This window comes from Plantactinospora sp. BB1 (assembly GCF_003030385.1).
Lineage (GTDB): Bacteria > Actinomycetota > Actinomycetes > Mycobacteriales > Micromonosporaceae > Plantactinospora.
In genome coordinates this window covers 1,957,370-2,012,659 of record NZ_CP028159.1, presented here as the reverse complement: position 1 = coordinate 2,012,659, position 55,290 = coordinate 1,957,370, and the positions used below count along the sequence as shown (strand labels likewise).

The following is a 55,290-nucleotide window of genomic DNA, read 5'->3' as shown; positions in this document are numbered from 1 at the left end:
GCGACCACCGGGGTACCGCAGGCCTGTGCCTCCAGGGCGACCAGGCCGAACGACTCGTTGTGCGACGGCACCGCCACCAGGTCGGCGGCCCGGTAGAGCGCCGGCAGGTCGTCGCCGGTCTGCGGCGGCAGGAACCGCACCGCGTCGCCGACGCCGAGCCGGGCGGCGAGTTCGATCAGCGAGGTCGGCTGGTCCAGGCCGCTGCCGCTCGGTCCGCCCGCGATCACCACGGTGACCGTCCCGGCGGTCCCGGGTTGCGAGCCGCGCAGCTCGGCGAGGGCGTGCAACAGCACGTCCGGCGCCTTCAGCGGCTGGATCCGGCCGACGAAGGCGACGATGGTGCCCCGCTCGGGCAGCCCCAGCCGGCGCCGCGCGGCGAGCCGGGCCGCCTCCTCCCGGCCGGCCGGGGACGGGGTGAACCGGTCCAGGTCGACGCCGGGGCGGACCACCTCGACCCGGTCCGGGTCGGCGTCGTACCGGGAGATCAGGTCCCGGGCCTCGACCGTGGTGTTCGCGACCAGCCGGTCGGCCTCGGCCACCACCTGCTCCTCGCCGATCACCCGCGCCTTCGGCTCGGGCCGGTCCCCCTCGGCGAGCCGGGCGTTCTTCACCTTGGCCAGGGTGTGCGCGGTGTGCACCAGCGGTACCCCCCAGCGCTCCTTGGCCAGCCAGCCCACCTGGCCGGAGAGCCAGTAGTGCGAGTGGATCAGGTCGTAGTAGCCGGGTGGCCGGGCCGCCTCGGCCCGCAGCACCCCGGCGGTGAAGGCGCAGAGCTGGCCGGGCAGTTCCTCCTTGGCCAGCCCCTCGAACGGGCCGGAGGTGACGTGCCGGACGGTCACGCCCGGGGCCATCTCGACCACCGGCGGCAGGTCGCTGGAGGTGGCCCGGGTGAAGATCTCGACCTCGACGCCGGCCTCGGCCAGCCGCCGGGAGACCTCGACGATGTAGACGTTCATCCCGCCGGCGTCGCCGGTGCCGGGTTGGTGCAGCGGTGAGGTGTGCACGGAGAGGGTCGCGATGCGTCGTGGCGTCGGCCACGGCTGGATGCCTCGTTGCCGGGCTACGCCGGTGTGCAGTTCCGCCACGTCCGCTCCTTCTGTCAACGTGTTGCGCCGTCCCGCACGACCGGGTCACCTCACAGAGCAACCACCGTGATGGGTGTCATCTTCCCGATCGGGCCACCGCCAATCGTCCGGGTGCCCGAGGAGGTGACCGACCTCATTCGGGCCCAGGTCACGGCATCGGGACGGCTTGGGCCAGAATGTCCCGATGACCCCTGTCGCGATCGTCACCGGAGCGTCCAGCGGGATCGGCGCCGCCACGGCCCGCCGGCTGGCCGCCGAGGGTTTCTCCGTACTCGCCGCCGCCCGCCGGGCCGACCGGCTGGAGACCCTGGTCGACGAGATCCGCCGGGCCGGCGGTACGGCGACCGCGCAACCCTGCGACGTCACCTCCGACGAGTCGGTCGCGGAGCTGGCCGCCGCCGCCGCGAGGCTGGGCGGGCCGGTCACCCTGCTGGTGAACAACGCCGGTGGGGCGCGCAGCCTCGACCCGGTCGAGTCGGGTTCGGTCGCCGACTGGCAGTGGATGTACGACGTCAACGTGCTCGGCACGCTCCGGGTCACCCAGGCGCTGCTGCCCGCCCTGGAGTCCTCGGGCGCCGGGACCGTGGTGGTGCTCAGCTCCACCGCCGGCCTGATCGTCTACGAGGGCGGCGGCGGTTACACGGCGGCGAAGCACGCCCAGACGGCGCTCGCCGAGACGCTGCGGCTGGAACTCTGTGGACGGCCGATCCGGGTCGTCGAGATCGACCCGGGCATGGTCCGGACCGAGGAGTTCGGGCTGGTCCGGTTCGACGGCGACGCCGAGCGGGCGGCGGCGGTCTACGCCGGGGTCGCCGAGCCGCTGGTCGCCGACGACGTGGCCGACTGCGTCGCCTGGTGCGCCACCCGGCCGCAGCACGTCAACGTGGACCGGCTGGTGGTCCGGCCGCTGGCCCAGGCGGCCCAGCACAAGGTGCACCGGGTCGGTACCGCCAGCGGAGGGTGAGCGATGCCGCCGCGCCGGTCGGACGCCGCCGACGGTGACCCGGGCGGTGCCGGTCGGCCCGCCGGGCCGGGACCGCCGGCCGGCCGACGCGGCACGGCGCCGCCGGCCCGCCCGGTCGGTGCGGTGACCCGGGGGACCACCAACCCCAACCGGCTGCGCCGGGTGGACAACTGGATCGCGGCCACCTGCGCCGACCTGCTCCGAGACGCCGCCGACCCGCTGGTGGTGGACCTCGGCTACGGTGCCAGCCCGGTCACCGTGGTCGAGCTGCGGGCCCGGTTGGCCGCCGCCGTCCGGCCGGACGTCCGGGTGGTCGGGCTGGAGATCGATCCGGTACGCGTCGCCGCCGCCGAGCCCGCCGCCGACCCGCCGGGACTCGCCTTCGACCGGGGCGGCTTCGAGCTGGCCGGGCTCCGCCCGGTGCTGGTCCGGGCCTTCAACGTGCTGCGGCAGTACGCCGAGCCGGAGGTCGTACCGGCCTGGCGGAGGATGACCGGGGCGCTGCAACCGGGCGGTGTGCTGGTCGAGGGGACCTGTGACGAGCTGGGCCGGCTGGCCGGCTGGCTGCTCGTCGACGCCAGCGGCCCCCGGTCACTGACCCTGGCCGCTCGGCTCTCCACACTGGAGAGTCCGGCCTCGTTGGCCGAGCGGCTGCCCAAGGCGCTGATCCACCACAACGTGCCGGGTACCGGCGTACACGGGCTGATCCGGGCGCTGGAGGAGGGTTGGCGGGACGCCGCCCCGTACGCCACCTTCGGGCCCCGGCAACGCTGGCGGCGTACGGTCGAGGCGGTCCGCGCGGCCGGCTGGCCCGTACTCGACCGGCCGGCGCGGTGGCGGCTCGGCGAGGTGACCGTGGCCTGGTCGGCGGTGGCACCCCCCGGCGACCTCGGGCCGGACCCGGCGCGGTAGCCCCGCACCGGGTGCCCGCCCGGCTAGCGGGTGCCGAGTCCGGCCGGCGCGGCGGCCCCGCCGAGTCGGGACGTCCGGATCGCCAGATAGCAGGTGGCGGCGCCGAAGGGCACGAAGAGCGCCACCAGCAGCAGGGCCAGCGAGCCGAGGCCGGTGTCCCGGAAGCCGGCCAGGTCGAGCAGGACGAAGACGGCCGCACAGCCGAGCAGCATCGCGGTGGCGGCGAGCTTGTCCCGGACCGGCCAGAACCGGGAGAGCCAGAGCAGCGCCGCGACCGCGACCGGGACGACGTGCCACGGCCGGACCGGCCCGAACGGCAGGGCGACGGCGGGGACCAGCACCAGGAACGGGCCGAGCCCGCAGCAGAGCAGCACCAGCGTCTCCAGCGGGCCACGGCGGCGGGGCGGCACGCCGAACCGCTCCCGGGCGTCGGCACCGAGGGTCGCCGGATCGCCGAGCCGGTCGAGCATCGCGCGCACCTCGGCCAGGCTCTGCCCGTCCGGCTCCGCCCGGCGTACGGCGATGTGCTCGGCGATCTGGTCGAGCACCTCCTGCCGGCGGTCGGCGGGCAGCGGTGCCAGCTCGGCGCGCAACCGGCGCAGATAGCCTCGGACGAGCGCGTCGGGGGTGCTCGGGCTCATGCGGTCTCCTTCGGGACGACGAGGGAATCCACCGCGTCGCGGAACCGGATCCACTCACCGACGAACTGGTCGAGCCGGTCCCGCCCGGTGGCGGTGAGCCGGTAGTAGCGGCGGGGCGGCCCGCTGGGCGACTCCTGCCAGGCGGTCTCCACCAGACCGTCCCGGCGCAGCCGCGACAGCAGCGGATAGATGGTGCCCTCGCTGGTCACCATGCCGTCGACCGCGCCCAGTTCGCGGACGAGGTCGAGGGCGTAGCGCTCGCCGGGGCGGAGCAGCGCGAGCACGCAGTATTCCAACGTGCCGCGGCGGAGTTGGCCGGGCAGCGCCTCGGGTCTGGCCGCCGCCATCTAGCGACGACCGGCGTGGACGGTAACCATGCGGGGCATGGTACCTTGCGCCGCAAGGAACCGGGGCGCGCCGGTCTCCGGCGCCTGGGACGACGGGTCCGGCGCGGGCCTCAGAGGGCGCAGTTCACCAGTACCGGCTCCGGGTGCAGGGTGGCACCGAACCGGTCGTGCACCCCGTCGCGGATCTCCCGGGCCAGCGCCAGCAGGGCGTCGGTCGAGCCGCCGTCCCGGTTGGTCAGCGCCAGGGTGTGCTTCGAGGAGATGGCCACCCCGCCCGGCCCCTGGTAACCCTTCGGATAGCCGGACTTGTCGATCAACCAGGCGGCGCTGACCTTCACCGTGCCGCCCGCACCGGGCCAGGAGGGCGGCTCGCCGAGCCCGGCGGCCCGCTCCCGCAGCGCCTGGTACGCCTCGGCGTCCAGTACCGGGTTGGTGAAGAACGACCCGACCGAGCGGGTGTCCGGGTCGGTCGGGTCCAGCACCATGCCCTTGCCGGCGCGCAGCGCGCGTACGGCCGCCCGGGCGTCGGCCAGCGGCACCCGGTCACCGACCTCCACCCCGAGCGCCCGGGCCAGCTCGGCATAGCGCACCGGGGCGGAGAGCGTCGAGCGGAGCAGCCGGAAGTCGACGGTGAGCACCGTCCACCGGTCGTTGTACTTGAAGACGCTGGACCGGTAGCCGAAGGCACACTCGGCCGCGCTCATCCGGGTCACCTCGCCGGTCAGCCGGTCGTACGCCTCGACCCCGGTGACCGTCTCCGCCACCTCCTGCCCGTACGCCCCGACGTTCTGGATCGGGGTGGCGCCGGCCGACCCGGGGATGCCGGAGAGGCACTCCACCCCCGACCAGCCGGCCTCGACGGTCGCCGCCACCAGGTCGTCCCACGGCTCGCCGGCCGCCACCCGGATGGTCACCGCCGCCTCGTCCTCGGCGACCACCTCGAAGCCCCGCGACCGGACCAGCAGCACCGTGCCGGGGAAGCCCTCGTCCGCGACCACCACGTTGCTGCCGCCCGCCAGCACCAGGACCGGCTCGTCCCGCAACTCGGCCTCGCGCAGTTTCGCCGGGATTTCATCCGTTCGGGTCGCGGTGACCAGTCGCCGGGGCGCACCGCCGAGCCGCAGGGTCGTATAACCGGCCAATCGTGCGGGATCGGCGGCGTCGGCGGCGGTTATCGGGCGGGCGTTAACGTCTGGCACAGCATTCACCCTAGGCTGAGAGAGAGCCCGGCCGGTGGCGGCCCGGTGGCACGGGAGGATCGTCATGACCAGACTGCACGGCACCAAGGACTTCTGGATCGGTGCGCTCCGCGCCGAGGGGCCGACCTTCGGCGCCACGGTCGCCGAGGCGCCGCTCGACATCCGGGTGCCGTCCTGTCCCGAGTGGACCATGACCGACCTGGTGCACCATCTCGGGTCGGTCTACGCCCGGGCCCGGGGCATCCTCAACCGGGGCAGCACCGAGCGGGCCGACCCGCTCACCGTCCCGGACGGCCTGCCGACCGGAGCGGCGGCGGTGGAGTGGTGGCGGCAGGAGTTCGACCAGCTCATGGCCGTGCTCGACCGGGTCGACCCGGAGGCGCCGGCCTGGAACTACGCGCCGCAGCCGAAGAAGGCCGGGTTCTGGCACCGGCGGATGCCGCTGGAGACCGCGGTGCACCGCTGGGACGCGCAGATGGCGGTCGCCGCCGGGGAGCCGATCGAGGCCAAGCTCGCGGCGGACGGGGTCGGCGAGGTGCTCGACACCCACCTGCCGGCCGCCAGGCGGGCGACCGAGCAACCCTTCCACGGGGTGGTCCACCTGGTCGCGACCGATGCCGGGCAGGAGTGGTACCTGCGGCTGCGCGGTGCCGGCGTCGCCCTGCTGGACACCGACACGATCCTGGACAGCGACGACCACCACGCCCGGGCGCAGATCTCGGGTACCGCCAGTGACCTGCTGCTCGCCCTCTGGGGACGGCTCGGCTTCGACGCCCTCGACGTGGCCGGCGACGCGGGACTGCTCCAGGGGCTGCGCGTCGGCTGACCGGCACCGGCCCGGCACCCCGCCGACGGGGTTGTTGACCTTCAGGCGCGCGTGGAACCATTTCCCCGGCGGCTGAGCTGAGGAGCGGAGATGGCGGTGACCCGCGCGCGGCCCACGCTGGAGGCGGTGGCTCAACGGGCCGGAGTGTCCCGGGCCACCGTGTCCCGGGTGGTGAACGGCTCGACCACGGTCGCCGAGCCGATCCAACAGGCGGTCCGGCGGGCGGTGCGGGAGCTGGGCTACGTCCCCAACCTCGCGGCGCGCAGCCTGGTGACCCAGCAGACCGACTCGGTGGCGCTGATCCTGCCGGAGGCGTCCACCCGGGTCTTCTCCGACGACCAGGTCTTCCCCGGGATCATCCTCGGGGTCAGCCGCGAGCTGGAGGCCGCCGGCAAGCAGCTCGTGCTGACCCTGGCCGAGTCGGCGGCCAGCCACGAGCGGGTCGAGCGCTACGCGATGGGCGGGCACGTGGACGGCGTACTCTTCGCCTCCCTGCACGGCGCCGACCCGCTGCCCGGGGCGCTCGCCCAGGCGGGACTGCCGGTGGTGTGCAGTGGGCGCCCGCTCGGCCAGGCCCCCGTCCCGGTGCCGTACGTCGATGTCGACCACGTCGCCGGGGTACGCGGCGCGGTCCGGCACCTGCTCGACTCCGGCCGGCGGCGGATCGCCACCATCGCCGGCCCGCAGGACATGGTGGCCGGGATCGACCGGCTCGCCGGCTACCGCGCCGAACTCCGGGACGCCGGACGCCGGCCGGTCGAGGCGTTCGGCGACTTCACCCGGGAGTCCGGGGCGGTCGCGATGCGGCAGCTCCTGGCCCGGGACCCCGACCTCGACGCGATCTTCGTCGCCTCCGACCTGATGGCGCACGGCGCACTCCGTACGCTGCGCGAGGCGGGTCGCCGGGTGCCGGAGGACGTGGCGGTGATCGGGTTCGACGACATCGAACTGGCCGGCTACACCGACCCGCCGCTGAGCACCGTACGGCAGCCGATCCAGGATCTCGGCCGGACGATGACCCGGCAACTGCTCCGGCTCGCCGCCGGTGAGCGGATCGAGCCGACCGTCCTGCTCCCCACCGAACTCGTGCTGCGCGCCTCCGCCTGACCGGTCCGATAGCTCGAGTCAGCCCGCTGCGGGGGCGGTCACGGCGGCCCGGTCGCGGTCGCGGTGGTCGATCGACTCGCCGAGCGATCGGCGGGCCAGCAGGGTGGCTCCGGCGACGGCGGCCGGGGTGAGCAGCACCGCGCCGAGCGGGATCAGGAAGCAGAGGAAGACCGCCACCCCGAAGCCCAGGGTCAGCGGCCGGTTCGCCCGCAGCGCCCGCTGCCGGTCCGGCAGCCGGAGACCGCGCCGCTGGAACGGCACCCCGACCATGCCCATCGCCAGGAACCAGCCGCCGACCATCGCGGCGACCACCGGTACGACGAACTGCCCGACGATCGGCACGAACCCGGCGACGAAGAGCGGTACGCCGAAGAGCACCGACCGGCCGAGCAGCCGTGCCGCGTCGGCGATGCTGCGCCGCAGCGAGCGCCAGAACGGCAGCTCGACCTCGCCCGGCACCCCGCCGTAGCGCTCCTCCACCCGTTCGGAGATCTTCTCGTAGAACGGGTCGCCGATCACCAGGGTGATCGCGGTGAAGGTGAGCACCCCGAGCAGGCCGCCCAGGCCGAGCAGGGCGAGCCCGGCGACGACCCGGAGGATCTGGCGTGGCCCGTCCGACCAGTCGTCGGCGAACGGGGTGATCAGCGCGGCGAGCTCATCGGAGAAGTAGATCAGCGTGCCGAGGCCGGCCAGGTAGAGCGCCCCGGAGATGACCGCGGGCACGATGCCGAGCAGCACCAGCCCCGGGCTGCGACCGTAGACCGCGAGCCCCCGGAACAGCAGCCCGACGCCGGCACCGAACGCGGAGAGGAACGAGCCGAGCCGGCGCGGGCGCGGCTCGGTGGGGGTGGGGGTCTGCACGACCCGAGAGCCTATCGGCCGTTCGGCACGCCGGCACGGCGGCGCGGTGCCGCCCACGCGGAGACGGCGACGCCGCCGCCGGGCGGAACGGCGTCGGCGCGGCCGGGCAGGATGGGACGCATGCGCGCCGCCCGGCTCATCTCCCTGCTCCTGCTCCTGCAGAACCGCGAGTCGATGACCGGCGCCGAACTCGCCCGCGAGCTGGAGGTCTCGGAACGGACGATCTACCGGGACGTACTGGCCCTCGGCGCCGCCGGCATCCCGATCTACGCCGACCGGGGTCGGGCCGGCGGCTACCGGCTGCTCGGCGGCTACCGGACCCGGTTGACCGGGCTGAGCCGGACCGAGGCCGACGCGCTCTTCCTCTCCGGGCTGCCCGGCCCGGTCGGCGAGATGGGGCTCGCCGACGTGGTGGCCACCGCCCAGTTGAAGGTGCTCGCCGCGCTGCCCAGCGGGCTGCGGGACGCCTCGACCCGGGTCCAGCGGCGGTTTCATCTCGACGTGCCGGGCTGGTTCCGGGAGGCGGAACCGCCGGCCTGGCTCAGCGAGCTGGCCGAGGCGGTGTGGCAGGACCGGACGGTCGAGTTCCGCTACCGCCGGGGCGACCGGGAGGTGACCCGCGGCGTCGAGCCGTACGGGCTGGTGTGCAAGGGCGGGGCGTGGTATCTGGTGGCCCGGGTCGGCACGGGGCACCGCACCTACCGGGTGGACCGGATGACCGAGGTGACCGTCGGCACGGAGACGTTCAGCCGGGACGACTCGTTCGAGCTGGCCGCCTACTGGGCCGGCCAGGCGGAACGGTTCGTCCGGCAGATGCTGCGCGACGAGATCACGATCCGGCTCAGCCCCGCCGGCCGGTACGCCCTGCGGTACGTCACCGAGGCGCCGGCCGTACGGGAGGCCGAGGCGAACGCCGGGGAGCCCGACGAGCAGGGCTGGGTGGTCACCCGGCTGCCCGTCGAGTCCCCCGACGTCGCGTACGGCCAACTGCTCAGCCTCGGCCCGGAGGTCGAGGTGTTGGAGCCGGCGCCGTTGCGGGCCCGGCTCGCCTCGGCGGCCCGGCGGCTGGCCCGGCTCTACGCGGACGACCCGCCGTAGCCCGTGGCGGGCTGCCGGCGGAGGCCGCCGTCGCGGCGGGTCAGCGGTAGCCGGTGGCGTCGGCGGGCTTGCCGGCCGCCTCCACCTCCACGATGTACCGCCAGGCGTCCGGCTGGCTGCCGTCGACGTCGGTGAAGCCGTACACCTTGGCGAGTTGTCCGCTGGAGAGCGACTGCCCCGACCAGCGGGCCTTGTCCGGGTCGGCGGCGAGCGCGGCGACCGCCCGGCCGACGTACGTCGGGCTCTCCGAGATGACGAAGTGCGGCTGCTTCTCGATGGCGTCCCGCCAGTTCTCCTCGGTGACGCCGAACTCGTCGAGCATGAACTCGGAGCGCAGCCAGCCCGGGGTGAGCGCGACCGCCGTGCCGCCGTGTTCCCGCAGCTCGTGCGCCCAGAGGTAGGCGAGCCGGTTCACCGAGGTCTTCGCCAGGTCGAAGAAGGCCGAGAGCCGGTAGTTCTGGTCGTTGTACTCCTTGGTGCCGTCACCGACCTCCACCACCAGACCGCCGGGGTTGCGGATCAGCAGCGGCAGCGCGAAGTGACTCGTGATCATGTGGGTGTCGACGGCGAGCCGGAGCGTACGGAAGCCGTCGTCGAGGTTCTGCTCCCAGATCGGCTTGTACCAGCCGATCAGCCGGTCCGCCCCCCAGACGTCGTTGACGAGTACGTCCAGTCGGCCCTGTTCCCGGTCGATCCGCTCGACCAGCGCGCGTACCTGGTCGGGGACGAGGTGGTCGACCTGCACCGCGATCCCGACGCCGCCGGCCGCGGTGACCAGCTCGGCGGTCTCCTCGATGGTTTCCGGCCGGTCCACCTCGGAGCGTTTCTCCCGGGTGCTCCGCCCGGTGGCGTAGACGGTGGCGCCGGCCGCGCCGAGCTGCACGGCGATCTGCCGGCCGGCACCCCGGGTGGCTCCGGCGACGAGTGCGACCTTTCCGGTCAGTTCTGCTGTCATGACGCCGACTCTGACAGCGAATCCTGACAGCCTGCGTCAGGATTTCCCCGGAATCCCGGACACGGGTTTTAGCCAAACGATCAGGTCAGGTCGATCCAGTAATCCAGTTCAACCCGGTCGGCCGGGATCACGATGTTGGTGGCGACCTCAACGACCTGTTCACCCGCGTACGTCTGTCGAGTAATCGTCACCACCGGCACGCCGCCGGGGATCCGCAACGCCTCGGTCTCTTCGCGGACCGGCATTCGGGAACGCACCCGCTCCCGTACTCCGGTGATCGTGATGCCGAGGCTGTGAAGCTGGGCGGTGTTCCCACCCGGCCACGGCTCCCGGTCAGGGTCGGCGACCGGCGTGTCGGCCACCATGTCGAGCAGGAGGCAGGACGTCGACATCTGCTGCGGTACGCCCTGGGAGCGGAACACGAACCGGCGTTCCAGCAGCATCGTGCCCGGAGCGACCTCGAACAGTTCGGCGGTCGCCTGGTCTGCCGGCACCTCGCGGAACTCCCTGTCGAGCCGGTAGTCGGACCAGCCGATCTGCTGGTCGGCGGTGAACGACGTGCCCAGTTCGCCGGACCGGACTTGCTCCAGTTCCCGGCGGTACCGGTCGGAGCCGAGTCGGCGAACCGGCAGTACCGGCCGGGCGTACGTTCCTCGGCCCATCTCGGTGACGACCAGGCCCTCATTGCGGAGCAGTCCGACCGCTTCACGGACGGTTCCACGGGCCACGCCGAAATCGGCCATAAGCGCGGATTCGGACGGCAGGATGGAGCCGGGTGGGATCGCGCCGGAGAGGATCCGACGGCGTAACTCGTCTGCGACCCGGCGATAGCGGGGCGGCTCGTGCGGGGTAGGCACGTCGGCCACCGTACCCCCGATCAGTGCGCTGGGAATGTTTCTGCCCCTCCCGACGGTGAACCTATCTAGACGGGCTGTCTGTATAGGTGTAGCTTACCGTCTAAGCGGCCGACACAGGAGGTGATCTAGGGGTAGGCACTCTGTGTCGGTCGCCCCGAACTGGACGTGGCGACCGGCCTCCCCCGGACGGGTCGCGTCCACCGGCGGCACCCTTCCCCTCGTTGGGTGCCGCCCATCCAGACGGGGTGTGCCGGCCGGCGGACCGTCGTGGGACTCCGGCCGCTACACCCCCGGTCCGACAGGGAGGGATCGATGGGCACGATCGGTAGGTGGCGGACGGTGATCTACGACAACCGGGCTAACCGGACCTTCGACCGGGCGCGAGCCGACGAGGAAGCCGAGATGGCCCGCGCCAAGCAGCGGGTGCTCGAAGCGGCGGACGTCGAGCGGATCCCGGTCGGTCTCGAACTTCGCCTCGAACCCAGGGACTGGCTGACGCTAGCCAGCCCATACGTCGACCGGCGGCCGACCGTCATCGTCGCGTCCACCCACCCGCCAATCATGTACGAGCTGGGCGTCGGCTACGTGCGGATCTGGGGACACTCGCCTTGGTGCGGCATCCGCCCGGACCACGGCCCGTGCATCGACGCGATGGTTCGGGTCGGTGCCGTGATCGACGCGATGGCCGTCCAGTGATCCCCGACCCGGAGCAGGTACGCCGGGTGCTCCGACGGGCGTACGCCTTGAAGTGGGCACTGCCGCCCGGGTCGCTGGCTCGGTTGCTGGTCGACGCCCTCGATCGGCAGTACGGGCCGCTGGTACACCCCCAGCAAGAGCAGGAGGAAAACCGTCGTGACGTCCATGTTCGATAGCTGGTCGACGACGCTGGAGGATCTGACCGCCCACCGGTTCCTCCACATGCACAAGGACGACCGCCGCTGCTGGCAGTGCGACGACGACGGGAAGTGCCGGTACCTGACGTGGGCCGTCGGCTATCTCACCCGGATCGGCGATTCGGTACCCGGTCAGGCTGCGAACATCCTGGCGCGCGCATCCCATCCTGGCGAGGTGACGTCGGCCGAGCTGCGGGAGGTCGCGCAGACGCTCCGTCGGCGGATCCTGTGAGCAACACGACGACGGTGTGCATGCCGTGCCTGCTCGGCATTCCACCGGCGCTGCCGAGCGAGACGCCACACGGCTGTCCCGGGTCGGTGATTGTCGGTGACGGTCCCGGCGTGATGACGAAGCTGTGCGTGTGCTCAATCTGCTGGCCCGATCGGCAGCCACCACCAGAGCCACCCCCGATCATCGGTCGGACGAGCGAGGGGTGAGGGTCGGCGTCCCCGACCTTGCGTGCCGCTGTTGCAGCGGTGGTGCGCTGAAGTCCCCGGTCGGCCTGGTGATCCGGCCGGGGACAGGGCGCTCACAGCCGGCGGCGGGAGCGGCCACCGCGCCCGCTCCGTCAACGTGCTGGTCAGCGAGACGGCGTCGGCGCTGCGCCGGCTCGGCGTCAGCTGACCAGCCGGACCCGCACCCGCCGGTTCGCCCGCCCCTTGCTCTCCACCTTGACCACCTGGACCTTGCCGATCTGGGCGGTCGAGCCGACGTGGGTACCACCGTCGGCCTGCACGTCCAGCCCGACGATGTCGACGATCCGGATCTCCTGCTCGTCCGCGGGAATCAGGTTGGACTGGGTCCGGATGATGTCCGGCAGGGCCAGCGCCTCGTCCCGGGGCAGCACCTTCACCGCGACCGCCCGGTCGGCGGCGACCTCGGTGTTGACCAGCTCCTCCAGCCGGGCCTTGAAGTCGGTCGGCACCTCGGGCAGGTTGAAGTCCATCCGCGCCTCGCCCGGTTCCATGTTGCCGCCGGTGACGAGCGCGCCGAAGTCCCGGAACACCACGCCGCAGAGCACGTGCAGCCCGGAGTGGGTACGCATCAGCAGGCTGCGCCGCTGGTCCTCCACCGCGCCGGTCACCGCCGTGCCGGGCGGCGGCAGCGGGTCACCCTCGGCCGGGATCAGATAGAGGTCGTCGCCCTTGCGGGTGCCGACGATCCGGGTCTGCACCCCCTGCCAGAGCAGCACCCCGTGGTCCGGCGGCTGGCCGCCGCCACCCGGATAGAAGGCCGACCGGTCGAGCACGATCCCCTGCTCCGGGTCGGCGGAGAGCACCGTGCACTCCCACTCCCGCAGGGTCGGGTCGGCGAGGTCGAGCCGGTGCGTCCGGCCGTGCTGGGAAACGCCCATGGCTCGCCACGTTACCCCGGCCGGCACGATCGCGGTGCTACCGGCCGCCGGGGCTCGACGGCATGCTCAGTTGAGGAAGCCGGAGATCCGTTCGCGCAGGTCGGCGCGGTGCGTCCAGAGCAGGCCGGGCTTGTCGTAGACGTGCAGCGTCGCCGCCGGCAACGCCTCGGCGAGCTGCTCGGCGACCGCGACCGGATGCAGGTCGTCGCCGGCACAGCCGATCACCAGGGTACGGGCGGTGACCGCCGCCAGCGCCGAACGCTGCCGTACGGCGACCTGACCGGCCAGGTCGGCCAGCCCGGTGGCGAGACCGTCCCGGGTCAACTGGTCCACCCGCTGCCGCAGATAGGCCCAGCCGGCCGGGGTGTTGCGGATCGCCGGTGGCACCTCGAAGGCGACCGCCTCGGCCACCTCGGCGGCGTCGCCGCTGCGTACCGCGCCGAGCAGCTCGGTGAGCCGCCGCCGGGCCACCTCCGGCCGGGGTTCGTCGAGTACGGCTGGCAGCACGAAGACCGCCCGCTCGAAGCGGGCCGGACTCTCCCAGAGGAGCCGGCAGAGCGCGCCCGCGCCGAGACTGATCCCGAGCGCCCGGCTGGCGCCACCCAGATCGGCGATCGCCCGCAGGTCACGGGCGAGGTCGGCGTAGCTCCAGTCGCCCTCCGGGGCCTCCGAGCGGCCGTGGCCACGGAACTGGAAGAAGATCTTGCGTCCGTTGACCGCGCTGCCCAGCGGCCGGGTGGTGGAGATGCCGGTGCCGAGCCCGTGTGCGAAGACCGTGACCGGGTCACCGTCGCCGGTCACCAGCCGCTCCAGCCGTACGCCGTGCGGGGTGGCGACCAGCTCGGTCTCCGGATCGGGCAGCGCCGGCCGACCGCTGCGCGGCGCGGTCGGCCCCGGGCCGTACGTCCGTGGCCCGCCGTCGGGCGGCGGTGGCCAGCGGAAATCTCTCACCAGAAGCCTTTGCCGTCGGTCAGGTCGCGCAGCCCGACCCGGACGTCGAGCAGATAGATCAACGCTGCCGCGATGCCGATCAGCGCGAAGAGGCTGAGCGGCCGGTAGAGCAGCAGGGTGAGCACCAGGCAGACGGCCAGGATGGCGACCCAGGCTCCCTTGGGGAGGGTGCCGATCGCCGGGAAGGCGTCGGAGCGTTGGGTGATGCAGTGCACGAGCGCGACGCCCTGGATCACGAGGGCGAAGACGATCAGCACCAGGTTGATGATGAAGACGACGTCGTCGAAGAAGAGCGGCGCGGCTGTGCCCATGGCGGAAAGCTTATGCCGGTGACCCCGGGTACGTGCCACTTGGCGCACCCACCCGGGGTCACCGGCCTTGGCTCGGCGACCGGTCGTCGGTCGCGGGCGACTACTTGTCGGCCGCCGGCCGGGTGCGCTTGGCCGCCGGCCGGGTCGACTTCGCCGCCGGGCGGCGCTTCACCGCGGGGGTCTTCGCCGGGGTCGCCTCGGCCGCCTCGGTCGCCGCGGCGACCTCCTTGACCTGCTCGACGACCTCGGGCGGGGTGGTGCTCAGCGCCGGCTGCCCGGCAGCGGTCACCGCCGGGGTCTCGGTGGCGACCATGTCGGCGTTGACGGTGTCGGCGGCCTGCACCACGCCGGAACCGACCACCCGCTCGCCCCGGGCGACGAGGTCGCCGTAGACGGCGATGGCCCGCTCCTGCGCGGCCTGGGCGCCGGCCACCACCACCGCCGCGTTGCGGATGGTCGCCTCGCGCAGCCCGTCGAGGTCCAGCTCCCGGTTGGTGGCGCGGTGCCGGAGGTTCGCCGCGCCGGAGTTGGCGTTGCGCAGCGTCAGTACGGCCTTCTCGCGCAGCTCGGTGGTGGTGGTCACGGCCTTCTCCCGCAGCTCGGAGCGGGTGGCCTCGTCACCGAGACCGCTGACCACGGCGGGCAGCCGGCGCAACTGCTGGTATGCGAGCTCGCCGGCACCGGCCACCGCGTAGAGCGGGGCGGGGATCCGGGCGGTTCGGGGCTGGGTCATGACTGTTCCTCCTCGTCAGAGGCCGGGGTGACCGTCGGGGTCGACGGCGCGGCCTTCTTGACCGCCTTCCGGGCGGTCCTCCTGGTCGGTGTGGCCGGTGGCGTGGATTGCGCGCCGGGCCAGGCCTCGGTCGGTGGTGCGGCGGCACCCGCCTCGGTCACCGCCACCGATTCGAGTACGGCGTCCGCCGGGTTCCGGCCGACGGACGTCGGCCCCACCACGTCGGCGGACGCCGGGCGCACCACGTCGGCAGCGTCCGGGCCGGCGGTGTCGGCGGTACCGGGCTCGGTGGCCGGAGCGGTGGTGCCGGGCTCGGCCGGTACGTCCGCGTGCCGGAGGTTCTCCCGGCGGAACGTCTCGTAGATCTGGCTCAGCGACTGCTTCTGCGGCATCGTCAGGTCCGGATCGGCCGCGATGGCGGCGAGCACGCCCTGCCCCTCACGGTCGTCGAGCAGCCCGGCCCGGAGGTACATCGCCGGGGTGGAGACCCGCAGGGCGCTGGCCAGTTGCTGGAGCACCTCGGCGCTCGGCTTGCGCAGCCCACGCTCGATCTGGCTCAGGTAGGGGTTGCTCACCCCGGCCTGCTCGGCCAGCTGCCGCAACGAGATCTTCGCGTTGCGGCGCAGGTCACGGATGAACCCGCCGATGTCCCGCGGAAGGTCCTTCGGATTGGCCATGACTCGACGGTAGCCAGCCGCGCTTGCTCCTGCAAGCAGAATGCTTGCCAAAGTTAGCAATAGTTAGCGGCGTCTCAGTCGACGCCGCCACTCACCAGCGGGCGCGGACCGCGCCGGACCGGTCACCAGCGGGCGCGTACCGCGCCGACCACCTCGCCACCGCCGTGCAGCGGCAACTCGGCCAGCTCGTCGAGGATCGGGGCCTCCACCGACAGCCGGCGCAACGCCGAGACCAGCACCGGCATCCGGCCGCGTGACGCGCCGTCGTCGATTTTCGCCGCCACCGCGCCGACCCCGGGCACCGCCACCGCGAGCACCCCCTCCGCGCCGCTCTTGGCGAGCAGCCCGGGGATCGCGGCCATCAGCCGGGTGTCGTACGCCTGGTCGTCGGTGCCGGCGACCATCTCCGGGTACGCCCGCATCGCGTCCGCGACCGTCCGGGCCACCGAGCCCGGCTCCGCCGAGACCAGCCGCAGGTACGCCCGGGCGAGCCCGGTCAGCGAAACCGCGAGCAGCGGCGCCCCGCAGCCGTCGACACCGACCGCCGCGGCCGGCTCGCCGGTGAACTCCTCGATCGCGGCCGTGATCGCCCGCTGGAGCGGGTGTTCGGGCTGCCAGTACTCCGCCACCGGCCAGCCCGCCGCCTGACAGGCGAGCAGCATCCCGACGTGTTTGCCGGAGCAGTTCATCCGGAGCCGGGACGGCCCACCGCCGGCCCGCAGCAGGGCGACCCGGGCCGACTCCGACAGCGGCAGGTCCGGCGGGCAGCGCAACGCCGACTCGGTCAGCCCGGTACGCCGCAGCAGCGCACCGACCCGCTCGACGTGCACGTCCTCGCCGTGGTGGCTGGCGCAGGCGACGGCCAGGTCGGCACCGGCCAGCGGCAGCCCGGCCCGGAGCATCCCGATCGCCTGGAGCGGCTTGTTCGACGACCTCGGAAAGACCGGCCCCCGGATGTCGCCCGCCCCGGCCCGCACCGACCCGGCCGCGTCCAGCACCACCACGGAACCCCGGTGCACGGACTCCACGAAGCCCGACCGGACCGCCTCCACCAGCGGTACGCCGCCGTCGTAGATCTCGCCCATGGTCGCGGACGGTACCCACCGGGCCGGCGTACCGGCCCGGCGCCCCTCAGCGCTGTGCCGCGAGTCCCAACAGCTCCCGCGCCTGCACCGGGGTCAGCGGCGGACGCTGGGCGAGCTGGGCCAGCCCGACCGCCCGGGCCACCAGTTGCATGTTCGACTCCACCGGACGCCCCTTGGCGTAGCTGATGGTGTCCTCCATGCCGACCCGCAGGTGCCCGCCGGCCGAGACCGAGGCGAGCATCACCGGGATGGTGCTCCGGCCGATGCCGGTCGCCGAGAACGTCGTCCCCGCCGGCAGGTCCCGCAGCGCCTGGGCACAGGCGACCAGCGCCTCGGTGCTGCCCGGCATGCCGCCCGGCACCCCCATCACGAAGTCGACGTGCACGTGCCCGCCGGCCGGCAGGCCGTACCGGTCGAGCAGCCGGCGCAGCGCGGCCAGGTGGCCGAGGTCGAAGATCTCGTACTCCGGCACGACGCCCCGGTCCTGCATCCGGGTGTGCAGGTCGACGATGAACGCCCAGCGGTTGAGGAAGACGTCGTCGCCGAAGTTGACCGTACCCATGGTGCAGGAGGCCATCTCCGGCTCGGCGTCGAGCACGGCCAGCCGGTCCGCCTCCGGATCGGTGACCGCACCACCGGTGGAGAGCTGCACGATCAGGTCGGTGCTCTCGCGCAGCGCGGCGACGGTCGCCCGCAGCCGACCCGGGTCGAGGGTGGGCCGGGCCTCGTCGTCCCGGATGTGCACGTGGATCACCGCCGCGCCGAGCGCCTCGCACTCCTTGGCGGTGACCACCAGCTCGTCGAGGGTGACCGGCAGCGCCGGAACCTCCGCCTTCGCCGACTCCGCCCCGGTCGGCGCGACCGTGATCAAGGTGCCCGTCATGCCGGGATCCTAGCCGAGGCGGCGCCCGGTCACTCCGGGTCGATCGCCGCGGCCTGCCCCTCGACCAGCAGCGCCGCGTCGTCCGGTACCGACCGCTTCAACACGGCGAGCGCGACCGGGCCCAGCTCGAAGTGCCGGACCGCCGTACCGACGAAGCCGACCGTACGCCCGTCGACGGTCACCGGGGCACCGGCCGCCGGAAGCTGGTCGGTGGTCACCCCGTCGAGGTGCAGCAGCGCCAGCCGGCGCGGCGGGCGGCCGAGGTTGTGCACCCGGGCCACCGTCTCCTGCCCCCGGTAGCAGCCCTTGTCGAGGTGTACGGCCGGAGCCACCAACCCCACCTCGGCCGGAATGGTCCGGTGGTCGGTCTCGAAGCCGACCCGGGGCAGCCGCTGCGCCACCCGCACCGCCTCGTACGCCCACAGTCCGGCGACCGGTGTGCCGGCAGCGGTCAGCGTGCCGACCACCTCCGGCATGCTCCCCCGGGGCACCAGCAGGTCGACCCCGAGCCGGACCCGGCGCACCCAGCCACCGCCGGGCAGCGCGCGTACGTCGTACACGACGGTCGGCCGGGGCGGCACGGAGCCGGCGGCGAACTTCGGACCCGGCACCCCGAGCAGGTCCGGTTCGGCCAGCCCGGTGACGCCGAGCGCGGCGACCGCCTCGGTGGCGCGCGGACCGACCAGGGAGAGCAGCGCCCAGTCGGCGGTGACGTCCCGGGGATCGACCGGGGTGAAGAAGCGCATCTTCTCCAGATAGCTCAGCAGCCCGCCGGTGTCGCCGGGCTCGGTGTCCAGCCAGGTGGTCTCGCCGTCCTCGGCGACCATGGCGTGCTGCTCGACATGCCCGTGCGGGGAGAGGACCAGCAGCTCGGTGCCCTGGCCCGCGGCGATCGAGCCGAGATGCTGGCTGGTCAGGGTGTGCAGCCAGCTCGCCCGCTCGGCCCCGGGGACGGCGATCACCCCCCGGTGCGACCGGTCGACCAGGCCGACGTCGGTGGCGAGCAGCCGCTGCTCGCGGATCGGGTCGCCGTAGTGCGCGGCCACCGGGCGTACCCCGGCCGCGGCGTGTTCCGGCTCCGGCTGGTCCCGGCTCTGCTCGTCGATCGCCTCGACGGCCACCGCACCCGCGATGTCGATCATTCTCGCCGCTCCTCGCAGTCGCTCCGCCCGCAGACGCCGAAGAGCGCCACGTGCCCGATGTCGACCTGGAAGCCCCGCTCGACCGCCAGCTTCTCGCAGAGCGGGCCGAAGAGCTCCGGATCGACCTCGTCCACCGCCCCGCAGACCCGGCAGACCAGGTGCACGTGGGTGTCCTCACCCGCGGCGTGGTACGTCGGTGACCCGTGGGACAGGTGCGTATGGGTAACAAGCCCGAGGCGTTCGAGTAGTTCCAGGGTCCGGTAGATCGTGGTGATGTTCACTCCGGCGGCGACCTCGCGGACCGCCGAGTGCACCTGCTCGGGCGTGGCGTGCCCCAGCTCCAGCACGGCTTCGAGGACCAGCTGCCGCTGCGCCGTCAACCGCAGTCCGCGGGAACGCAGCATCTCCGCAAGTGACGATTCCGACACCGACAAAGCATAGTGCGCCGCGGCGAGGGCCGGCTCCTCGGCGGCTACCCTCGGCGGGATGTCGAGCGAGCAGCCGGTCGTCGCCGTACTGGGCCGGGGGGTGGTGCCGGCCGGCGAGCCGGTGGTCCGGGCCGACGACCGGGGCGTACTCCGGGGTGACGGGCTCTTCGAGACGATGCACGTCCGGGCCGGCCGCCCCTGGCTGGTCCGGGAGCACCTGGCCCGGCTGACCCGCTCGGCGGCGGCGCTGGAGCTGCCACTGCCGCACCCCGACGAACTGCGCGACCTGCTCGACACCGCCTGCGCCGGCTGGCCGGTCGACACCGAGGGGGCGCTGCGGCTGGTCTGCACCCGGGGACCGGAGGGCGGCACCGAACCGACCGTCTACGCCACGCTCTCCCGGGTGCCGGCCGCCGCCCGGCGGGCCCGGCGGGACGGCATCCGGGTGGCGACCCTGCCGCTCGGGATCGCCGCCGACGCCCGCAACGACCGGCCGTGGCTGCTCGGCGGGCTCAAAACCACGTCGTACGGGCTGAGCGAGGCCGCCCGGCGCTGGGCCGCCGGCAACGGCGTGGACGACGTGCTCTGGACCTCGACCGACGGGTACGCCCTGGAGGGGCCGACCGCCAACCTGGTCTGGCTGACCGGCGGGGAACTGCGCACCGTGCCGGCGGAGCAGACCGGGATCCTGCCCGGGGTGACCGCCGACCGGCTGCTCCGGCACGCCGCCGAGCTGGGCTGGCCGGTGGCCCACCGGCTGGTCACCCCCGCCGGGCTGCGGGCGGCCGACGGGGTCTGGTTCACCTCGTCGGTACGCGGCCTCGCCGAGGTCCGCGAACTCGACGGGGTGCCGCTGGCCGCCTCGCCGCACACCGCCGTACTCGCCGACCTGCTCGGCTACCCCGTCCCGCCGCGCTGAGCGGTTGCTATCAGCCGCCGACCCGGATCAGCCGGGCGGAGAGGTGCGGGGAGAGCGGATGCCCGACCGCGGCCATCTCCTGGGCGTAGAGCAGCGCCCCCTCGACGATGCCGAAGAGCCGGTGCCCGGCGGTGACCTCCTTGGCGGTCGCGCTCCGCACCACCGCGTCGGTGGCGATCTCCACCCGGGTGCCGGTGACCTTGCCGAGGTGCAGCTCCATGATCCCGGTCGGGGTGGTGAGCAGGACCTCCAGCTCGTCGGTGCCCCGGCCGTCGGCGTCGAGTACGGCCCGCCACCAGCCCACCTCGCGACCGGCGGGCCGGACCGGCCGGCTCTGCTCGTCCAGGATCCAGGCCCGCGACTCGTAGTAGAGGAACGGCCGCCCGTCATGGGTGATCCGGATCTCCTGGGCGTAGTCGAAGTCCTCGATGCTCGGGAACCCGCCCCGGCCCCGTCCGCGCCAGAGCCCGACGTACGGCAGCAGGCCGAGCAGCGCCGGGTGCAGGTCCGGACCCTTGCGCAGGTCGTACGTCTCCTCGTACGGGTACGGGTCGACCGGCGGCGCGTTCAGCCACGGCGGCGGCTCAATGGGGTTGTCGCTCACCAACGTCCTCTCGAAATTCTCACTGCCAGGTACACCAGGTAACCGGCGAGCGCGCCGAAGCCCGCGACCAGCAGGCTGACGAACCCAATCTCGGTAACCATGACGGGTAGATCCTATGCTGGCGGCATGGCTCGTACCCTGGTCGTCAAGGTCACCGCCGGTTCGGATTCGCCGGAGCGCTGCGCGCAGGCGTTCACCGTGGCCGCCACGGCGGTCGCCTCCGGGGTCGACGTGTCGCTCTGGCTGACCGGCGAGTCGAGCTGGTTCGCGCTGCCCGGCCGGGCCGAGGAGTTCGAGTTGCCGCACTCGGCACCGCTGGCCGAGCTGCTGCACGTGATCCTGAGCAGTGGCCGGGTCACGGTCTGCACCCAGTGCGCCGCCCGCCGGGAGATCGGCGAGCCCGACCTGCTGCCCGGGGTACGCATCGCCGGGGCGGCGGTCTTCGTCGAGGAGGCGATGGCCGACGGCGCCCAGGCGCTGGTCTACTAGTCCAGTTCCTTGTCTTTGAAGGTTGATCGGGTAACCCGGTGCTTCCAGGCATCTCCGAGCCATTGATCTCCTGACGTCGGGTGGCGAGCGGGGTGGGGATACTCGCCGGGGAGACTGTCGAGCTGCCCCGCTTGTGCGCCCACCCTCCCGGGCTGCCCGAACCCCGCCCTGCCCGAACCCCGGCCTCCCCGGCCGGTCGACGGCGAACCGCAGCACGCCGTCGGCAACCCCGACTTCCGCGCCCCGCCTGTGCACCCAGCTCGACAGTCTCCGCGCCGACCACCCCCGCTCCCCCGCCGGCCGCTCCTGTGACTGCCGGCTGTCCGGATGGCGGATCACCGAGACGATCGCAAAGGCCGGAAGACAACTCACCACAAGATGCCCAGACCAGAGGGTTACCCGACCAACCTTCAAAGACGAGCCACTAGACGGCGCCCCACGCGCCGGTCTACTGGTCGCGCTGCCGCCGCACCGGTCAGCCGGCGCAGCCGTGGCTGACGGCGACCCGGATCCGGCCCTCGCCGCTCTCCACCACCACGCTGACCGGGCCGCTGCGGTAGGCGTACAGCTCGGTGGTGTCGGCGACCACGACGGCGCCGGCCGGCCGGGACAGCACGGCGCTCGGCGGACCGGGCGGGGTTCCCCGGCCGGCGGCGTGTGCGGTCCAGGTGGTGCCCTGGCCGGGGCAGCGCGCGGCGGCCAACTCGACCGGGGTCGGGTCGGTCGCGCCGAGCGCGCCGAGCAGCCGGTGCGGGTCCGGGTCGGCCGGCGGCAGCGGCGGGACGGTCCGGTCGTCCGGGTCGCCCGAAATCGGTCGGCAGCCGGTCCGGGCGGTCAACTCGACCAGTCCAGGGCCGGCCTGACCGCCCTCTACGGCCACGAACTCGCCCGCGTCGGCGCGTAGGGTGTGCCGGCTCCCGTCGACACTGTGCCGGACCCCGGCCCGGTACGCCGCCGGCAACCGGTCCGCGATCCGGTCCAGCAGCGCGGGTACGTCCGCGTCCGGCGCGTGCACCACGACCGTCGCGTCCAGCGACGCGCCGTCCCGGACGACGGTCAGTTCGCAGTCCTCGGGTGCCCGCCCGGCGGCGATCTCGACGGCGACGTCCGGGCCGGCCGCCGCGACGAGTTCACCGAGGGCCCGGTCCAGCACGGGTTCGGCCTGCTCGATGCTGCGCTGCTCCGGCACGGTCGGCTCGTCGCGGTAGACCGAGACGACGGTGAGCACCAGCAGCAGCACCGCCCAGCCCACCAGGCCGACGAGCAGCCAGCACCGCTGCCGGGGCGGGGCGGGAGGGTCCGGCTGACCGGGCCAGGCCGGTGCCGGGGCGTCGAGGCTCACGCCCGCCATGGTGGCACGACGCCGCCGGGACGTCGGCACCGAGCCGACGACGCGGGTCGGGTCAGTGTCCGGGAGCCAGCCGGTAGCCGACGCCGCGTACGGTCTGCACCTGCGGACCGCCCTCGACGGCGCGCAGCTTGCGGCGCAGTCGTTTCACCGCCGAGTGCAGGATGGCGGTGTCGCCGAGGTAGGCACCGCCCCAGACCGACCCGAAGAGCCGCTCGTACGTCCACACCCCGAGGGGTGCGCTGGCCAGCCGGGCCAGCAGTTCACGTTCCAGCCGGGTCAGTGCCAGTGGCTCGCCGCGCCAGGTGACCAGGTGCCCGCCCGGGTCGACGGAGAGGTCGCCGAGGTTCACCGGGCCCGGTCCGGAATCCGTCGCGTTGCCGACCATCGGAAACAGCATTGCCCGCAACTCGGACAGGTCCGAGCAGATCACGACGGTGCCGAAGTCGTCGAGCCGTCGGACCACCCGCTCCCGCACGGCGACGTCCGTGGACACGCACACGACGAGCGGGACCTCTCCGTTTGCCACCTCGCTCCACTCCTCCCCCGTCGGCTGCGGGCCCTAGCCAAACGGGTTTGACCGGGCGCGTCAACAGCGACGCTAACCGATGTAAGGCATTAGGCTCACTCCTGACCGAGATACGCCCAGTTACTGCCTAGATACTGGCCGACATCGAGCATTGATCACCACCCCTGGCGAGCAAGAGCATTACTCCAAGCCAATGTGGGGGGCGCAGTCCGTAAGCAAACGTCGGAGTACGCGTGCCGGCAGTCGGACACCCGGGGCTGGGAAGTGGCTCCCGAGACCACTCGGGAGGCCGAAGAGTGGGGGAGGAACCATGCCGCACCGATCCGGACGGAGCCGGGCTGACCGGCCAAGACGCTGGCGTTTGCTGGTCGGCGCGACCGTCGTGCTGCTCGGCGTCACCGCACAGCCCGCGCTCGCCACGGCGGCCGGTCCCGAGGCGGAGGTGAGCCGGGAACTACTCGCCGAACTCGCCGCCGAGGGCAGCACCACGTTCAACGTCTACCTGCGCGAACGCGCCGAGCTGAGCGGAGCGGCGAAGCTGGCCGACGCCGACGACCGGGCCGGCGCCGTCTACCGGAACCTCACCGCCACCGCCGAGCGCAGCCAGCGCGACCTCCGCGCCGAACTGGACAAACGAGGCACGACGTACCGGTCGTACTGGATCGCGAACATGCTGCGGGTGCAGGGCGACCGCGCCCTGCTCGACGCGATCGCGGCCCGGGACGACGTGCAGAGCATCGAACCGAGTCGTACCTACGAACTGATCAAACCTGAGCCGTTCCGGGCCACCACCGACGCCAGTACCGACGCGGTCGAGTGGAACGTCGCCAACATCGAGGCGCCCCGGGTCTGGTCCGAGTTCGACACCCGGGGCGAGGACGTGGTCGTCGCCAACATCGACAGCGGCGTGCTCTTCGACCACCCGGCGCTGCTCAACTCCTACCGGGGCAACACCGGCAGCGGTTTCGAGCACGACTACAACTGGTTCGACCCCGCCGAGGTCTGCGCCAACCCGGCGCCGTGCGACAACAACGGCCACGGCACGCACACCATGGGCACCATGGTCGGCGACGACGGTGCCGGCAACCAGATCGGCGTGGCACCCGGCGCCCGGTGGATCGCCGCCAAGGGCTGCGAGACCAACAACTGCTCCGACGCCTCGCTGCTCGCCGCCGGCCAGTGGGTGCTCGCCCCGACCGACCTGAAGGGGCAGAACCCCCGACCGGACCTGCGCCCGGACATCGTCAACAACTCCTGGGGCGGCGGTCGCGGCGACGAGTGGTACAAGCAGGTCGTGGTCTCCTGGCGGGCCGCCGGCATCTTCCCCAGCTTCTCCGCCGGCAACGACGGACCGGGCTGCAACACCACCGAGAACCCCGGCGACTACCCGCTGACCTACGCGACCGGGTCCTACGACAGCAACAACACCATCTCCAGCTTCTCCGGCCGGGGAACGTCCAGCATCGACGGCTCGGTCAAGCCGAACATCGCCGCGCCGGGCAGCAACATCCGGTCCAGCCTCTCCAGCGGTGGCTACGGGGTGGGCAGCGGCACCTCGATGGCGGCACCACACGTCTCCGCCACCGTCGCGCTGGTCTGGTCGGCGGCACCCGGGCTGCGGGGCAACATCCCGGCCACCGAGCGGCTGCTCGACGACACCGCCACCGACGTCGACGCGCTGGGCTGCGGCGGCACCGTCGACGACAACAACACCTTCGGCGAGGGCCGGCTGAACGCGTACCAGGCGGTCCAGGCGGCACCACGCGGCGACTCGGGCCGGGTCACCGGCACCGTCAGCAACGCCAGCACCGGGGAGCCGGTCGCCGGTGCCGAGGTACGCAGCGGCGCGTTCAACACCGTCACCGACGCGGACGGCCGGTACGCCCTGGTGCTGCCGGTCGGCACCCACGAACTGACCGCCTCCGGCTACGGCTTCAACCCCGGCACCGCCACCGTGACGCTGGCCCCGGGTCAGGTGCTCACCCAGAACTTCGCCCTCGCCACGGCCCGGATGGTCACCGTCGCCGGCAAGGTCACCGACGGCTCCGGGCACGGCTGGCCGCTGTACGCGAAGATCGAGGTCTCCGGCCGGCCCGGCGGCCCGGTCTTCACCAACCCGGTGACCGGCGCCTACTCCTTCACCGTCCCCGGCAGCGCCAGCTACCGGCTCGACACCACGGTCGTCTACCCCGGCTACCGGCCGGTCAGCACCGAGGTGGCGGTCGGTACCGGCTCGAAGACCGTCGACATCGCCGCCACCGTACTGCCGGCCTGCACCGCCGCCGGCTACACGGCCGGGTTCAGCGACCCGCTGCTGACGGAGAGCTTCGACGGCACCTCGACCCCGGCCGGCTGGTCGGTGGTGAACCGCACGGACTCCGGCGGCTGGAGCTTCGACGACCCGGCCGGCCGGACCAACCTGACCGGCGGCACCGGCAACTTCGCGATCGTCGACAGTGACGCGCTGGGCAGCGGCAACACCCAGGACACCGACCTGGTCACGCCGCCGCTGGACCTCTCGGCGACCGCCGCGCCGCTGCTGCGGTTCAACAGCGACTGGCGGGCGGTCGGGGTCAGCGACACCGCCGACATCGACGTCTCCACCGACGGCGGTACGACCTGGACCAACGTCTGGCACCAGACGGTCAGCCGGCGCGGCCCACGGGTCGAGGAGGTACCGCTGGACCGGGCGGCCGGTGCGGCGAACGCCCGGGTGCGGTTCCGCTTCAACGGCACCTTCGCCTGGTGGTGGCAGGTCGACAACGTCGCGCTGGTCAACCGGACCTGCACCCCGAAGCCGGGCGGCCTGGTCGCCGGCTTCACCACCGACGCCAACACCGGCGACCCGGTCAACGGTGTCACGGTGGTCAGCGGCAACCAGCCGGCCGACCGGGGCGTGTCGGCGGCGACACCGGACGACCCGAACATCCCGGACGGCTTCTACTGGCTCTACTCCAGCCTGACCGGGACGCAGCCGTTCACCGCCAGCCTGTCGCCGTACCGGGGACTCAGCAAGCAGGTGACGGTGACGCCGGACGCCACCCGGCGGGCCGACTTCGCGCTCAAGGCGGCCCGGCTGACGGTCACCCCGAAGGCCCTGGAGCTGCACCAGCCGTACGGCAGCACCCGGAACGTCACCCTGACGGTCACCAACACCGGCAACGCGCCGGCCACCGTGCAGGCGCTGGAACGGGCGGGCCGGTTCAGCCAGCTCTCGGCGAAGGGCGCCGAGCTGGTGGAGTACCGGATGAAGGGGCTGAGCCAGAGTCGCACCGGAACCGCCTACGGGCCCGGCACCGGGACGGCGGCCGCGGCGCCGCTGGTCGACGAGGCGTGGACCCGGGTGGCGAACCTCCCGGCGGCGGTCTACGACAACTCGGCGGTGACCCTGGACGGCAAGGTCTACTCGATCGGTGGCGGTGCCGACACCGGCAACGAGCGCAAGAGCTGGGTCTACGACCCGGCGACCAACGTCTGGACGGCGCTGCCGGACCTGCCGACCGCGCGGTCGAAGCCGGCGGTCGCCGCCCTGAACGGCCGGATCTACGCGATCGGCGGCTGGGGCGACGGTGACGCCCCGGTGGAGACGGTCGACATGTTCAACCCGGCGACCGGGACCTGGAGCACCCTGCCCGGGGTCACCAACCCGGCGCCCCGGGCGGCGGCCGCGTTCGCGACCAGCGGCGGCAAGCTCTACGTCATCGGCGGCTGCGGCGACAACGAGTGCTCGGTCGACACCGCGGACGTGACGGTCTTCGACCCGCTGACCGGCAGGTTCGACACCGCCGCCGACTATCCGCAGGGCTCCTCCTGGATGTCCTGCGGCGGCATCGGCGGCCGGGTCTACTGCGCCGGTGGCGTCGGCGCGGCCGAGTTCAAGAACGGCTACGTCTACGACCCGGCGACGAACGCCTGGTCCCCGCTGCCCGACATGCCGCTCGACCTCTGGGGCTCGCAGTACGCGGCGGCCGGCGGCATGCTGGTGCTGGCCGGCGGCGCCACCGCGGCCTCGACCACGCTGACCAACCGGACGATCGGGTACGACCCGGTGGCCGGTGCCTGGGTGAACCTGCCGAACGCGCAGTTCGCCCGCTATCGGGGCGCCGGCGTCTGCGGGGCGTACAAGGTCGGTGGTTCGCCGAGTTCGTTCGTCGGGTCGGCCGAGAGCGAGCGGCTCGGCGGGCTGGAGGCGTGCCTGGAGGACGGCGGGGCGTCCTGGCTGAGCAGTACGCCGGCCAGCTTCACCCTGGCCGCCGGTGCGTCCCGGACCATCACCGTCAGCCTGACCGCGACCGCGGCGGCCGGGGTCGCCCAGCCCGGCACCTACACCGCCGAACTCGGCCTGGTGACCGACAGCCCCTATCCGGTACCGGTGGTCGGGGTGGAGATGAACGTCTCCCCGCCCGGCAGTTGGGGCAAGCTCCAGGGCACGGTGATCGGCCGGACCTGTGGCGGCGTCGAGGTGCCGTTGGCGGCGACGGTCCGGGCCAACCTGGTCGGCGATCCGGCCACCGGCTACACCCTGCCGGCGAGCAGCCAGGGCGGCTACTCCTGGTGGCTGGCGAGGGGTCGGTACGACGTCATTGCCGCCAAGGACGGCTGGGTGCCGCAGGTTAAGCGGCAGCAGATCCAGCCCAGCCTGGTCACCACCCTCGATTTCACCCTGGAGCCGGTGAACCCGTGCCCGGCCCGGCTGGGCGGGATCTGACCGGCGGCTCGGCCGGGGTGCCGATCCGGCGGTGACTGTCGAGCGGCGGTGCCCACCGTTCCCGTACGGGGACGGTGGGCACCGCCCCTGCCGTCGGGCGCCCGGCCGGTACCGGGTGCGGGTGATCCGATGTGCCGAAAGCGTTGACAGTGCGGCCGTACCCGTTGGTAACCTGCCGGGCGTGATCGACGAGGCCGGATCGGTACCGCCGCAGCACGTCCTCTGTGTGCTCGGCGCGGGGCTGGAGCTCGACGTGGTGGCCCGACTCGCGGCCGAGATCGGTGGCCCGGAGTGCGGCCTCGACTCCGAGTACTCCCGTCCGGAGCCCGACCCGAGGATGGCCGCCTCGTTCCGCTCCTCGCTGACCGGCCGCAGTTTCACCGAGGCGGACCGGCGGGCGGTCAAGGAGCACGACACGGTGGCGTACCTCCTCTCGCCGCCCGTGACCCGGCAGACCGCGATCGAGGTGTCCCGGCGGATGCTGGCGTTGACCGCCGCGCTGCTCCGGGCCGGTGCCACCGCGGTACGCAACGAGAGCAGCGGCCTGGCACACGGCCGCGACCGCTGGCTCGACCTCGCCGACCGGGCCGCCGCCGCGACCGACGACGCGACCCTGGCGGTGGTGCTGCACCGGGCCTGGGTGAAGCGCCCGATCACCGACGGCGTCGCGGTCTACAGCTGCGGCATGCACCTGCTCGGCGCCCCGGACGTCGAACTGCGCGCCGGGCAGCCGACCGGGCCGGCCGAGGTCGACGAGCAGGTACGCCTGCTCGACGCCCTGGCCCGCTACCTGCTGACCGAGCCGGCGGGCCGGCGGATCCGCGACGGTGAGACGTTCGCGCTCGCCGCCGACGCACCGCACTGGATGCTCGGCCGCCGCGACTGTGCCCGCTACGACCCGGACGACCTCTACCGCAACCCGTACGGCTACTGGTGCCTGACTCCCGGGTGAAAGGCCGCCCACTACTTCTTAGGATGCAGGAATGGCGACCCGTCCCCCGGTACCCCCGTTCACCCGTGAGACCGCCGCGCAGAAGGTGCGGATGGCCGAGGATGCCTGGAACGGCCGGGATCCGGAGAGGGTGGCGCAGGCGTACACCCCGGATTCCCGGTGGCGCAACCGGGCCGAGTTCATCAACGGGCGGGACGAGATCGTCGCGTTCCTCCGGCGCAAGTGGGCCAGGGAGCTGGAGTACCGCCTGATCAAGGAACTCTGGGCCACCGAGGGGAACCGGATCGCCGTACGGTTCGCGTACGAGTTCCACGACGACTCCGGGAACTGGTTCCGGTCGTACGGGAACGAGAACTGGGAGTTCGACGAGAACGGACTGATGCGGGTCCGGCTGGCCAGCATCAACGACCTGCCGATCGCCGAGTCGGAGCGGAAGTACCACTGGCCGCTCGGGCGCCGCCCCGACGACCACCCGGGGCTGAGCGACCTCGGCCTCTGACGACCCGCCATGCTCACAGTCAGTCCTCGGTTCGTACGCCCTCCTCCGGCGGGTCGTCGGAACCGCCCTTCTCGAAGAAGAGCGACACGTCCTCGAACCGGGAGCCGACGAAGAAGCAGAGGCCGAGGATCACTCCGGCCGGCAGCACCGTCCCCGGCCCGCCGGTCGAGGTGTCCAGCCCGAAGAGGCCCTGCAACCGGGGAAGCACGGCGAGCAGCAGCACGTTGACCAGTACCCCCGTCAGCAGCCAGCGCAGCTTGACCCAGCCACCGGTCCGCCCCGAGAGCCAGCCGGAGTAGCCGGTGCCGGTGCCCAGCCAGTCCAGTCCGGCGTTGACGACGTAGACCGCGACGAGCGGCACCGCCCAGCTCCAGAACCCGCCGTCGAAGTCGAATCCGTCCATCAGCGGGATCAGCAGCGCGAGTGCGGCCGTCGGCAGTACCGCGACGGGACTGAAGGTCAGGCTCAGTCGCCAACTTCTCCCGGCCATCCGCGTCCCTCCTGAGTGGAGCACGGCCGGCGCCCGGGCCGGGCGCCGGCACGGCGGCGCACGGCCATTGTCGCAGGGCCGAACCGGAAAGTGGGCTTGCGGATCAACCTGAATCGATACACTGAGCTTCCCGCGCCCGTCGCGGTCACCGCCGCCCGGCTAGGCGCGGAGCTGACTCAGCGCCGCATCGGCCACCGAGGCCGCCGACAGCCGCTTCGACCCGTCGATGACGGCCTGCCAGTTGGGATAGTCCACCGGAGTGCCCCAACTCCAGAGCCCCACGTCGTAGACGGTGTAGCTGCCGACCGTCTCCGACCAGTGCGGCGGCTCGGGCGCGGGCTTGCAGGAATACCAGGCGTCGACCCAGGACGGGTTCGGATTCATCTGCCAGTACTCCTCCGACACGTTCGGCGTCGCCTGGCAGTACGGGGTGAACCGCTGCTGTACCCGCTCGAAGGCGCCGATCAGCAGGTTCTTCAGCTCGGTGGTGCTGAACCGGGCCTGGGCCCGGGCCACCAGCGCGATCGGGCCGACGGTGCCGAGCGCGATGCCGAGCTGGTTCTTGGCGGTGAGGGTGGCGACCGAACCCCAGAGGCTGTTGATCAGCGTGACGCAGGAGGTGACGTCCTGTGCCCAGCGCTGCTTGAGGCTGAGCGAGAACTCCTCGATGTCGGCGAACTCCAGCAGGTGGTGCTCGGCGCAGGCCCGCGCCTCGGCGGTGGCGAGGCCGTCCAAGTGCGCGATGATGGTGTTCCGGGTGTTGCCGATCTCGACGATGATCCGGCTGGTCGCCTCCTCGATCGTCATCCCGCCATCTTCCGAACTGTTGAAATAGCTGTACGCCTGTAGCGCGAACTGGGCCACCGCGACGATCGTGGCCGGGTCCGTCGCCTGCGCCGGCCTTGCCGCGCCCGGTACCGCCACAGCGGTCGCCACCACCGCCGCGGTGGTCATCCTCAGCAGTCTCCGCTTCATCCCGCCTGGTCTCATTCCGCCTCGCCCCATCCCGTCTCGCCTGATGTCGCCTGATCGACGCCGCGACGGCGTCACGGGCACGCTAGTGACGGCCGCTGGACGCGGACTGGACTCGGACTGGACCGGGCAGCACCGCGCCCCCTTCCGGTCGGCGATCCAGTGAATCTCCAGTACGGGTCCAGTCGGATCGGAGAGTCTGCGGGCACCAGGGTGAGAGGAGACAACCCATGAAAGCCAGACTGCTGCGCGGGTTCGCCGCGACAGCCCTCGCGCTCGCCGTCATGCTGCCCGGGACCACCCAGCCGGCACACGCCGATCCCGACGACACCACCAACACCTCACTGCTCGACATGCTCGACCTCGCCCTCAACCTGCTCGGCCGGGCCGGCGACGGCAACGTGTCACCGGCGGAGCTGGCCGCGATGACCCAGGACGTCATCAACGCGCTCAACCAGGCCGAGTCGGCGGTGATCGCCCACCTCGACGCCATCGCCGTGGCCGACATCCGCGACGACGCCACCGCCGCCGTCATCGAGTTCGAGGACATCAACAACTTCGCCGACGAGACGCTGGAGGACTGGGCCCAGGAGGTCACCCACGACGCGGTACGGGCCAGCAGCTATCTCGACGCGGTCTCCGGCAAGAAGGCGATCGACGACGTCGGGTACGCGGTCGTCACGCTCTTCCCGATCGCGATGGTGGCCCGGGCCCGAGCCGGCTTCGGCACGACGAACCTGCGTACCCAGTACCGGGCCGCGTTGCAGAAGGTCGTGGACAAGCTCGCGCCGAGCTGCCAGTACTCGAATCCAGAGCCGAACGCCGTCCCGCTGATCCGCTCCTACACCTGCACCGTCTACGGCAACCACACCGCGACGCAGTTGGAGCAGTACTGGCTCGGGGAGTGGCAGTTGGGCCCGATCGACCCGGCGGCCGTCGAAGCCGCGTCGTACGCCAACACCAGCCGCGCGGTGGCGATCGAGTCACTACGGCAGTTGCCGTAGCCGTTCCGGTGCGGTCGGTGTCCGGGGCGCGGGCGGTGCGACCGCCCGCGCCCCGGCGGGCGCCCACCGAGGCCGCCGCCGGCCCACCCCGACTCACCCCGGTCAGGGGCAATCCGACGTACGCTGCATCTCGCAGGCGAGGGAGAGGGGGCCGAGGTGGCCGGGACGACACTGACCGGGACGACGGTCGCCGAGGTGATGGCCGAACTGGCCGCGCTCGAGGACCCGAAGATGCGCGAGGTGAACGAGAAGCACGGTGACGATCACGGTGTGAACCTCGGCAAGCTGCGCGCGGTCGCGAAGCGGCTGAAGACGCAGCAGGAACTCGCGCGCCAGCTCTGGGCGACCGGTGACACCGCGGCGCGGCTGCTGGCACTGTTGATCTGCCGCCCGAAGGCGTTCGAGCGGGACGAGTTGAACACCATGTTGCGCGAGGCGCGTACCCCCAAGGTGCACGACTGGCTGGTGAACTACGTCGTGAAGAAGAGCCCGCACTCCGAGGAGCTGCGCCTGGCGTGGTTCGCCGATCCTGATCCGGTGGTCGCGAGCGCCGGCTGGGCGCTGACCAGCGAACGCGTCGTCAAGAAGCCCGAGGGCCTCGACCTCGCGGGACTGCTCGACATCGTCGAGGCGGAGATGAAGGACGCCCCGGACCGCCTCCAGTGGGCGATGAACCACTGCCTCGCCCAGATCGGGATCGAGCACCCCGAGCACCGCGCCCGCGCCCTCGCCATCGGCGAGCGCCTGGAGGTGCTGAAGGACTACCCGACTCCCCCGGGCTGCACGTCTCCGTTCGCCCCCATCTGGATCAACGAAATGGTCCGCCGACAGCACGGCGGCTAGGAGCGCGCTGGCCAGCGGCTCGACGCCGAGGCGACGCGAGTGGTCATCGATCCGCAGCAGGTCCTGCGGCTGCGGCCTACCGGACATGCCGGGCCAGCACATCCACCCGGGCCATCAACTCCATGCACGGTACGTGCGGCGCGACGCTCTCCCAGTGGCAGGACAGCGGGTCGTGACCGCGTACCCACACCCAGAGGTGGCCACCGTCAGATCGGATGATTCGCTTGTCGACCCGGACGGGTCGGATGTCGACGTACCCGTCGACGTCGGCGCCCCGGTAGTAGTGGGACCACTCGCCGGGCTCCGGGGTACCCGGTCTCAATCGGCAAATCCGGAATCTCCTGCGGCGGCCGGGTCACCGGGCCGGCCCCGGCACCCGCAGCCAGCGTCGGCCGTCCCTGCGGTAGTCCCGCACCCGGCAACGACCGCGCGACTAGCTTCCATCCTCGGAGGACTCAAGGTCGCCGAGGGCACGCCACGCCAACTCGGCCAGCGTTTCTCCCGTGGCGATAGCCCACCGGGCAGTTCCCTGATTCGCGACTGGCCGCTCCTGCCATTTCGCCGACTCCCACATCAGTGATATCAGGCCCGATGGTGAATACTGCACACCATCTGCGGCCCAAAGTATCGGTTTGGTCCGATGCGGAACCCAAGTGGCCCTTGCTCGCTTCGGATCCTCGGCAAGCCAACCCCTCAGCGCCTCGGCTTCAACTCGATTTCCTAAGGAAAGCACCAGTGCATCCCCTTCAGCGAGGATGCCTTTATCAATCAGGACGGCAACAGCATTCGGACGCCGCTTGCGCCGGACAGGAACCCGACGATACTTGTTCGGATCAGTATGTTTATCTGCCCCAAGGTCCATCAGTACTCGCTGCACGATTTCCCGACAACGAGACACATCGGAGCACACCGCCCGGATCTGCGACCGTTCGGTATAGAGTTCGTCGATAGCACTGGCAACCGCAGGCAGAAGTTCCTCGACCATCCGCCCCGTCTCCCCGACGGCACGATTGGCCCACTCAAGTCTGGAGTCGGGTTCGTCAATCGCATCAGTGTCGAGGCGACGGAATACCAGATGCGCAAGCAGGTATACGCCATGCTCGGTCAATGCGGAACCGCGACCCGTATAGCGAGGGCGCAGCTCGTGAAGGGTCCGCCTAACTTGCCTAAGGACCTGAACCGCGTTCCAGAGAAGGTACACTCCGGGTTGCGGTCGGAATAAGACATCGTAGATGCCTTGAGATCCCCGCTCCCATAGCACCTCGAGTTTCGTTGCGATACGTGCAGCGTATTGACTGTCAGAATGGGCACAAGCCAGTGCACACGCAGCTTCCACGACGGAGCAGCCAGTGTCCGGCTGGGGTTCCAATTCACTGCGGCGTACGCTGTAGTCAAGCCCTAGCTCGGTCCGCATCTCCTCCAGGATCGCAGCCTGGACAGGGTCGAGCGCAATGAAGTCCCTTGCGTCAACACGGTTTTGGCGATTAGTGGCCTGGGTCGCCTGCTTGGCGAAATCCACCGCCTTCCCAGTGACGATAATGCGAACGCCAACTTGGGCAGAAGCGGCGGACTCATCGGCAGCGACAGCTTCGGCAATTGAACGAACTGTTTGCGCTCCGTTGACAACGCTAGCATTGTGCAACTTCAACCCAAGAGGACGCGTCTGCGGCGCCCGCATCGATTGCTCGACCTTTTCGACCGACTCACAGAGGATAGTGATTCCGTTATTGAAGTACCAGAAGTGAGCGGGCTCCCGGCGAAGCGTCTCAATAATCTCATTGTTGATCGGGGTCCGCCCCAGAGGGTTTCGAATATTCAGACTGAAGAGATCTGGGCCATGATCAACCCACTGTGACACCTGTTCCGCCTCCACAACCCCCTGGTACGATTCGTGAGGCGTGGTGATAGGAAACCACGGGAACAAACTTGCCGATAGTTCAACCGGCCTTGGCGCCATATCCTCCCGGACCGACGTCCATAACTCCGGCGACAATATGATGCGATGGCCCAACACACTACCATGGCGGTTGAACTCATTCTCACCGTTTTCGATTGCCAGTGCGAACCCTTGCGTCACCTCCTCAGCACGCATGAGCACGAAAACCTGGGTGACGGGCACAGGTCCTCGCGCCATGACGTTCTTAGCATGCTCAGCCAACTGCTGACCACGAGGATTGAAGGGCGCAAAGTCTTCGTCGTCGATCAACCGCAATCCGGTGAGAAGCTCCATCACTGCGGAGCGATCACAGCTAGCCTTACCGTTCTTGCTCCACTTTGCCTGGACTAGAAAGACATGAGGCTCCACGCCATCCACGACCGCGATCGCGTCTATGCCTTGATCCCCCACGCCATCGATGACAGCCTGTGCAGCTTCCTGCGGCGTCCAACCCGTGACGAGCCGTACCGCTTGAGCAGTAAGGGCGCGCGACAATTCTCGTGGTTTGCGTTCCTCGTCTGGCTTGCCCTCAAGGTCACTAAGATCCAGCAACCCACCCTCGATGTACACCCTCCGAAGGACCGCTTCGATTTGGCGAACCTGAAGGGCTACATCTCGGTGGCCGGCATTCGGACTAGTCGGGCTCAACTGTTACCCCTAAGCATCCTGGTGGCCGTCAAGATCGCTCGTTTGCCAACTCCCGATGAGCCGCAGCGGGACCGGCTGAATCTGCGGAGGCAACTCAACTGCTTGGCTCCGGCGTAGCACTGGCTCTCGACGAGGCCAGTGCCTCGGCGATGGCGGTGAACTCGCGCAACGCCGCCTCCAAGTCCTCCACGATCTCCTGGGCGATCACCTCCGGCGGCAGCAGCGCGTCGGCGTCTTCCAGCGAGGCATCCTTGAGCCAGGTGATGTCTAGGTTCACCTTGTCGCGGGCGAGCAGTTCGTCGTACCCGAAGGGCCGGAACCGTTCGGTCTCGACCCGCTCGGAGCGGTCCTTGCCCGGCAGATAGCACTCGACGAAATCCTGGAGGTGCTCCCGGCGCAGCGGGTTCTGCTTCAGCGTGAAGTGCTGGTTGGTACGGAAGTCGTAGACCCAGAGTTTGGTCGTCCACGGCTCCTCGCGGGCGCGCTTGCGCTCGAAGAAGAGCACGTTGGCCTTGACCCCACCGGCGTAGAAGATCCCGGTGGGGAGCCTGAGCAGGGTGTGCAGGTCGTATTGCTTGAGCAGCCGGCGCCGGATCGTCTCGCCCGCGCCGCCCTCGAAGAGGACGTTGTCCGGCAGCACGACGGCGGCCCGGCCGTCGATTTCCAGCAGCGAGGCGATGTGCTGGACGAAGTTGAGCTGCTTGTTGGCGGTTGTGGCCCAGAAGTCGTTGCGTTCGATCTCCCGCTCCTCGCGGGTCGCCCGGCCGTCCTCGCCGACCATCCGGATCGAGGAGCTGCGCCCGAAGGGCGGGTTGGCGAGCACCAGACTGGCCCGCCGGGCCGGCTCCCGGCTCAACGCATCCTGCACCTCGATCAGCGACGGCCCGTTGGGGGTGCCGATGCCGTGCAGCAGCATGTTCATCGCGGCCAGCCGGGCGGTGCCGTCAACCAGCTCGGTGCCGCTGATCGCGCCGTTGGCAAGCCGGCGCCGCTGGTCGGGTGTCAGCACGGCGCCGTGGTGGCGCATGATGTGCTCGTATGCCGCGAGCAGGAAGCCGCCGGTGCCGCAGGCCGGGTCGGTGATCGTGTCATCCGGGGTCGGCAACATGCAGTCGACCATCGCGGCGGTCAGGGCGCGCGGCGTGAAGTATTGCCCGGCGCCGGACTTGGTGTCCTCGGCGCCCTTGGCGAGCAGCTCCTCGTAGGCGTCGCCCTTGACGTCGACTCCCGCCTGCGACCACTTCTCCTTGTCGATCAGGTCGACGATCAGCCGCTTGAGCTTCGCCGGATCCTGGATCTTGTTCTGCGCCTTCCGGAAGGTGGTGCCGAGGGTGCCGGGCTCGTGCGCCAGCCCGGTCAGGATCTTCCGGTACTGCACCTCCAGGTCGTCGCCGTCGGCGTCCAGCAGCGTCTGCCAGCTCAGCTCGTCGGGGACGATCTGCTCTGGCTTGATCTCACGCTTGGCCCGCTCGTCGGCCATCTTCAGAAACAGCAGGAAGGTCAACTGCTCGACGTAGTCGATTGTGGACACGCCGTCGTCCCGCAGCACGTCGCAGTAGTTCCACAGCTTCTGCACCAGCCGACGCGAATCAACGTTGGTCACAGCGGCAACTCTCCCTGCTGGTAGTCGCGGCCGATCACCCTGGTCGGCGGCGCCGGCTTGTCTTTCTGGGTACGGCGTCCGCGCGCCTCCCGCTGCTTCGGCGGTACGGCCGCCCGCTCGACCTTGATCCGCGCCAACAACTCGGACGCGGGTTCATCGTTCGGGTCCTGTGGCACCAGCCGACCGGCGAACGCTGTCGCCAGCAGTGCAGTGCGTAGCCCGACACCCTTGCGACGGGCGGACTCGATAGCCTTTTCCATCCCGTCCAACAACGACAGGTATTTCTCTGCCAATTCGACCAAGGACGCCTGCTCAACTAACGGCGGAACGGGGACAGGGAACTCTTTCATCTTGCGCAGACTAATCGAGGCGAGATTGACACTTTGAAGCCCGTTGACCTCAAACCATCGTCGCCCGAATCCATTCGCATGCCACGCTAGCAACTTGGGATGGAGGACACCATCGGAGATCCGGGCACGGAATACATGGTTCTGATGGATGCAACCGGGCACCTGATCCTCCCAAATCCAGCCCCGACCAAGCTTGTCCCGATCGCCCCCCTCATTGAGAAGCACGTCCCCATAGCGAAGCCGCAATTTCTCCGCCTTCTGCGGTGCGACCCGGATATGCGCCACTTCGGCAAGGTCCAGATAAGCCCGTTGCACATTCGCAACCCGGAGGTACGGAACCTCGACGAAGCTCGGATCAGATTGTCGCTTACTGTCCTTCGTAATTCCACCCACAACATCAGCAATTTCCCGCAGTCGCATCCATTTCCACGCTTCAGGAAGAGGTGGCAGCTCACCGTCATCAACGCCGGCCGAAGCAGGACGGAACGACGTGACACGATCGGAACGCAGGTTGAGTTGACCGGTACTTGCAGCCAGCATAACTTGATCACGAAAACGGTTGACACGGACGGCAAGCGCAGATAGCTGCGCAACTCCCGAATCAAGAACCGATAAATGATTTCCAAGAATGTCTATTATGCGGCGCTGCTCAGCCAGCGGCGGAAGTGGCACTAGGAGGCTCTCCAGATAGGCCCGCGGCACGCGCCGAAGGCCGACCGCCCCCGTCATGTGCCGCTCAGCATCCTTCCGCACAGACGGCTGCAATAGAAACGACGCCAAGTATTCCGGGTCGACGGCTCCCGAGGAGCGTAGGGCGTAAAGCTCAGTACTGCCTAGCGCCCTGCCGCCGATTAATCCTCGCGCGACAGCAACCTTCCCGTTCTCCATGCAGGGTGTGACCTTGGCAAACAGCACGTCGCCCTCTTGGAACGGCGTCAAAGAACGCTGTTTGATGTCACCGAAGACCGCGCCTTTGGTGGCATCAATGCGGCCAGTCTCCGCCTCGACCGACGCCATTGGTACAACCGAAACGACTTCGGCGTCATCCGGGGTCGTGTCGAACCGCCTGGGGTTGATTGTTACAAGTTCACCAAGTGGCACGGTTGCCCAGCCGTTCGGAAGTCCGTTCACGCGGAAAGCTCCTGGTTGAGTTCGGTAATCAGAGGGGCGGCTCGGGTACCGAAGGCGTTCACGTACCCGTCCACGCCGCCGCGCTCGGTGAACGGAGCGCCGTCCAGGTCCTCGGGGGTGAGTTCCACGCTGACCGCTATCACGTCCTTGATCCTCTCCAGCCACCACACCTGGTCGGCTGTGAACGTAGCTCCACCCTGTTGCTGCTGGTGCAGCCACCCTCGGAAGCGCTCCTCGACCAGCGACCGGTACGGCTTCAACTCCCGATCAATCCCCAATTCATACCTGACAAGCGAGATCAGGTCGGTGATGCTCCGGTTGCCGGGCTCAGCCGCCGTACGCCCCAACAGCACGTACGCCTGCCAGAGCTTGTCCGGGGTCCACGCCTGCGGGGGTCGGGCGATCCGGGCCGCCAACTCCTTGAGCTGGTCGAAGCCGACCCGTCCCTTCCCCTCGTAGAAGAGCTGCAACGCGGTGATCTCGTCCTTGTGGTGCTCCAGGTAGTCGTGCCAGCTCCGCACGGTGACCTGTGCCCGCTCCTCCAGCGGTACGCCACGGGCCTCCAACAGGGTGTCGACGTTGCCCTCGTCGATGACGATGTCGTGTGCCCGCCGGATCTCCATGATCCGCTCCCGCAGCTCCGGCTTGGCGGCGAGAGGCCGCAACGCGGTCGCCATCAGCCCGCGTACCGCCTCCGGGCCGGCCTGACGGGCGGCGTTCAACTGCTCCGGCGCCACCGCGTCGACCAGGCCGCGCACGATCTCGGTCATCGGCTGGCCCGCCAACTCGTCCAGCTCGCGCTTCTCGTCCTCGCTGAGCTGCTGGTTGAGCCGCGACAGCCGGGACGCGAGCGTAGCCACCTCGTCCGGAGTGGCACTGAGCCGTCCGGCCTTGCCGAGCAGTTGGCTCAGCGACACCTGCCGCTCCGAGTGGCGCTCCAGCGGTACGGCCTCGTCCAACTCGGCATCCGTCACTCCGACCGCGTCGACGATGACGAACCGATCTTTCACCTCGGCGTCCTCGGTGACCGCCTGGAACTCGGCCGGGTCGATCGTCCGGGCACCCCGCCCCTTCATCTGCTCGAAGTACGTGGCGCTGCGCACCGGGCGGAGGAAGAAGACGCACTCCAGCGGCCGTACGTCCGTACCGGTGGCGATCATGTCGACGGTGACCGCGATCCGCAGCTCGGGACTGTTCCGGAACGCCTGGATCAGGTCGTCCGGGTTGTTCCCCTCCCGCCGGGAGGCGTACGTGATCTTCTGCGCGAATTCGTTGCCCTTGGCGAAGACCTCCCGCACCATCTTGACGATCTCCTCGGCGTGGTTGTCGTCCCGCGCGAAGATCAGCGTCTTCGGCACCTTCGACCGCCCTGGGAAGATCTCGGTGAACAGCCGATCCCGGAAGGTTTCCAACACCAACCGGAGCTGTCCCCGGGAGATGACGGACCGCCCGACCTGGCCACCCTCGTACGCGAAATCGTCCTCCAGTTCCTGGTAGCGCTCGGCCCGGGTCCGCCGGTCCCGCAGCGGCACCACCGTGCCGGCGTCGATCCGCTCACCGGCCTCGGTGATGTGGGTCTTGATCCGGTACACGTCGAAGTTGACGTTGACGCCGTCGGCGACCGCCTGCTCGTAGGTGTATTCCGAGACGAGGTTCTGCTGGAAGAAGCCCAGCGTCTGCTTCACCGGGGTCGCGGTCAGCCCGACCATGAACGCGTCGAAGTATTCGAGTACCGCGCGCCACTTGCCGTAGATCGAGCGATGGCACTCGTCCACCACGATCAGGTCGAACGTCTCCGGCGGGATCTCCGGGTTGTAGCCCACCTCGGCCGGCTCGTCCAGGTCGTAGTCGTCGTACGCCTGGTCGTCCAGGTCGACATCGGGCAGTTCGCGCCCGCACAGCGCCCCGTAGAGGCGCTGGATGGTGGAGATGACGACCTTGGACGAGCCGAGCATTCCGGCCCCGGAGAGCCGGTCGACGTTGTACAGCTCGGTGAACTTCCGCCCGTCCCCCGGCGTCTGGTAGGCCGCGTACTCCCGAAGAGTCTGCTTGCCGAGGTTGTTGCGGTCGACCAGGAAGAGGATCCGGTTCGCCCGCGCGTGCTTGAACAGCCGGTAGCTGCCGGTCACGGCGGTGAAGGTCTTGCCCGCGCCGGTCGCCATCTGGATCAGCGAACGGAGCCGGTCCTCCGACAGCGACCGCTCCAGGCCCCGGATCGCGTCGACCTGCGCCGGCCGGAGGCCAGCGCCGTCGAGCGCCGGCATCCGCCGCAGCCGCGCCCGCAGCGTCGGCGTCGCCGGGTCGTCGTCGGCCTCCCGCATCCACCGCGCCACTGTCTCGGGCCGGTGAAAGGCAAAAACCTCCCGGGTACGCGGAGACGGGTCCAACCCGTTTACGAACGCCGTCTCGGTGCCGGTGGCCAGGTAGCCGAAGGGCAGCGGCGCATCCCGCCGCCACGCCCGCATCCGCTGTTCGGCGGTCAGCCCGCCACGGTAGCGGTCGAGCTGCGCCTCCGCGCCCCGAGGTGCGGTGCCCTCCCGCTTCGCCTCGATGACGCCGACGAGCTGCTGGTCGACGTACAACAGATAGTCGGCCCGGCCGGTCGCGAGGGTGACCTCGCGGACGGCCACGCCCTGCCCGGCGAAGAGGTTGAGCTGGTTCTCGTGCTGGACGACCCAACCGGCCGCCGTCAACTGGCGGTCGATCTCCTCCCGGGTCTGCAACTCGTTGAGCGGCTCCCGCGATGCCCGGCGGGCTCGGGAGATGAACTCCTCCCGCTTGGCCGCCGAAACCTTGACCGGCTTGGCGTTGTCGAACTCGCGCTGCGCGTGCTCGGCCTGCGCCTCCAGTGTGGCCACCAGGTCGACGGTCGTCTCGCGGCGCGCGTCCGCCTCCCGCACCGCCTGATCCGCCGCCGCGACCGCGTCCGCCCTGGCAACAGCCAGCGACGGCTTGCCGACCAGCAACAGCTTCGTCTGTGCCAACTCCTCCTTGTAGCGCCGAAGCTCGGCGTGCAGCCCGTCCACCACCGTCTGCGGGACCTGCTGCGGCGGCGGGCTCGGCGGTACGAACCCGATCGGCGTACGGTCCCCGGTCAGCGCACGGTGGAACCACACGCCGAGTTCGAAGCTGGTACGCAGCAGCACGAGAGCGTCGCGGACCTCTCCCAGGTGATCGTGTACCGCCTTGTTGCCGACCTTTCGCAGCCGGTCGAAGGCAGCCGAGATGTGCGGCACCAGTGCGCCACTGGCGTTGAGCGCCTGCACCTGGTGGTAGAAACTGCTGCTCACCGGCTGCGCACCAGTCCGGCGTACCAGTTCCCGAGCCATCACTTCGCCGAAGGCACGGGTCTTGAACATCGCAGACTGAGCGTCCACATAGATCAGTGACTCGGCGCCGGCGCCGTACCAGAGCAGCAGTGGGTGCGGCTGCAAGAAGCCGAAGTTGGCAGACTGCTCCGCCAGTTTGCGTATGTACCGAGGATCCATGAGTCCCACTCGCTCCGTAGCCGTCGGCGAACAGGTCAGGATAGTGGGCATCGATCCCGGCTGAAGACCCACGAACGACCCACAACTAAGAGCCGCGAGGCCACTCACCCCTTACGAGGCTCATGAATATCGCCTGCTCAAGACCGTTGTTGATCAAATGAGTACGTGGCGCTTCGACGCACCCGTCAAGCCGCTCTCGCACTGTCGAAAAGCCGACACCGATCAGTCACGCAAGCAGTGGCTTCGGCTGACGGAGCCACCGTCAGGGCTTCCGCAGCCAGGTCTTCGGATCGGTCACGAAGACACCCTTGCCCTGGTGCCGATCTATAACTCCAAGTGCCTCAAGTCGCACATTCACCAGATTGATCGTCGACGAGCTGGTGTTGTAGAGCTTGCACTGCTCGGCGATGGAGGGCAGCCTGTCTCCAGGCTTGTACCTCCCCGACCGAACGTCGGCAATGATCTCGTCGGAGATCCGGATGTAATCCGGGGTCGCTGGCATGGCACTCCTCGCGTGGCCCTCCAATCTGATCACGCCCGAGGCGCCACCTGCAACAGCTCATTGACTTCTTCCAGTTCTTCCAATAAGTTGCTGCCCGGGTACTCCTCGCGTGGCAGCTAGGAGCGCTCACCCCCAGGTCGGGGCGGGTTACGACAGGAAAGGAACCACCCGTCCCGGCCCCCTCGCAGGCGGCCCTGTGGCCGTACCGCCGCTGGTCGAGGCTGCGGTCCGCAGGGCGGGTGGTCCGGCGCGCGACTCCCGATCGGCGAGCCGGGCCACCCATCCCAACCTCGGAAAGGTGCTCCGCATGCGTAGACTGTTCCGATCCCTCTTCCCGGCGGCGGCCCCACCGCCGCCGACCGCCCCGGCCGGGCCACCGAACGCCGGCAGCCACTATGCCCGGGTCGCGTACCCACCGTTGACCGCCGGTCAGATCCGCTTCCAGCGGTTTTCCGGTGTGGGTCGCGGGCTCGATCCGGAGGAGGTGCGGGCCTTCCTCTACCGGGTCGCGGACGAGTTCGCCGAGGTCCGGGCCGAGCTTGCCCGGACCCGCACCGAGAACAGCCGGATCAAGAACGCCCTGCGGGACTGGCAGGCCCGTTACCGGCGGGCGAACCGGGTGTGAGCCGGGAGACCACCGCCGCCGCCGACGGGCCGGCGACCACCAGACCTCGCCAGCGGTACGTCGTCCATCTCACCGTCACCAGCGCGGACCTGCCGGCGGCGGAGCTGCTGGCCCGTACCCTCGCCCGGTCGCTGCGTTTCCTGCCCGACCTGGTCCTCGGCGAGACGACCGTTGCCCCGGCCTGCGATCCGACGCTGCGGCACCCGGTCTTCTGCGACCGGCCGCTCGACGGCGGCGGCGGTGCCCGCTGCGGGCCGGCCACATCGACGACTGCCAGCGGATCGACCCCGACGATTGTTGAACGTGTCCCCGGCGGGGACCGTCACCTGCGGGGGACGCACCACCGGCCGCGCTGGCTCAGTCGCCGGAGCGGCGGGGGCGCAGGCCGTTGAGGGCGGTCGCGACGACCCGGTCGGCGTAGTCGGGGGTGAGGGGTCCGCTGCGTTGCAGCCAGCGGTTGAGCAGCGGTCCCCAGATCAGCTCCACGGCCACGTCGAGGTCGAGGTCCTCGGCGAGTTGTCCGGCCTGCTGGGCACTGCGCAGCCGCTGCCGCTTGGCTTCCTTCAACGGCCCGTCCAGCCGTTCGGCATAGGCGGCGGCCAGCTCGGGGTCGTGTGCGATCTCGGTGGCCAGGGCGCGCATCGGTTGCTCGTAGCGCGGATCGTTCAGCTCGTCGACCGTGGCGCGCAGCACCGCTGTCAGGTCGGCCTCCAGGTCGCCGGTGTCCGGCAGGGTGGGCGGCTCGCCCTCGTTGCCCTCACTGAGTACGAGGAAGGCGTCGAAGAGGACCGCACCCTTGGACGGCCACCAGCGGTAGATGGTCTGTTTGCCGACGCCGGCACGGGCGGCGATCCCCTCGATGCTGAGTTTGGCATAGCCGACCTCCTGCATCAGCTCGAACGCGGCGGTGAGGATGGCGCGCCGGGACGCCTCTCTGCGGCGGGCCGTGTTGGGCGTCATGGGATCACCATACCAACAACGAGACGAACCGTCTCGTCTTGACGAGCACCGCCAGGTGGCCTACCTTCGTCAGCAGAACGAGACGGACCGTCTCGTCTCGAAGGCGAACCGAATGGAGTACCGTTCATGCGCACCTCACCCACTGCCGCACCGCGTACCTGGTTCATCACCGGCGCCAGCCGAGGTCTCGGCCGCGCCTTCACCGTCGCCGCCCTCGACCGCGGTGACCGGGTGGTCGCGGCGGCCCGCAGCATCGCCCGGGACAACTTCGCCCAGCGGCACGGTGACCGCCTGCTGGCGCTGCCGCTCGACGTGACCGACCGGGCGGCGGTCATCGCCGCCGTCGCCACCGCGGTCGAGCACTTCGGCCAGCTCGACATCGTCGTCAACAACGCCGGCACCATGTCGATGGGCATGCTCGAAGAGTTCACCGAGGCCGAGGCCCGGGCCCAGTTCGAGGTCAACCTCTTCGGCGCACTCTGGGTCAGCCAGGCCGTACTGCCGCACCTGCGTGCCCGACGAGCCGGCCACATCGTGCAGATCTCCAGCATCGCCGCGCTCGGCGGCTTCCCGAGCACCGGGATGTACAGCGCGAGCAAGTTCGCGCTGGAAGGCATGAGCGAGGCCCTGGCGATGGAGGCGGCGGCCTTCGACGTCAAGGTCAGCATCGTGCAGCCGGGCGGGTACTGGACCGACCTGTACACCAGCATGACCGCCACCACCCCGATGGCGGAGTACGCGCCGCTCCGCGCCGAACTGGAGCGGCAGTGGGCGGAGGGCTCGATCGACAGCGACCCCAGGCTGGCCGCCGAGGCGCTGCTGAAGCTGGTCGACAGCGACGACCCGCCGCTGCGGCTGCTGCTCGGCAGCATGGTCTACGACCTGGCGTTCGACATCTCCCGCCGGAGAATGCAGACCTGGGCCGGCTGGGAGCGGGTCAGCCGGGCCGCCGAGCAGGCCGTCGCCGCGACCGAAGTTCCGCAATGACGGCTACGGCCGGAGCGGCTGGCTGGGCGGCTTCGCCCGACCGTGGACGCGACGAACCTCCCGGCGAGGATCGCCGGGAGGCGTCGTGGACGCTACGGAGCGGAGCTACTTCGTGGTGGCCAGAGCGGGAGCCTCGCTGTGCAGGTCCTTCAGGACCGAGTCCGGCACCGGCTTGTCGAGCATCTCGCAGACGGACGCGTCGGTCGCGGCCATCGCCACCCGGTAGTAGTGGTCCCAGCGGGGGTTCGACTCGGCGTCGAAGGGCTCCGCGGTGGCGACGCTGACCACGGTACGCCGGCCGTCGGCCGTCGACAGCGCGACGCTGTGGTGCCCGAGGGTGTCACCGCCGTGGCCCCAGACGGTGCCGCACGTCGTGTCGAGCCGGATCAGCCCGAGACCGTAGCCACCCTGCATACCGAAGCCTGCCGGCAGCTCGACCGTCGTCGTCATCTGCTTGAGCTGCGCCTTGGAGAAGAGCTTGCCCTGGAGTACGGCGGAGAAGAACCGGGCGAGGTCGTCGGTGTTCGAGATGACGGCCCCGGCCGCACCGCCCCAGCCGCCGATCGGCCAGCCGGTCGTGTCCACGTAGACCGGCTCCGGGCCGGCGAGCTTGACCCCGTAACCGTGGGCGTAGCCGGGCCCGGTCCGCACCGCCCGGGGGTTGGCGTAGTAGGTGTGCCGCAGGCCGAGCGGTCCGGCGATGCGCTGCTGCACCAGCACGGGCAGGCTCTTGCCGGTCAGCTTCTCCAGGATCATCCCGAGCAGCGTGTAGTTGGTGTTGGAGTAGGACCAGTCCTTGCCCGGCGGGAAGTTCGGCTCGTGCTTGAACGCCACGGCGAGCAGTTCCCGGTCGGTCCACACCCGCTGCGGGTCGCTCTCCAGTCCGGCCATGAAGTCACGGTCAGCGGTGTAGCTGTACAGCCCGCTGCTGTGGTTGAGCAGCATCCGTACGGTGATGTTCCCGCCGTTCGGAACGACGCCCGGCAGATACCGCGACACCGGTGCGTCGAGCTTGAGCTGTCCCCGGTCCACCAGTTGCAGGATGAGTACCGCGGTGAAGGTCTTGGTGTTGCTGCCGGCCTCGAACTGATCGCGTGCGGCCATGGGTCGCTTGGTGGCGATGTCCGCGAGCCCGGCGGCCGTACGGCTGACCCGGTGGTCCTTGCCGATCCGGGACGCGAATCCGGGCGGGCCGACCCCGATCATCCGGCGGGCGACGTCCTCCATCACGTCGTTCTTGCCGGGCTTGCCGAGGTCGGGCTTGCCGAAGTCGGGCTTGGCGAAGCCGGGCTTGCCGATGGTCGCCGCCGCCGGGCGCTCGTCGGCCGCCACCGCAACGGCGGTGCCGGCACCGGTCGCGGTCAGCGCGGCGGCGGCGGTCACCACGACCGCCGTCATTCTGACCAGTCGGGATTTCCTGCCGGTGCTGTTCTGCGTCGTCGTCATGCCTCGATCCTGTCGAGCTTCCCCGGCAGAATCATTGCCGCTGACTAATCAACCCGCGTCCAGGCTGGGATACCGGCAGGGTGGTGCCAGCCCTACCCCCGTCGCGCGAAACGTCGTGACGCGCCAGCTCAAGCCTCAGCGCGGCCCGGGCAACCGCACCGGAGTTCGGGCCGAAGCTCGTCGGCGCGGTCGTGTCGGATGGCGTGCGCCCGATCGTTCACCTGTTGCAGTTGGGCGGCGGTCAGGCTACGGACGCTCCAGATCAACGCCGCAGCCTCGGCCGCGTCCGGGTGGACAGACCGGCCGACTCCGGTCGGTTCGACGCCGATCAGGTCGATGCCGGTGAGGGCGCCGAGGTCGTCTGCCGAGATGTCGAGGAACGCGGCGAACCCGGCGAGCAGTTCGGGTGTAAGCGCCTTCCTGGCACGCCCGATCAGGCCGATCGTCGACGCCGACAGCATCGGGCCGCCGCCCAGCCCGAACAGGAACTTGGCGGAAGCGGTCCAGGTGAGGTTGCGGTTGTGCAGCAGGCGCAGCACCAGCCCACCGGCGGTGTTCGGGTACTGCTGGTACGCGGGCAGCGCTGGCGGCTCCGGTGGACGGGCTACCACCGGCCGGGGTTCCCGGGGCAGGGAGCGGACGAACCGGTGCAGTTCCGGTACGGCGCGTGGCAGGTACATCAGTGACCATGCCAGCCAGCCGATGCCGCCGCCGGCCGTCGCGTCCCGTGGGGCGAGGTCGTCGGGTACCTGTCGATTGGCGATGACGAAGAGGTCGCTTCGATGCAGGCCGAGGAGAGGTCCGAGCCGACGCAGCAGCGACGGGTCGGGCTCGGCACCGTCGAGCACCGACGCGATCTCGGATTGGGCGACGTCCACCCGTCCGGCCAACGAGCCCAGGTCGATGCCACGCGGCTCGGCCAGCCGCATCAACTGCACCCCGAACGCCGGCAGCTCCCGCATCGTCCCGACCATACAACCGCCACTCCCAACCGGACGGCGGGCAGCGATCCGGGTCGTTATCCTCGCCGTAGCGTACGTGTCCACCACGGGGGTTACCGAGCATGCGCCTTGCATTCCTGCGCGCCACGACAGCGACTCTGCTGCTGGTCAGTTCGGTCGTGCTGCCCGCCAGCCAGGCCGGGGCAGCCACCGCCGGCCCGTACGTCGACATCAGTCCGCCGGCCGTCGTCGGTGCCGGGCTCGATCCGACCGACCTCCCGGTGCAGGTTGTCAACACCGGAGGTACCGCCCACTTCTCGATGCGGCTGCGGCTGACCGTCACACCGGTGGCCGGCAGTGCGGTACGACCGCTCGCCTCCACGCTGGTCCTGACCTACCAGTTCGGTAGCCAGTACCGTCAGCTGAGCTACGAGACCCGTGGCGACAGTCTCGTCGCCACCACCCCGGAGCTGTCCGGAGTGGAGGCTGATGGCGCTGCCACGGTTCGCCTCCAGGTGTCCACCCGGCCGACCAGCTCCGCCCCGCACGTCGACGACGTGACGGTGCAGGTGACGACCGAGGCGCTGGACGACTTCGGCACGACGTTCGCGACCGATCCCGAGCCGGACCGGACGACGATGGTGGAACCCCGGGCCGAGCTGTCCGGTTGGCCGGACCGACTTCCCGTCGGCACCCCGGCCGTCGTCACGGTGACGCTCACCAACACCACGCCGCTGCCGTACGCGCTGCTGAGGCCGGGCCTCGCGCTGTACCGCTCCGGCAACGAGCAGGTCACCGTCGAGCGGCTCGACGGTGCGCGGTGGACCCAGGTGTCCGGGCCGAGCAGCGGCTACTACTGGTGGTACGCCGACGGCTATCCGAGCCTCCAGCCCGGGCAAACGTACACGGCGACCTTGCGGGTCACGTTCACCGACGACTCGGCCGCCGGTGAGCAGGGCTTTGTCTACCACCTCGGGTACACGTACTTCGGCACGCCGATCACGGTGGCGGGCCAGCCGTACACGATCGCGGCACGCGACTGATGCGACGACCCGTCGCACGACATTGAGCGGCGAAGTCAGAGCACCCCCTTCGCCGCTGGGCCGATCGCCTGCCGCTGAGCCTCGAATATGGGCGGACACGGGGTGCGCGCGGCGTGCAGGATCGCGCGGGTCGCTGTCAGGGCGTAGGGCGAGCTTTCCGCGGTCTCGTCGGTCCCGCCAGTCGGCATCGACCACTCGGGTGCCCGGCACCGACCACTCCTGCGCCCGGCACCGACCACTCCTGCGCCCGGCACCGACCACTCCTGCGCCCGGCAGATACCGACAGTGCGGGGCGGGGCGGGGCGGGGCGGGCGCACAAGCGGGGCAGCTCGACAGTGTGCGTAGGAAGGTATGGCCTCCGCAGCCACCTCTGCGGATCGGTCACGCAGGCACCCTTGCCGCACGACAGTCGACGACTCCGAGCGCCTCAGGACGCACCTTCACCAGATTGGTCGTGGCGACGGTTCTGACCGGTGCCGGTCGAGCCCGGCGCGGTGCGGGCCGGCGGCTCCGCCAGCCGCTCCAGCCGGGTCCAACCGGTCCAGCCACGCTCACGCATCAGCTCCAGCAGCCGCCGCGCCCTGGGGTCCGCCTCGACGGCGAGTGCGTGCAGCAGGTCGAACGGCAGGCTGTCGCCCATCACCTCGCCGAGATCGGCCTGACCGGAGGCGTACGCCTGCTCGAACAGACCGGCCATGATGTCGGCGACCTCCTCAAGACGCGACTCGACGCCCGCCTCGGACGGGTCGCCGTCGACGATCTCAGACAGGACCCGGTAGAGCTGGACCTGTCGAGGGTCGTCGAGCTGCGCGAACTTTCCGGGCATGAACTCGCGGATCTGATCGGGCCAGCGGGCCCCGACCAGGATCCACCCGTCCCGCTCACCCTGCACGATCCGCTCCGACACCCCCATCTCCCGCAGCCGATCGAGATAGGCGCTCACCTCCGGCGGGAGTACCAGATCGTCCCCGACGGCAAGCTGCGCGATCTGCTTGCGGCTGGTCTCCAGCCGGACGATCTCGTCGCGCAGGTGGTCGTCGATCTCCTGGACCGCCTCGGCGAAGGTCGACGCGTCGGCGTCGAGCATCTGACCGATCTGGGACAGCGGCACTCCGGCGTTGGCGAGGGTACGGATCTTGATGAGCGAGACCACCGCCGTCGCGCCGTACCGGCGGTAGCCGGAGGCGTCCCGCTCCGGCTCGGGCAGCAGCCCGACCTGGTGATAGTGCCGCACCGTCCGCACCGTGACGCCCGCGTACGCCGCCAGTTGACCGATCGTCAGCATGCCCTGATCCTGCCCCCAACCGCCCCGACCCCGTCGACGCCGGGTCAGGAAATCCTGCGCCGGTAGGAGATGTTGGCGAAGAGGTAGGCGACCAGGAGGATGCCGACGCACCAGGCGAGAGCGGTCCAGACCTCGCTGCCGACCGGTTGCCGGGTGAGCAGGTCGCGGATCGTGTTGACGATGGAGGTCACCGGCTGGTGTTCGGCGAAGGCGCGCACCGGGCCGGGCATGGTGTCGGTGGGCACGAACGCCGAGCTGATGAAGGGCAGAAAGATCAACGGGTACGAGAACGCGCTCGCGCCGTCGATGGACTTCGCGGTGAGGCCGGGGATGACGGCGAGCCAGGTCAGTGCCAGGGTGAGCAGGACGAGGATTCCGGCGACCGCGAGCCAGGCCAGCACCCCGGCACCCGAGCGGAAGCCCATCAGGAGGGCGACGCCCACGACGATCACGAGCGAGATCAGGTTGGCCAGCAGCGAGGTCAGGACGTGCGCCCAGAGCACGCCCGAGCGGGCGATCGGCATGGACTGGAAGCGCTCGAAAATTCCGCCCTGCATGTCGGTGAAGAGCCGGAACGCCGTGTAGGAGATGCCGGACGCGATGGTGATGAGCAGGATGCCCGGCAGCATGTAGTTCACGTACGAGACCGAACCGGTGTCGATCGCGCCGCCGAAGACGTAGACGAAGAGCAGCATCATCGCGACCGGTGTGATCGCGGTCGTGATGATGGTGTCCAGGCTGCGGGTGACGTGGCGCATCGTCCGTCCGGTGAGGACGGCGGTGTCGGCGAGGAAGTGCGTGGCCATTGTCGTTCCTTACTTCCTGCTCGACCCGGTTTTGAGATCCTGGCTTCCCCTGCCCGCCTCGCCGGCATCGCCGACGACCGCGAAGAAGACGTCTTCGAGGGAGGGCTGCTTCTCGACGTACTCGACCTTGGCGGGGGGCAGTAGCTGTTTCAGCTCGGCCAGGGTGCCGTCGACGATGATCCGACCCTGGTGCAGGATCGCGATCCGGTCGGCGAGCTGTTCGGCCTCCTCCAGGTACTGGGTGGTGAGCAGCACCGTGGTGCCGCCGCTGGCGAGTTCCTTGACGGCCTGCCACACCTCGATCCGCGCCTCCGGGTCCAGCCCGGTCGTCGGCTCGTCCAGGAAGATGACCGGCGGATTCCCGATGAGGCTCATCGCGATGTCCAGCCGGCGGCGCATCCCACCGGAGTACGTCGCCACCCGCCGGCCGCCCGCCTCGGTCAGCGAGAAGCGCCGCAGCAGCTCATCCGCGATCGCGCCCGAGTTCTTCAGGTGCCGCAGCCTGGCGACCAGGACGAGGTTCTCCCGACCGGTGAGGATCTGGTCGACCGCCGTGAACTGGCCGGTCAGACTGATGGACTCGCGCACGTCGGCGGCCTGGGTCGCGACATCGAACCCGTTGACCCGGGCGGTGCCCGCGTCGGCCCGAAGCAGCGTGGAGAGGATTCTCACCAGGGTCGTCTTGCCGGCCCCGTTCGAGCCGAGCAGGGCGAAGATGCTGCCCTGGGCCACGTCGAGATCCACGCCGCGCAGCACCCGCAGCTCCTTGTACGACTTCTCCAGGCCCTGCACGTGGATCGCGGGCCCCTGGGGCCGATTGGTTGTTGCCGGTAATTCCATGACAGGCAGCATGGCGGGTTGACGTAGCGTCAGGGTCAAGTCCTTTCGCCACCGGATCACCGAGCTGGTCGGGCAGATCACTGAGCTAGTCGGGCAGATCACTGAGCTGGTCCGGCAGGCCCCGCCAGGAGAGCCGGGGTTCGGCGCCCAACGTCGACTGGTAGTCGACCGCCGTCGTCTCCCGGCCCCACTGCGGCATCCCGACCGGCAGGTCCTGCGGGTCGAGGACCACCTCGACCACGGTCGGCCGATCCGGTACCCCGCCCAGCTCGGCCAGTACCCGGGCCAACTCGCCCTCGGTGCTGACCAGGTGCGAGTCGACTGCGACCCGCCGGGTGAAGACGGCCGGCAGGTCGGCGTACCGCCAGTTGTCGATGTCGTTGTAGGGCTGGTGCCGCCCGTCGACGGCCCGTTCCACGGTGTAGCCGGCGTTGTTCAGCACCAGGATGACCGGTCGCTGACCGGTGGCGATCATCCGGCTGATCTCCTGCGCGGTCAGTTGCAGCGAACCGTCGCCGGTGATCAGCACCACCCGCCGCTGCGGTGCCGCCGTCGCCGCGCCGAACGCGGCCGGTACGGCGTACCCGATCGCTCCCCACAGCGGTGCCTGTACGCAGACCGCGCCCCTCGGCAGCCGGATCGAGGCGACCCCGAACGACGGGGTGCCGGTCTCCGGTACCACGATGTCGCCCTCGGCGAGCATCGCCGAGAGCGCCGGCCAGAGCCGGGCCTGGGTGATCGGGGCGTTGCTGGCCGGGTCGAGCCGGGCCGCCGGTGGCCGGCCCGGATCGGGCGCGGTCGCCCAGTCGACCGCGCGGACCGGTCCGAGGGTGTGCAGCCGGGCCAGCGCGGCGGCCGGGGCGACCGGTTCGAAGAGTCGCCCGCCCACCGAACTCGCCCGCCGGCCGATCGAGATGATCCTGTCCGGGTCGAGGTCGGCGGTGAAGAGCCCGTCCCAGTCGAAGAACTTGGTACCGACGCAGACCAGCACGTCGGCCTCCTCGACGATCCGCCGCACCGGTTCGGCGCTGTCCCCGCCGTTGTAGACGCCGACGTAGTTCGGGCCGGTCTCGTCGAGCAGCCCCCGGCCGAGTCCCTGGGTCGCGGCCGGCCAGTGCCGGTCGGCGAGCAGCGCGGCGATCTCGGCACCGAGGCCGTACCGGAGGGCCAGGTTGCCGACCAGCAGCGCCGGGCAGGTGGCGCCGTTGAGCAGTCGCTGCGCGGCGGCGTCGAACGCGTCGAGCTGCTCGCGGGCGACCTCCGGGGCCGGCCGGTCGAACCGCCGGGGCGGCTTCGGGACCGGCTGCCGGGCGACGTCGCCGGGCAGCCGGAGGTAGACCGGACGTTGCTGGGTCCAGCACTCCCGCAGCACCCGGTCGATCTCGACGGTGGCGTTGCCGGCGGTCAGGGTGGCCTGGGCGACCGTCACCTCCCGGGCGACCCGCACCCACCGGTCGAAGTCACCGTCGCCGAGGGAGTGGTGCATGGCGGCCCGACGGTCCATGATCTCCGTCGTCGGGCCGCCGACGATCGAGACGATCGGCACCGACTCGGCCATCGCGCCGGCCAGGCCGTTGACCACCGACAGCTCGCCGGGGCCGAAGGTGGTGACGATGGCGGAGATTCCGGCGAGCCGGGCGTACCCGTCGGCGGCGTACGCGGCGTTGACCTCGTTGCAGCTGCCGATCCACTCGATGTCCGGAAACGCCTCGACCTGGTCGAGGAACTCCATGTTGTAGTCGCCGGGCAGCCCGAAGATGTGCCGTACGCCGAGGTCGTGCAGCCGACAGAGCAGGTACTCGCCCACGGTGGTGGTCTCGGCCGAGTTCTGCGGCATGACGTCCTCCATCGACCGTTTCAGCCCGTTTTCCGCCACCCGTGCGGGTTCCCGTTCCCGCCCGTCGCACACGTCCGGCACACCGAAGGGTCCCGCCGATCGGAGCAGATCGGCGGGACCCTTCCAGGCTGTGGAACGGGAATCAGGCGACCGTGACGGCCACCTCGTTGACACCCCGGCCGGCGGTGACCGAGAGGTCGCCGTTGCCGTGCCGGGAGAGCGCCCGCAGCGTCCAGGTGCCCGGTGCGGCGAAGAACCGGAACTGCCCGGCCGGCGAGGTGACCACCTCGGCGGTGAACTCACCGGTGGAGTCGAGCAGCCGGACGTACGCCCCGGGGACCGCCTCGCCGCTCTCGGCGCTGACGATCCCGGTGATGACGGTTTCCTTCTCCAGGTCCAGGCCCGCCGGCAGCGGAGCCGCCTGGTCGGGTGCCGCGCAACCGGCGGCGATCGGAGCGGTCATGGTGCTCACGCCTCCCCCGGCTCGTCGCCGAGCGCCACCGGCACGCCGACCAGCGAGCCGTACTCGGTCCAGGATCCGTCGTAGTTCTTCACGTTCTGGTGCCCGAGCAGCTCCTTGAGCACGAACCAGGTGTGCGAGGAACGCTCGCCGATCCGGCAGTAGGCGATGGTGTCCTTGCTGCCGTCGAGCCCCGCCTCGCCGTAGATCCGGCGCAGCTCGTCGTCGGACTTGAAGGTGCCGTCCTCGTTGGCCGCCTTCGACCACGGCACGCTGAGCGCGGTCGGGATGTGCCCACCCCGCTGCGCCTGCTCCTGCGGCAGGTGCGCCGGGGCGAGCAGCCGGCCGGCGTACTCGTCGGGGGAGCGGACGTCGACCAGGTTCTTGACGCCGATCGCGGCGACCGTCTCGTCGCGGAAGGCCCGGATCGACAGGTCCGGCTCCTGCGCGGTGTATTGCGTCGCCGGGCGGGAGACCGGGTCGGTGACGAGCGGGCGGGCGTCCAGCTCCCACTTCTTGCGGCCGCCGTCGAGCAGCTTCACGTCGCGGTGGCCGTAGAGCTTGAAGTACCAGTACGCGTAGGCGGCGAACCAGTTGTTGTTGCCGCCGTAGAGCACCACGGTGTCGTCGTTGGAGATGCCGCGCTCGGAGAGCAGCGCCTCGAACTGCTCCTTGTTGACGAAGTCCCGGCGTACCGGGTCCTGGAGGTCGGTCTTCCAGTCCAGCTTGATCGCACCGGCGATGTGCCCACCGTCGTACGCGGTGGTGTCCTCGTCGACCTCGACGAAGACCACGCCGGGAGCGTCGAGGTTCTTCTCGGCCCAGTCGGCCGAGACGAGTGCGGTGTCGCGACTCATCAGATCACTCCTTGGTGAGGATTGTGTGTGAGCCTGCGCGTGGAGGTCGACCGATGTTGTTGTCGCATGTCACGCGCGGGACCCATTGATAGGACGGATCACGGGTACGTGCGACGGCGCCGCTGCCGGGCGTGAGGGAAGGACTCAGAGGGTACGCAGAACAGCCCCGCCGTCAGATGACGGGGCGACACAGGCAGGTGGCCACGCGGCACAGGTCGACCGCGCGCCGTTTGGTGAGGAGCGTCCCCATGACCACGGAGCCTATCAGCGCTACCGACCCGTCACCCAGGACCAACCACGATCCGGGATCGACACCGGGCCGGGTCCGACCACTCTGATCAGCTGACCTCGCTCAGCGCGACATCGCGGGCGCTGGCGGTGACGGCCAGTCCGTTCGGCAGCGGCCGTACCTCGTGCAGTTGCAGCGCGAACGGCAGCGGCGGCAGCGGCACCCGGACCGAGAGCTGCCGGGCGAAGTTGCTGACGAAGGTCTTGATCAATGGGTTGTTCGGCAGGTCGGCCGAGGTGAGCTGGTCGAAGCCGATCACGATCTCGTCGCCCTCGACGGTCAGGTTCGCGATGCCCTGCACCGTCAGCTCCTGGTTGATGATCGGCACCTGGACCGGTGCGGTCACGCCGAGCTTGCCGTCCTGCTCCCGCAGTTGCACTCCCGGCCGGTCGATCAGCGCCACCACGCTGTCGTAGGTCACCGTGCCGGTGCCCCGGACCGTCTTGGCGGTGACCTCGCCCTGGCCGGAGCGGAGCGTGTCGAGGGAGGCGGTCACGTCCCGCGCGTCGACGGTCACCTCCGGCACCTTCACCGTCGCGTTGCTGCCCTCCACCGGACCCTGTACGTCCCGGAGCAGCACCTTGACGGA

Annotated in this window: 57 protein-coding genes (2 of these 57 only partly in view); 18 read left to right on the top strand and 39 right to left on the bottom strand. The window is 70.6% G+C overall.

The genetic code is table 11. The features are described 5' to 3' along the window. Positions 1-1,085, bottom strand: partial view of a D-inositol-3-phosphate glycosyltransferase gene (mshA, locus tag C6W10_RS08565; RefSeq protein ID WP_107257602.1) — the 5' portion only. Its footprint begins 289 nt before the window's first position; the window shows 1,085 of its 1,374 coding nt (coding positions 1-1,085); the start codon lies at positions 1,083-1,085; its stop codon lies beyond the left edge, outside the window. 184 nt (positions 1,086-1,269) lie between these two features. Between mshA and C6W10_RS08560 the strand changes: the two genes are divergently transcribed. Both C6W10_RS08560 and C6W10_RS08555 read left to right on the top strand, forming a co-directional pair. Next, a complete protein-coding gene (locus C6W10_RS08560; RefSeq protein WP_107257601.1) occupies positions 1,270-2,049 on the top strand; it encodes an SDR family oxidoreductase in 780 nt (259 codons plus the stop codon). Positions 2,050-2,052: 3 nt separating this feature from the next. Continuing rightward, positions 2,053-2,961 carry a class I SAM-dependent methyltransferase gene (locus tag C6W10_RS08555; RefSeq protein ID WP_234361666.1) on the top strand — a complete coding sequence of 303 codons (909 nt, stop codon included), beginning with the start codon at positions 2,053-2,055 and terminating at the stop codon, positions 2,959-2,961. 23 nt (positions 2,962-2,984) lie between these two features. On the opposite strand, the gene C6W10_RS08550 is transcribed toward C6W10_RS08555, so the two are convergent. The 3 genes from C6W10_RS08550 to C6W10_RS08540 all read right to left on the bottom strand — a co-directional run bounded on the left by C6W10_RS08550 (position 2,985) and on the right by C6W10_RS08540 (position 5,148). Beyond that, the gene (locus C6W10_RS08550) at positions 2,985-3,602 is read right to left on the bottom strand and encodes a DUF1700 domain-containing protein (protein WP_107257600.1); all 618 of its coding nucleotides are present in this window, start codon (positions 3,600-3,602) and stop codon (positions 2,985-2,987) included. Beyond that, positions 3,599-3,949, bottom strand: a complete 351-nt coding sequence (locus C6W10_RS08545) for a PadR family transcriptional regulator (RefSeq protein ID WP_107257599.1) — start codon at positions 3,947-3,949, stop codon at positions 3,599-3,601. Before C6W10_RS08545 ends, C6W10_RS08550 begins: the two co-directional genes overlap by 4 nt. A 110-nt stretch (positions 3,950-4,059) precedes the next feature. Further along, positions 4,060-5,148 (bottom strand): UDP-N-acetylmuramate dehydrogenase, encoded by a 1,089-nt coding sequence (locus C6W10_RS08540; protein WP_234361665.1) that lies wholly within the window; start codon positions 5,146-5,148, stop codon positions 4,060-4,062. Between the two features lie 64 nt (positions 5,149-5,212). On the opposite strand from C6W10_RS08540, the gene C6W10_RS08535 reads away from it, so the two are divergent. Continuing rightward, positions 5,213-5,974: a maleylpyruvate isomerase family mycothiol-dependent enzyme gene (locus tag C6W10_RS08535; protein WP_107257597.1), complete on the top strand. Its 762-nt coding sequence runs from the start codon at positions 5,213-5,215 to the stop codon at positions 5,972-5,974. A gap of 90 nt (positions 5,975-6,064) precedes the next feature. After that, positions 6,065-7,081, top strand: a complete 1,017-nt coding sequence (locus tag C6W10_RS08530; protein ID WP_107257596.1) for a LacI family DNA-binding transcriptional regulator — start codon at positions 6,065-6,067, stop codon at positions 7,079-7,081. Between the two features lie 18 nt (positions 7,082-7,099). Here the strand turns inward: C6W10_RS08530 and C6W10_RS08525 are convergent, their stop codons facing one another. Further along, positions 7,100-7,942, bottom strand: a complete 843-nt coding sequence (locus C6W10_RS08525; RefSeq protein ID WP_107257595.1) for an EI24 domain-containing protein — start codon at positions 7,940-7,942, stop codon at positions 7,100-7,102. 120 nt (positions 7,943-8,062) lie between these two features. Between C6W10_RS08525 and C6W10_RS08520 the strand changes: the two genes are divergently transcribed. Continuing rightward, positions 8,063-9,040 carry a YafY family protein gene (locus C6W10_RS08520; RefSeq protein ID WP_107257594.1) on the top strand — a complete coding sequence of 326 codons (978 nt, stop codon included), beginning with the start codon at positions 8,063-8,065 and terminating at the stop codon, positions 9,038-9,040. A 40-nt stretch (positions 9,041-9,080) separates the two neighbouring features. Here C6W10_RS08520 and C6W10_RS08515 read toward each other — a convergent pair whose 3' ends face one another. Beyond that, positions 9,081-9,995 (bottom strand): SDR family oxidoreductase, encoded by a 915-nt coding sequence (locus C6W10_RS08515; RefSeq protein WP_107257593.1) that lies wholly within the window; start codon positions 9,993-9,995, stop codon positions 9,081-9,083. A gap of 80 nt (positions 9,996-10,075) precedes the next feature. Continuing rightward, entirely contained in the window at positions 10,076-10,852 is a 777-nt protein-coding gene (locus tag C6W10_RS08510) for a GntR family transcriptional regulator (RefSeq protein WP_107263768.1), read from the bottom strand. A gap of 339 nt (positions 10,853-11,191) precedes the next feature. On the opposite strand from C6W10_RS08510, the gene C6W10_RS08505 reads away from it, so the two are divergent. Further along, positions 11,192-11,548: a hypothetical protein gene (locus C6W10_RS08505; protein WP_107257592.1), complete on the top strand. Its 357-nt coding sequence runs from the start codon at positions 11,192-11,194 to the stop codon at positions 11,546-11,548. Positions 11,549-11,704: 156 nt separating this feature from the next. Continuing rightward, a complete protein-coding gene (locus C6W10_RS08500; protein WP_107257591.1) occupies positions 11,705-11,977 on the top strand; it encodes a hypothetical protein in 273 nt (90 codons plus the stop codon). 385 nt (positions 11,978-12,362) lie between these two features. Here C6W10_RS08500 and C6W10_RS08495 read toward each other — a convergent pair whose 3' ends face one another. The 9 genes from C6W10_RS08495 to C6W10_RS08455 all read right to left on the bottom strand — a co-directional run bounded on the left by C6W10_RS08495 (position 12,363) and on the right by C6W10_RS08455 (position 19,310). Continuing rightward, positions 12,363-13,100 carry an alanyl-tRNA editing protein gene (locus C6W10_RS08495; RefSeq protein WP_107257590.1) on the bottom strand — a complete coding sequence of 246 codons (738 nt, stop codon included), beginning with the start codon at positions 13,098-13,100 and terminating at the stop codon, positions 12,363-12,365. A gap of 66 nt (positions 13,101-13,166) precedes the next feature. Next, positions 13,167-14,051, bottom strand: a complete 885-nt coding sequence (locus C6W10_RS08490) for an alpha/beta fold hydrolase (protein WP_107257589.1) — start codon at positions 14,049-14,051, stop codon at positions 13,167-13,169. After that, positions 14,048-14,362 (bottom strand): DUF2516 family protein, encoded by a 315-nt coding sequence (locus tag C6W10_RS08485; RefSeq protein WP_107257588.1) that lies wholly within the window; start codon positions 14,360-14,362, stop codon positions 14,048-14,050. Before C6W10_RS08485 ends, C6W10_RS08490 begins: the two co-directional genes overlap by 4 nt. A 100-nt stretch (positions 14,363-14,462) precedes the next feature. Continuing rightward, positions 14,463-15,095 carry a hypothetical protein gene (locus tag C6W10_RS08480; protein WP_107257587.1) on the bottom strand — a complete coding sequence of 211 codons (633 nt, stop codon included), beginning with the start codon at positions 15,093-15,095 and terminating at the stop codon, positions 14,463-14,465. Beyond that, positions 15,092-15,772, bottom strand: a complete 681-nt coding sequence (locus C6W10_RS08475) for a helix-turn-helix domain-containing protein (protein ID WP_107257586.1) — start codon at positions 15,770-15,772, stop codon at positions 15,092-15,094. Before C6W10_RS08475 ends, C6W10_RS08480 begins: the two co-directional genes overlap by 4 nt. A 122-nt stretch (positions 15,773-15,894) precedes the next feature. Further along, positions 15,895-16,857 carry an asparaginase gene (locus tag C6W10_RS08470; protein WP_107257585.1) on the bottom strand — a complete coding sequence of 321 codons (963 nt, stop codon included), beginning with the start codon at positions 16,855-16,857 and terminating at the stop codon, positions 15,895-15,897. A 46-nt stretch (positions 16,858-16,903) separates the two neighbouring features. Next, positions 16,904-17,740, bottom strand: a complete 837-nt coding sequence (locus tag C6W10_RS08465) for a 3-keto-5-aminohexanoate cleavage protein (protein ID WP_107257584.1) — start codon at positions 17,738-17,740, stop codon at positions 16,904-16,906. 29 nt (positions 17,741-17,769) lie between these two features. Then, on the bottom strand, positions 17,770-18,882 hold the full coding sequence (locus C6W10_RS08460) for a folate-binding protein YgfZ (protein WP_107257583.1): 1,113 nt from the start codon (positions 18,880-18,882) through the stop codon (positions 17,770-17,772). After that, positions 18,879-19,310: a Fur family transcriptional regulator gene (locus tag C6W10_RS08455; protein WP_107257582.1), complete on the bottom strand. Its 432-nt coding sequence runs from the start codon at positions 19,308-19,310 to the stop codon at positions 18,879-18,881. The genes C6W10_RS08460 and C6W10_RS08455 overlap by 4 nt, the downstream gene beginning before the upstream one ends. Positions 19,311-19,368: 58 nt before the next feature. Between C6W10_RS08455 and C6W10_RS08450 the strand changes: the two genes are divergently transcribed. After that, entirely contained in the window at positions 19,369-20,229 is an 861-nt protein-coding gene (locus C6W10_RS08450) for an aminotransferase class IV (protein WP_107257581.1), read from the top strand. Positions 20,230-20,239: 10 nt separating this feature from the next. Here C6W10_RS08450 and C6W10_RS08445 read toward each other — a convergent pair whose 3' ends face one another. Together C6W10_RS08445 and mtfM are read right to left on the bottom strand one after the other, a co-directional pair. After that, the gene (locus tag C6W10_RS08445) at positions 20,240-20,836 is read right to left on the bottom strand and encodes an FABP family protein (RefSeq protein ID WP_107257580.1); all 597 of its coding nucleotides are present in this window, start codon (positions 20,834-20,836) and stop codon (positions 20,240-20,242) included. Continuing rightward, positions 20,830-20,934: a small membrane protein MtfM gene (gene mtfM, locus C6W10_RS39450; RefSeq protein ID WP_278065698.1), complete on the bottom strand. Its 105-nt coding sequence runs from the start codon at positions 20,932-20,934 to the stop codon at positions 20,830-20,832. Before mtfM ends, C6W10_RS08445 begins: the two co-directional genes overlap by 7 nt. A gap of 25 nt (positions 20,935-20,959) precedes the next feature. Between mtfM and C6W10_RS08440 the strand changes: the two genes are divergently transcribed. Then, positions 20,960-21,322, top strand: a complete 363-nt coding sequence (locus C6W10_RS08440) for a DsrE family protein (RefSeq protein WP_107257579.1) — start codon at positions 20,960-20,962, stop codon at positions 21,320-21,322. A gap of 475 nt (positions 21,323-21,797) precedes the next feature. On the opposite strand, the gene C6W10_RS08435 is transcribed toward C6W10_RS08440, so the two are convergent. Next, positions 21,798-22,664: a hypothetical protein gene (locus tag C6W10_RS08435; RefSeq protein WP_107257578.1), complete on the bottom strand. Its 867-nt coding sequence runs from the start codon at positions 22,662-22,664 to the stop codon at positions 21,798-21,800. A gap of 61 nt (positions 22,665-22,725) precedes the next feature. Continuing rightward, positions 22,726-23,199 carry a winged helix-turn-helix domain-containing protein gene (locus C6W10_RS08430; protein ID WP_107257577.1) on the bottom strand — a complete coding sequence of 158 codons (474 nt, stop codon included), beginning with the start codon at positions 23,197-23,199 and terminating at the stop codon, positions 22,726-22,728. Between the two features lie 310 nt (positions 23,200-23,509). On the opposite strand from C6W10_RS08430, the gene C6W10_RS08425 reads away from it, so the two are divergent. The 3 genes from C6W10_RS08425 (at position 23,510) to C6W10_RS08415 (ending at position 29,358) form a co-directional block, all read left to right on the top strand. Then, positions 23,510-27,907 (top strand): S8 family serine peptidase, encoded by a 4,398-nt coding sequence (locus C6W10_RS08425; protein WP_107257576.1) that lies wholly within the window; start codon positions 23,510-23,512, stop codon positions 27,905-27,907. Between the two features lie 181 nt (positions 27,908-28,088). After that, complete coding sequence (locus C6W10_RS08420) at positions 28,089-28,859, top strand: hypothetical protein (protein WP_107257575.1); 771 nt, start codon at positions 28,089-28,091, stop codon at positions 28,857-28,859. A gap of 31 nt (positions 28,860-28,890) precedes the next feature. Beyond that, positions 28,891-29,358 carry a nuclear transport factor 2 family protein gene (locus tag C6W10_RS08415; RefSeq protein ID WP_107257574.1) on the top strand — a complete coding sequence of 156 codons (468 nt, stop codon included), beginning with the start codon at positions 28,891-28,893 and terminating at the stop codon, positions 29,356-29,358. Between the two features lie 19 nt (positions 29,359-29,377). Here C6W10_RS08415 and C6W10_RS08410 read toward each other — a convergent pair whose 3' ends face one another. Then, positions 29,378-29,848, bottom strand: a complete 471-nt coding sequence (locus C6W10_RS08410) for a hypothetical protein (RefSeq protein WP_107257573.1) — start codon at positions 29,846-29,848, stop codon at positions 29,378-29,380. A gap of 159 nt (positions 29,849-30,007) precedes the next feature. After that, positions 30,008-30,802: a hypothetical protein gene (locus C6W10_RS08405; protein WP_107257572.1), complete on the bottom strand. Its 795-nt coding sequence runs from the start codon at positions 30,800-30,802 to the stop codon at positions 30,008-30,010. A 248-nt stretch (positions 30,803-31,050) separates the two neighbouring features. Between C6W10_RS08405 and C6W10_RS08400 the strand changes: the two genes are divergently transcribed. Together C6W10_RS08400 and C6W10_RS08395 are read left to right on the top strand one after the other, a co-directional pair. Continuing rightward, positions 31,051-31,824, top strand: coding sequence for a hypothetical protein (locus C6W10_RS08400; RefSeq protein ID WP_107267708.1), 774 nt, complete (start codon positions 31,051-31,053; stop codon positions 31,822-31,824). A gap of 198 nt (positions 31,825-32,022) precedes the next feature. Continuing rightward, entirely contained in the window at positions 32,023-32,667 is a 645-nt protein-coding gene (locus tag C6W10_RS08395) for a DNA alkylation repair protein (RefSeq protein WP_199854004.1), read from the top strand. A 76-nt stretch (positions 32,668-32,743) separates the two neighbouring features. On the opposite strand, the gene C6W10_RS08390 is transcribed toward C6W10_RS08395, so the two are convergent. From C6W10_RS08390 to C6W10_RS08365, 6 genes are all read right to left on the bottom strand, one after another. After that, positions 32,744-32,989, bottom strand: a complete 246-nt coding sequence (locus C6W10_RS08390) for a hypothetical protein (RefSeq protein WP_107257569.1) — start codon at positions 32,987-32,989, stop codon at positions 32,744-32,746. 111 nt (positions 32,990-33,100) lie between these two features. Continuing rightward, positions 33,101-35,173: an AIPR family protein gene (locus C6W10_RS08385; protein ID WP_199853895.1), complete on the bottom strand. Its 2,073-nt coding sequence runs from the start codon at positions 35,171-35,173 to the stop codon at positions 33,101-33,103. A gap of 172 nt (positions 35,174-35,345) precedes the next feature. Continuing rightward, positions 35,346-36,854 carry a class I SAM-dependent DNA methyltransferase gene (locus C6W10_RS08380; protein ID WP_107257567.1) on the bottom strand — a complete coding sequence of 503 codons (1,509 nt, stop codon included), beginning with the start codon at positions 36,852-36,854 and terminating at the stop codon, positions 35,346-35,348. Then, the gene (locus tag C6W10_RS08375) at positions 36,851-38,335 is read right to left on the bottom strand and encodes a restriction endonuclease subunit S (protein WP_107257566.1); all 1,485 of its coding nucleotides are present in this window, start codon (positions 38,333-38,335) and stop codon (positions 36,851-36,853) included. Before C6W10_RS08375 ends, C6W10_RS08380 begins: the two co-directional genes overlap by 4 nt. Then, positions 38,332-41,823 (bottom strand): DEAD/DEAH box helicase family protein, encoded by a 3,492-nt coding sequence (locus C6W10_RS08370; protein WP_107257565.1) that lies wholly within the window; start codon positions 41,821-41,823, stop codon positions 38,332-38,334. The genes C6W10_RS08375 and C6W10_RS08370 overlap by 4 nt, the downstream gene beginning before the upstream one ends. A gap of 262 nt (positions 41,824-42,085) precedes the next feature. After that, positions 42,086-42,325, bottom strand: a complete 240-nt coding sequence (locus C6W10_RS08365) for a winged helix-turn-helix domain-containing protein (RefSeq protein ID WP_107263767.1) — start codon at positions 42,323-42,325, stop codon at positions 42,086-42,088. Between the two features lie 307 nt (positions 42,326-42,632). On the opposite strand from C6W10_RS08365, the gene C6W10_RS08360 reads away from it, so the two are divergent. Together C6W10_RS08360 and C6W10_RS37910 are read left to right on the top strand one after the other, a co-directional pair. After that, positions 42,633-42,950 carry a DivIVA domain-containing protein gene (locus C6W10_RS08360; RefSeq protein WP_107263766.1) on the top strand — a complete coding sequence of 106 codons (318 nt, stop codon included), beginning with the start codon at positions 42,633-42,635 and terminating at the stop codon, positions 42,948-42,950. Then, a complete protein-coding gene (locus C6W10_RS37910; RefSeq protein ID WP_199853894.1) occupies positions 42,947-43,342 on the top strand; it encodes a hypothetical protein in 396 nt (131 codons plus the stop codon). The genes C6W10_RS08360 and C6W10_RS37910 overlap by 4 nt, the downstream gene beginning before the upstream one ends. Here C6W10_RS37910 and C6W10_RS08350 read toward each other — a convergent pair. Next, on the bottom strand, positions 43,308-43,910 hold the full coding sequence (locus tag C6W10_RS08350) for a TetR/AcrR family transcriptional regulator (RefSeq protein ID WP_107257564.1): 603 nt from the start codon (positions 43,908-43,910) through the stop codon (positions 43,308-43,310). The two genes, C6W10_RS37910 and C6W10_RS08350, sit on opposite strands and share 35 nt — an antisense overlap. A 126-nt stretch (positions 43,911-44,036) precedes the next feature. Between C6W10_RS08350 and C6W10_RS08345 the strand changes: the two genes are divergently transcribed. Beyond that, positions 44,037-44,897, top strand: coding sequence for an SDR family oxidoreductase (locus tag C6W10_RS08345; RefSeq protein ID WP_107257563.1), 861 nt, complete (start codon positions 44,037-44,039; stop codon positions 44,895-44,897). 105 nt (positions 44,898-45,002) lie between these two features. Here C6W10_RS08345 and C6W10_RS08340 read toward each other — a convergent pair whose 3' ends face one another. Beyond that, positions 45,003-46,343 (bottom strand): serine hydrolase, encoded by a 1,341-nt coding sequence (locus C6W10_RS08340; RefSeq protein WP_159104516.1) that lies wholly within the window; start codon positions 46,341-46,343, stop codon positions 45,003-45,005. Between the two features lie 128 nt (positions 46,344-46,471). Then, positions 46,472-47,305, bottom strand: coding sequence for an XRE family transcriptional regulator (locus C6W10_RS08335; RefSeq protein WP_199853893.1), 834 nt, complete (start codon positions 47,303-47,305; stop codon positions 46,472-46,474). 101 nt (positions 47,306-47,406) lie between these two features. On the opposite strand from C6W10_RS08335, the gene C6W10_RS08330 reads away from it, so the two are divergent. Beyond that, positions 47,407-48,327, top strand: coding sequence for a hypothetical protein (locus tag C6W10_RS08330; protein ID WP_159104515.1), 921 nt, complete (start codon positions 47,407-47,409; stop codon positions 48,325-48,327). 427 nt (positions 48,328-48,754) lie between these two features. Here C6W10_RS08330 and C6W10_RS08325 read toward each other — a convergent pair whose 3' ends face one another. From C6W10_RS08325 to C6W10_RS08295, 8 genes are all read right to left on the bottom strand, one after another. Continuing rightward, positions 48,755-49,612 (bottom strand): MerR family transcriptional regulator, encoded by an 858-nt coding sequence (locus tag C6W10_RS08325; protein WP_107257560.1) that lies wholly within the window; start codon positions 49,610-49,612, stop codon positions 48,755-48,757. A gap of 44 nt (positions 49,613-49,656) precedes the next feature. Then, positions 49,657-50,418 carry an ABC transporter permease gene (locus C6W10_RS08320; RefSeq protein WP_107257559.1) on the bottom strand — a complete coding sequence of 254 codons (762 nt, stop codon included), beginning with the start codon at positions 50,416-50,418 and terminating at the stop codon, positions 49,657-49,659. A gap of 9 nt (positions 50,419-50,427) precedes the next feature. Continuing rightward, positions 50,428-51,258 carry an ABC transporter ATP-binding protein gene (locus C6W10_RS08315; RefSeq protein ID WP_234361664.1) on the bottom strand — a complete coding sequence of 277 codons (831 nt, stop codon included), beginning with the start codon at positions 51,256-51,258 and terminating at the stop codon, positions 50,428-50,430. 85 nt (positions 51,259-51,343) lie between these two features. Further along, complete coding sequence (locus C6W10_RS08310; protein WP_107263765.1) at positions 51,344-53,095, bottom strand: alpha-keto acid decarboxylase family protein; 1,752 nt, start codon at positions 53,093-53,095, stop codon at positions 51,344-51,346. 142 nt (positions 53,096-53,237) lie between these two features. Continuing rightward, complete coding sequence (locus tag C6W10_RS08305; RefSeq protein ID WP_107263764.1) at positions 53,238-53,558, bottom strand: DUF1416 domain-containing protein; 321 nt, start codon at positions 53,556-53,558, stop codon at positions 53,238-53,240. A 5-nt stretch (positions 53,559-53,563) separates the two neighbouring features. Then, positions 53,564-54,412 carry a sulfurtransferase gene (locus tag C6W10_RS08300; protein WP_107257557.1) on the bottom strand — a complete coding sequence of 283 codons (849 nt, stop codon included), beginning with the start codon at positions 54,410-54,412 and terminating at the stop codon, positions 53,564-53,566. A gap of 172 nt (positions 54,413-54,584) precedes the next feature. Next, entirely contained in the window at positions 54,585-54,662 is a 78-nt protein-coding gene (locus tag C6W10_RS39655; RefSeq protein WP_311202345.1) for an Ms5788A family Cys-rich leader peptide, read from the bottom strand. 88 nt (positions 54,663-54,750) lie between these two features. Continuing rightward, positions 54,751-55,290, bottom strand: the 3' portion of a protein-coding gene (locus C6W10_RS08295; protein WP_107257556.1) for a DUF2993 domain-containing protein. The gene runs 273 nt beyond the window's last position; the window shows 540 of its 813 coding nt (coding positions 274-813); its start codon lies beyond the right edge, outside the window; its stop codon occupies positions 54,751-54,753.

Excerpts from the sequence above, each read along its gene's own strand:
- C6W10_RS08460 (WP_107257583.1), bottom strand. The coding sequence starts at position 18,882 with ATGATCGACATCGCGGGTGCGGTGGCCGTCGAGGCGATCGACGAGCAG.
- C6W10_RS08450 (WP_107257581.1), top strand. The coding sequence starts at position 19,369 with ATGTCGAGCGAGCAGCCGGTCGTCGCCGTACTGGGCCGGGGGGTGGTG.
- C6W10_RS08535 (WP_107257597.1), top strand. The coding sequence starts at position 5,213 with ATGACCAGACTGCACGGCACCAAGGACTTCTGGATCGGTGCGCTCCGC.
- C6W10_RS08410 (WP_107257573.1), bottom strand. The coding sequence starts at position 29,848 with ATGGCCGGGAGAAGTTGGCGACTGAGCCTGACCTTCAGTCCCGTCGCG.
- C6W10_RS08395 (WP_199854004.1), top strand. The coding sequence starts at position 32,023 with ATGGCCGAACTGGCCGCGCTCGAGGACCCGAAGATGCGCGAGGTGAAC.
- C6W10_RS08315 (WP_234361664.1), bottom strand. The coding sequence starts at position 51,258 with ATGGAATTACCGGCAACAACCAATCGGCCCCAGGGGCCCGCGATCCAC.
- C6W10_RS08530 (WP_107257596.1), top strand. The coding sequence starts at position 6,065 with ATGGCGGTGACCCGCGCGCGGCCCACGCTGGAGGCGGTGGCTCAACGG.
- C6W10_RS08555 (WP_234361666.1), top strand. The coding sequence starts at position 2,053 with ATGCCGCCGCGCCGGTCGGACGCCGCCGACGGTGACCCGGGCGGTGCC.
- C6W10_RS08545 (WP_107257599.1), bottom strand. The coding sequence starts at position 3,949 with ATGGCGGCGGCCAGACCCGAGGCGCTGCCCGGCCAACTCCGCCGCGGC.
- C6W10_RS08550 (WP_107257600.1), bottom strand. The coding sequence starts at position 3,602 with ATGAGCCCGAGCACCCCCGACGCGCTCGTCCGAGGCTATCTGCGCCGG.
- C6W10_RS08335 (WP_199853893.1), bottom strand. The coding sequence starts at position 47,305 with ATGCGGGAGCTGCCGGCGTTCGGGGTGCAGTTGATGCGGCTGGCCGAG.
- C6W10_RS08405 (WP_107257572.1), bottom strand. The coding sequence starts at position 30,802 with ATGACCACCGCGGCGGTGGTGGCGACCGCTGTGGCGGTACCGGGCGCG.
- C6W10_RS08310 (WP_107263765.1), bottom strand. The coding sequence starts at position 53,095 with ATGCCGCAGAACTCGGCCGAGACCACCACCGTGGGCGAGTACCTGCTC.
- C6W10_RS08480 (WP_107257587.1), bottom strand. The coding sequence starts at position 15,095 with ATGACCCAGCCCCGAACCGCCCGGATCCCCGCCCCGCTCTACGCGGTG.
- C6W10_RS39655 (WP_311202345.1), bottom strand. The coding sequence starts at position 54,662 with ATGGGGACGCTCCTCACCAAACGGCGCGCGGTCGACCTGTGCCGCGTG.
- C6W10_RS08465 (WP_107257584.1), bottom strand. The coding sequence starts at position 17,740 with ATGACGGGCACCTTGATCACGGTCGCGCCGACCGGGGCGGAGTCGGCG.
- C6W10_RS08360 (WP_107263766.1), top strand. The coding sequence starts at position 42,633 with ATGCGTAGACTGTTCCGATCCCTCTTCCCGGCGGCGGCCCCACCGCCG.
- C6W10_RS08345 (WP_107257563.1), top strand. The coding sequence starts at position 44,037 with ATGCGCACCTCACCCACTGCCGCACCGCGTACCTGGTTCATCACCGGC.
- C6W10_RS08495 (WP_107257590.1), bottom strand. The coding sequence starts at position 13,100 with ATGGGCGTTTCCCAGCACGGCCGGACGCACCGGCTCGACCTCGCCGAC.
- C6W10_RS08485 (WP_107257588.1), bottom strand. The coding sequence starts at position 14,362 with ATGGGCACAGCCGCGCCGCTCTTCTTCGACGACGTCGTCTTCATCATC.
- C6W10_RS08325 (WP_107257560.1), bottom strand. The coding sequence starts at position 49,612 with ATGCTGACGATCGGTCAACTGGCGGCGTACGCGGGCGTCACGGTGCGG.
- C6W10_RS08365 (WP_107263767.1), bottom strand. The coding sequence starts at position 42,325 with ATGCCAGCGACCCCGGATTACATCCGGATCTCCGACGAGATCATTGCC.
- C6W10_RS08305 (WP_107263764.1), bottom strand. The coding sequence starts at position 53,558 with ATGACCGCTCCGATCGCCGCCGGTTGCGCGGCACCCGACCAGGCGGCT.
- C6W10_RS08400 (WP_107267708.1), top strand. The coding sequence starts at position 31,051 with ATGAAAGCCAGACTGCTGCGCGGGTTCGCCGCGACAGCCCTCGCGCTC.
- C6W10_RS08520 (WP_107257594.1), top strand. The coding sequence starts at position 8,063 with ATGCGCGCCGCCCGGCTCATCTCCCTGCTCCTGCTCCTGCAGAACCGC.
- C6W10_RS08350 (WP_107257564.1), bottom strand. The coding sequence starts at position 43,910 with ATGACGCCCAACACGGCCCGCCGCAGAGAGGCGTCCCGGCGCGCCATC.
- C6W10_RS08560 (WP_107257601.1), top strand. The coding sequence starts at position 1,270 with ATGACCCCTGTCGCGATCGTCACCGGAGCGTCCAGCGGGATCGGCGCC.
- C6W10_RS08475 (WP_107257586.1), bottom strand. The coding sequence starts at position 15,772 with ATGGCCAATCCGAAGGACCTTCCGCGGGACATCGGCGGGTTCATCCGT.
- C6W10_RS08330 (WP_159104515.1), top strand. The coding sequence starts at position 47,407 with ATGCGCCTTGCATTCCTGCGCGCCACGACAGCGACTCTGCTGCTGGTC.
- C6W10_RS08515 (WP_107257593.1), bottom strand. The coding sequence starts at position 9,995 with ATGACAGCAGAACTGACCGGAAAGGTCGCACTCGTCGCCGGAGCCACC.
- C6W10_RS08440 (WP_107257579.1), top strand. The coding sequence starts at position 20,960 with ATGGCTCGTACCCTGGTCGTCAAGGTCACCGCCGGTTCGGATTCGCCG.
- C6W10_RS08320 (WP_107257559.1), bottom strand. The coding sequence starts at position 50,418 with ATGGCCACGCACTTCCTCGCCGACACCGCCGTCCTCACCGGACGGACG.
- C6W10_RS08415 (WP_107257574.1), top strand. The coding sequence starts at position 28,891 with ATGGCGACCCGTCCCCCGGTACCCCCGTTCACCCGTGAGACCGCCGCG.
- mtfM (WP_278065698.1), bottom strand. The coding sequence starts at position 20,934 with ATGGTTACCGAGATTGGGTTCGTCAGCCTGCTGGTCGCGGGCTTCGGC.
- C6W10_RS08370 (WP_107257565.1), bottom strand. The coding sequence starts at position 41,823 with ATGGATCCTCGGTACATACGCAAACTGGCGGAGCAGTCTGCCAACTTC.
- C6W10_RS08425 (WP_107257576.1), top strand. The coding sequence starts at position 23,510 with ATGCCGCACCGATCCGGACGGAGCCGGGCTGACCGGCCAAGACGCTGG.
- C6W10_RS08340 (WP_159104516.1), bottom strand. The coding sequence starts at position 46,343 with ATGACGACGACGCAGAACAGCACCGGCAGGAAATCCCGACTGGTCAGA.
- C6W10_RS08470 (WP_107257585.1), bottom strand. The coding sequence starts at position 16,857 with ATGGGCGAGATCTACGACGGCGGCGTACCGCTGGTGGAGGCGGTCCGG.
- C6W10_RS08300 (WP_107257557.1), bottom strand. The coding sequence starts at position 54,412 with ATGAGTCGCGACACCGCACTCGTCTCGGCCGACTGGGCCGAGAAGAAC.